The 57,671-nt window shown below is 70.7% G+C and carries 41 protein-coding genes and 2 tRNA genes (2 of these 43 only partly in view); 10 read left to right on the forward strand and 33 right to left on the reverse strand.

Features of this window, described 5'->3' with window-relative positions; translation table 11 throughout:
- The 5 genes from OG514_RS06590 to OG514_RS06610 all read right to left on the reverse strand — a co-directional run.
- Positions 1 to 178, reverse strand: partial view of a glutamate-5-semialdehyde dehydrogenase gene (locus OG514_RS06590; RefSeq protein ID WP_266891827.1) — the 5' portion only. The gene continues 1,106 nt to the left of window position 1, outside the view; the window shows 178 of its 1,284 coding nt (coding positions 1–178); its start codon is at positions 176 to 178; the stop codon falls past the left edge of the window.
- A gap of 112 nt (positions 179 to 290) precedes the next feature.
- Complete coding sequence (locus OG514_RS06595; RefSeq protein WP_266891828.1) at positions 291 to 812, reverse strand: hypothetical protein; 522 nt, start codon at positions 810 to 812, stop codon at positions 291 to 293.
- Positions 813 to 969: 157 nt separating this feature from the next.
- On the reverse strand, positions 970 to 2,073 hold the full coding sequence (proB, locus tag OG514_RS06600; RefSeq protein ID WP_266900766.1) for a glutamate 5-kinase: 1,104 nt from the start codon (positions 2,071 to 2,073) through the stop codon (positions 970 to 972).
- A 165-nt stretch (positions 2,074 to 2,238) separates the two neighbouring features.
- Positions 2,239 to 2,706: a GtrA family protein gene (locus tag OG514_RS06605; protein ID WP_266891830.1), complete on the reverse strand. Its 468-nt coding sequence runs from the start codon at positions 2,704 to 2,706 to the stop codon at positions 2,239 to 2,241.
- Positions 2,706 to 3,701 (reverse strand): glycosyltransferase family 2 protein, encoded by a 996-nt coding sequence (locus OG514_RS06610; protein ID WP_266891832.1) that lies wholly within the window; start codon positions 3,699 to 3,701, stop codon positions 2,706 to 2,708. The genes OG514_RS06605 and OG514_RS06610 overlap by 1 nt, the downstream gene beginning before the upstream one ends.
- A gap of 233 nt (positions 3,702 to 3,934) precedes the next feature.
- Here OG514_RS06610 and OG514_RS06615 point away from each other — a divergent pair, with 233 nt between their 5' ends.
- From OG514_RS06615 to OG514_RS06625, 3 genes are all read left to right on the forward strand, one after another.
- On the forward strand, positions 3,935 to 5,587 hold the full coding sequence (locus OG514_RS06615; protein ID WP_266891834.1) for a hypothetical protein: 1,653 nt from the start codon (positions 3,935 to 3,937) through the stop codon (positions 5,585 to 5,587).
- 90 nt (positions 5,588 to 5,677) lie between these two features.
- On the forward strand, positions 5,678 to 8,548 hold the full coding sequence (locus tag OG514_RS06620) for a CDP-glycerol glycerophosphotransferase family protein (RefSeq protein ID WP_266891836.1): 2,871 nt from the start codon (positions 5,678 to 5,680) through the stop codon (positions 8,546 to 8,548).
- 62 nt (positions 8,549 to 8,610) lie between these two features.
- Positions 8,611 to 9,717: a glycosyltransferase gene (locus tag OG514_RS06625; protein WP_266900767.1), complete on the forward strand. Its 1,107-nt coding sequence runs from the start codon at positions 8,611 to 8,613 to the stop codon at positions 9,715 to 9,717.
- A gap of 89 nt (positions 9,718 to 9,806) precedes the next feature.
- On the opposite strand, the gene galE is transcribed toward OG514_RS06625, so the two are convergent.
- From galE to OG514_RS06665, 8 genes are all read right to left on the reverse strand, one after another.
- Entirely contained in the window at positions 9,807 to 10,793 is a 987-nt protein-coding gene (gene galE, locus OG514_RS06630) for a UDP-glucose 4-epimerase GalE (protein ID WP_266891837.1), read from the reverse strand.
- Between the two features lie 15 nt (positions 10,794 to 10,808).
- Positions 10,809 to 12,413 carry a glycosyltransferase family 2 protein gene (locus OG514_RS06635; RefSeq protein WP_266891839.1) on the reverse strand — a complete coding sequence of 535 codons (1,605 nt, stop codon included), beginning with the start codon at positions 12,411 to 12,413 and terminating at the stop codon, positions 10,809 to 10,811.
- 220 nt (positions 12,414 to 12,633) lie between these two features.
- The gene (obgE, locus tag OG514_RS06640; protein ID WP_266891841.1) at positions 12,634 to 14,073 is read right to left on the reverse strand and encodes a GTPase ObgE; all 1,440 of its coding nucleotides are present in this window, start codon (positions 14,071 to 14,073) and stop codon (positions 12,634 to 12,636) included.
- A 106-nt stretch (positions 14,074 to 14,179) separates the two neighbouring features.
- Positions 14,180 to 14,434, reverse strand: a complete 255-nt coding sequence (gene rpmA / locus OG514_RS06645) for a 50S ribosomal protein L27 (RefSeq protein WP_030317577.1) — start codon at positions 14,432 to 14,434, stop codon at positions 14,180 to 14,182.
- Between the two features lie 13 nt (positions 14,435 to 14,447).
- Positions 14,448 to 14,768: a 50S ribosomal protein L21 gene (gene rplU, locus OG514_RS06650; protein ID WP_015033583.1), complete on the reverse strand. Its 321-nt coding sequence runs from the start codon at positions 14,766 to 14,768 to the stop codon at positions 14,448 to 14,450.
- 249 nt (positions 14,769 to 15,017) lie between these two features.
- The gene (locus tag OG514_RS06655; RefSeq protein WP_266891844.1) at positions 15,018 to 18,881 is read right to left on the reverse strand and encodes an Rne/Rng family ribonuclease; all 3,864 of its coding nucleotides are present in this window, start codon (positions 18,879 to 18,881) and stop codon (positions 15,018 to 15,020) included.
- A gap of 234 nt (positions 18,882 to 19,115) precedes the next feature.
- The gene (locus tag OG514_RS06660) at positions 19,116 to 19,907 is read right to left on the reverse strand and encodes a TIGR03936 family radical SAM-associated protein (protein ID WP_266900768.1); all 792 of its coding nucleotides are present in this window, start codon (positions 19,905 to 19,907) and stop codon (positions 19,116 to 19,118) included.
- A gap of 257 nt (positions 19,908 to 20,164) precedes the next feature.
- Positions 20,165 to 20,800 (reverse strand): hypothetical protein, encoded by a 636-nt coding sequence (locus OG514_RS06665; RefSeq protein ID WP_266891846.1) that lies wholly within the window; start codon positions 20,798 to 20,800, stop codon positions 20,165 to 20,167.
- Between the two features lie 271 nt (positions 20,801 to 21,071).
- On the opposite strand from OG514_RS06665, the gene OG514_RS06670 reads away from it, so the two are divergent.
- A complete protein-coding gene (locus tag OG514_RS06670; RefSeq protein ID WP_266891848.1) occupies positions 21,072 to 23,051 on the forward strand; it encodes a glycosyltransferase in 1,980 nt (659 codons plus the stop codon).
- 96 nt (positions 23,052 to 23,147) lie between these two features.
- Here OG514_RS06670 and OG514_RS06675 read toward each other — a convergent pair whose 3' ends face one another.
- Complete coding sequence (locus OG514_RS06675; RefSeq protein WP_266891850.1) at positions 23,148 to 26,756, reverse strand: bifunctional glycosyltransferase/CDP-glycerol:glycerophosphate glycerophosphotransferase; 3,609 nt, start codon at positions 26,754 to 26,756, stop codon at positions 23,148 to 23,150.
- A gap of 420 nt (positions 26,757 to 27,176) precedes the next feature.
- Between OG514_RS06675 and OG514_RS06680 the strand changes: the two genes are divergently transcribed.
- Positions 27,177 to 29,492 (forward strand): bifunctional glycosyltransferase family 2 protein/CDP-glycerol:glycerophosphate glycerophosphotransferase, encoded by a 2,316-nt coding sequence (locus OG514_RS06680; RefSeq protein WP_266891852.1) that lies wholly within the window; start codon positions 27,177 to 27,179, stop codon positions 29,490 to 29,492.
- Positions 29,493 to 29,562: 70 nt separating this feature from the next.
- Here OG514_RS06680 and OG514_RS06685 read toward each other — a convergent pair whose 3' ends face one another.
- The 10 genes from OG514_RS06685 to OG514_RS06730 form a co-directional block, all read right to left on the reverse strand.
- Positions 29,563 to 31,491 carry a TIGR03960 family B12-binding radical SAM protein gene (locus OG514_RS06685; RefSeq protein ID WP_266891854.1) on the reverse strand — a complete coding sequence of 643 codons (1,929 nt, stop codon included), beginning with the start codon at positions 31,489 to 31,491 and terminating at the stop codon, positions 29,563 to 29,565.
- Positions 31,492 to 31,543: 52 nt separating this feature from the next.
- Complete coding sequence (locus OG514_RS06690; RefSeq protein ID WP_266891856.1) at positions 31,544 to 33,061, reverse strand: CYTH and CHAD domain-containing protein; 1,518 nt, start codon at positions 33,059 to 33,061, stop codon at positions 31,544 to 31,546.
- A gap of 63 nt (positions 33,062 to 33,124) precedes the next feature.
- Positions 33,125 to 34,324, reverse strand: coding sequence for a rod shape-determining protein RodA (rodA, locus tag OG514_RS06695; protein WP_266891857.1), 1,200 nt, complete (start codon positions 34,322 to 34,324; stop codon positions 33,125 to 33,127).
- Between the two features lie 4 nt (positions 34,325 to 34,328).
- Positions 34,329 to 36,608 (reverse strand): penicillin-binding protein 2, encoded by a 2,280-nt coding sequence (gene mrdA, locus OG514_RS06700; RefSeq protein WP_266891859.1) that lies wholly within the window; start codon positions 36,606 to 36,608, stop codon positions 34,329 to 34,331.
- Positions 36,609 to 36,627: 19 nt separating this feature from the next.
- Positions 36,628 to 37,296 (reverse strand): rod shape-determining protein MreD, encoded by a 669-nt coding sequence (mreD, locus tag OG514_RS06705; protein WP_266891861.1) that lies wholly within the window; start codon positions 37,294 to 37,296, stop codon positions 36,628 to 36,630.
- Positions 37,293 to 38,285 (reverse strand): rod shape-determining protein MreC, encoded by a 993-nt coding sequence (gene mreC, locus OG514_RS06710; protein ID WP_266891863.1) that lies wholly within the window; start codon positions 38,283 to 38,285, stop codon positions 37,293 to 37,295. The genes mreD and mreC overlap by 4 nt, the downstream gene beginning before the upstream one ends.
- Before the next feature lie 83 nt (positions 38,286 to 38,368).
- The gene (locus OG514_RS06715; RefSeq protein WP_266891865.1) at positions 38,369 to 39,388 is read right to left on the reverse strand and encodes a rod shape-determining protein; all 1,020 of its coding nucleotides are present in this window, start codon (positions 39,386 to 39,388) and stop codon (positions 38,369 to 38,371) included.
- A 300-nt stretch (positions 39,389 to 39,688) separates the two neighbouring features.
- A complete protein-coding gene (gene ndk / locus OG514_RS06720) occupies positions 39,689 to 40,102 on the reverse strand; it encodes a nucleoside-diphosphate kinase (RefSeq protein WP_121830245.1) in 414 nt (137 codons plus the stop codon).
- 66 nt (positions 40,103 to 40,168) lie between these two features.
- Positions 40,169 to 40,534 carry a DUF4233 domain-containing protein gene (locus OG514_RS06725; protein WP_030317602.1) on the reverse strand — a complete coding sequence of 122 codons (366 nt, stop codon included), beginning with the start codon at positions 40,532 to 40,534 and terminating at the stop codon, positions 40,169 to 40,171.
- Between the two features lie 5 nt (positions 40,535 to 40,539).
- On the reverse strand, positions 40,540 to 42,042 hold the full coding sequence (locus OG514_RS06730; RefSeq protein ID WP_266891872.1) for a folylpolyglutamate synthase/dihydrofolate synthase family protein: 1,503 nt from the start codon (positions 42,040 to 42,042) through the stop codon (positions 40,540 to 40,542).
- A gap of 112 nt (positions 42,043 to 42,154) precedes the next feature.
- Between OG514_RS06730 and OG514_RS06735 the strand changes: the two genes are divergently transcribed.
- Entirely contained in the window at positions 42,155 to 43,177 is a 1,023-nt protein-coding gene (locus OG514_RS06735; RefSeq protein WP_266891874.1) for a rod shape-determining protein, read from the forward strand.
- Between the two features lie 94 nt (positions 43,178 to 43,271).
- On the opposite strand, the gene OG514_RS06740 is transcribed toward OG514_RS06735, so the two are convergent.
- Together OG514_RS06740 and OG514_RS06745 are read right to left on the reverse strand one after the other, a co-directional pair.
- The gene (locus tag OG514_RS06740; protein WP_266891876.1) at positions 43,272 to 44,411 is read right to left on the reverse strand and encodes a sensor histidine kinase; all 1,140 of its coding nucleotides are present in this window, start codon (positions 44,409 to 44,411) and stop codon (positions 43,272 to 43,274) included.
- Positions 44,412 to 44,678: 267 nt separating this feature from the next.
- A complete protein-coding gene (locus tag OG514_RS06745; RefSeq protein ID WP_266891877.1) occupies positions 44,679 to 47,300 on the reverse strand; it encodes a valine--tRNA ligase in 2,622 nt (873 codons plus the stop codon).
- Positions 47,301 to 47,438: 138 nt separating this feature from the next.
- Between OG514_RS06745 and OG514_RS06750 the strand changes: the two genes are divergently transcribed.
- Positions 47,439 to 48,398, forward strand: coding sequence for a hypothetical protein (locus OG514_RS06750; protein WP_266891879.1), 960 nt, complete (start codon positions 47,439 to 47,441; stop codon positions 48,396 to 48,398).
- A 69-nt stretch (positions 48,399 to 48,467) separates the two neighbouring features.
- Here OG514_RS06750 and clpX read toward each other — a convergent pair whose 3' ends face one another.
- The 5 genes from clpX to OG514_RS06775 all read right to left on the reverse strand — a co-directional run bounded on the left by clpX (position 48,468) and on the right by OG514_RS06775 (position 53,125).
- A complete protein-coding gene (gene clpX / locus OG514_RS06755; protein WP_024755522.1) occupies positions 48,468 to 49,751 on the reverse strand; it encodes an ATP-dependent Clp protease ATP-binding subunit ClpX in 1,284 nt (427 codons plus the stop codon).
- A 156-nt stretch (positions 49,752 to 49,907) separates the two neighbouring features.
- The gene (locus OG514_RS06760) at positions 49,908 to 50,570 is read right to left on the reverse strand and encodes an ATP-dependent Clp protease proteolytic subunit (protein WP_266891885.1); all 663 of its coding nucleotides are present in this window, start codon (positions 50,568 to 50,570) and stop codon (positions 49,908 to 49,910) included.
- Positions 50,571 to 50,633: 63 nt separating this feature from the next.
- The gene (locus OG514_RS06765) at positions 50,634 to 51,251 is read right to left on the reverse strand and encodes an ATP-dependent Clp protease proteolytic subunit (RefSeq protein WP_266891887.1); all 618 of its coding nucleotides are present in this window, start codon (positions 51,249 to 51,251) and stop codon (positions 50,634 to 50,636) included.
- A 240-nt stretch (positions 51,252 to 51,491) separates the two neighbouring features.
- The gene (gene tig, locus OG514_RS06770) at positions 51,492 to 52,877 is read right to left on the reverse strand and encodes a trigger factor (RefSeq protein WP_266891889.1); all 1,386 of its coding nucleotides are present in this window, start codon (positions 52,875 to 52,877) and stop codon (positions 51,492 to 51,494) included.
- Positions 52,878 to 53,048: 171 nt separating this feature from the next.
- Positions 53,049 to 53,125, reverse strand: a tRNA-Pro gene (locus OG514_RS06775).
- A 132-nt stretch (positions 53,126 to 53,257) separates the two neighbouring features.
- Here OG514_RS06775 and OG514_RS06780 point away from each other — a divergent pair.
- Positions 53,258 to 53,331: transfer RNA gene (locus OG514_RS06780), tRNA-Gly, on the forward strand.
- Between the two features lie 160 nt (positions 53,332 to 53,491).
- Positions 53,492 to 55,057, forward strand: coding sequence for a hypothetical protein (locus OG514_RS06785; protein WP_266891891.1), 1,566 nt, complete (start codon positions 53,492 to 53,494; stop codon positions 55,055 to 55,057).
- A gap of 73 nt (positions 55,058 to 55,130) precedes the next feature.
- Here OG514_RS06785 and OG514_RS06790 read toward each other — a convergent pair whose 3' ends face one another.
- A complete protein-coding gene (locus OG514_RS06790) occupies positions 55,131 to 55,325 on the reverse strand; it encodes a hypothetical protein (RefSeq protein ID WP_266891893.1) in 195 nt (64 codons plus the stop codon).
- A gap of 145 nt (positions 55,326 to 55,470) precedes the next feature.
- A complete protein-coding gene (locus OG514_RS06795) occupies positions 55,471 to 56,616 on the reverse strand; it encodes a PP2C family protein-serine/threonine phosphatase (RefSeq protein ID WP_266891895.1) in 1,146 nt (381 codons plus the stop codon).
- Between the two features lie 106 nt (positions 56,617 to 56,722).
- On the opposite strand from OG514_RS06795, the gene OG514_RS06800 reads away from it, so the two are divergent.
- A protein-coding gene (locus OG514_RS06800) for a GNAT family N-acetyltransferase (RefSeq protein ID WP_266891896.1) crosses the window boundary here: on the forward strand, positions 56,723 to 57,671 show its 5' portion. The gene runs 281 nt beyond the window's last position; 949 of the gene's 1,230 nt are visible here — the first part of the coding sequence; it begins with the start codon at positions 56,723 to 56,725; its stop codon lies beyond the right edge, outside the window.

Raw genomic sequence — 57,671 nt, forward strand, 5'->3', positions numbered from 1 at the left:
CCTCGGCGTTGGCCTCGACGATTTCGGCGGTGCGGACTTCGAGGGCGTCCGCGATCGCCAGCAGGGCGTCGTCCTTGGCCGCGCGCGGGAGTGGCGCGATTTCGGCGGCGGCGCCACGGGCCCGGTAGGCGGCCCGGGTGACCGGGGACAGGTTGTCGAGGGGCGTGAGCGAGGTCATGCCCGCAGGGTACTGGCACCCCTGCGGACATCCCTCACGTATCCCGCACTCCGAGACGTACCCCGGTCGTTCCGAGACGCCCCGCACGGGGAGGTGTCTCGAACGCCGCCGCTCAGTACGGGTGGACGCCGACCGGGGCCGCGGGTGGCGGGCCGTAGCCCTCCGCGATCCGCTGGTGGTAGGTCTCGCGGTCGATGACCTCGAGACCGACGATCTCCCACGGCGGCAGCTTGGCGGTCTGCCGGTGCTCGCCCCACAGGCGCAGGGCGACGGCCGCGGCGTCGTGCAGGTCGCGGGCCTCTTCCCAGTACCTGATCTCGGCGTGGTCGTTGGCGTAGCGGCTGGTCAGCAGGAAGGGGTGGTCGTGGGCCAGCTGTTCCAGCCCGCGTCGCACCTCCTTCAGCGGTGACTCCACACCCGACACGCTGAGGGTGATGTGCCAGAGTTTGGACACGGGCTGTTCCTTGGCGCGTGCCTCTCGTGGCTCACGCACCTCGCGTGTCTCGGTGGTGGTCTCGGTCTTGGTGTCCGTGGACCTGTCCCGTGCCTCGTCGAAGTCGGCTCCGGCCTCGACACTGGTCAGGGCGCGTTCGGCAGTCCCTCGGGGCGGTGCCCCTGGGCGCGCTCGTCTCACCGGCGGCCTCCTGTGTGATGCGTGTGGTGCTGTACCCCGCCCTGCTCTCTTACCCCCGGGACAAAGTTGACCAGCCCGAGGCGGCACTTGGGGCGGTTTTGGTAAACGTCCCTTCCGGATGGCCGCACTTTCAGCCGTTTCGGGAGGGACGTGAGGGTCAGCGGATGACGACCAGGTCGTCGCGGTGGACGACCTCGCGCTCGTACTCGGGGCCGAGCGCCTTGGCGAGTTCGTGCGTGGAGCGCCCGAGCATCCGGGGCATCTCCTTGGCGTCGAAGTTGACGAGACCGCGGGCGACGGCCCGGCCGGCGGTGTCGCGGAGTTCGACGGGGTCGCCGGCCACGAAGTCACCCTCGATGCCCGCGACACCGGCCGCGAGCAGGGACTTCTTGCCCTCGACGACGGCTCGTACGGCTCCGTCGTCCAGGGTGAGGGAGCCCTGCGGGGTGGAGGCGTGGGCGAGCCAGAGGAGCCGGTCGGCGGAGCGTCGGCCGGTGCGGTGGAAGTACGTGCCGGTGTCACGGCCGGCGAGGGCGTCGGCGGCGCGGCTCGCGGAGGTGAGGACCACGGGGATGCCGGCCGCGGCGGCGATCCGGGCGGCCTCGACCTTGGTGACCATGCCACCGGTGCCGACGCCCGCCTTTCCGGCCGATCCGATCTCCACATGGGCGATGTCGTCGGGGCCCGTGACCTGCGCGATCCTCGACGTGCCGGGCTTGGCCGGGTCCCCGTCGTAGAGGCCGTCGACGTCGGAGAGCAGGACGAGCAGGTCGGCGCGGACGAGGTGGGCGACGAGGGCGGCGAGCCGGTCGTTGTCGCCGAAGCGGATCTCGTCCGTGGCGACGGTGTCGTTCTCGTTGACTACCGGCAGCGCGCCCATCGCGAGGAGCTGGTCGAGGGTCCGGTAGGCGTTGCGGTAGTGGGCGCGCCTACTGGTGTCGTCGGTGGTGAGGAGGACCTGTCCGACGCGGACTCCGTAGCGGGCGAAGGAGGCGGTGTACCGGGCGACGAGGAGTCCTTGGCCGACGCTGGCGGCGGCCTGCTGCCGGGCGAGGTCCTTGGGACGGCGGGTGAGTCCGAGCGGTGCGAGGCCCGCGGCGATGGCGCCGGAGGAGACGAGGACGATCTCCTTCTCGCCGCCGCTGCGGACCTTGGCGAGTACGTCGACGAGGGCGTCGACGCGGTCGGCGTCCAGGCCTCCCGAGGCGGTGGTGAGCGAGGAGGAGCCGACCTTGACGACGATCCTGCGGCCCTCCGTCACGTACTGCCTCGTCGCGTCCGTCTGCCCGGTCGTCCGTCCGCCCGCCGGTCCATCCACCGGTCCGGTCGTCTGTCCGGTCGTCTGTGTCACCTGTGCCGCCACCTGCGTCGTCCTCACTCGGCTGTCCCACGCGCCGTGTGTTCCCCGCCGCGACTGCCAGGCAATCTACGCGAGCCGGGAGGGCTGCCGCTCGTCCGTTTCGCTCCCTGGACCGGAGTCGTCGGTGTCCTGTCCGGTGTTCCGGGGGACGAGGATCCGCTGGGAGATGAGGTAGGTGAAGGGGATGGCGACGACGGCCGCGACGAGTGGCGCGATCCTGTCGTCCATTCCGGCCCAGGTGACGAGCGCGTACAGACCGACGCTCTGCACCAGGTAGTTGGTGAGGTTGGTGAGCGGGAAGAGGGCGAACTTCTTCCAGGTCGGCCGGGTGCGGTAGGTGAAGTAGGTGTTGAGGAAGAAGGAGCCGATCATGCTGAGGACGAAGGCGAGGGAGTAGGCGGCGAAGTACGGCATCCACGGGTGGAGCAGCAGGTAACAGCCGAAGAAGGTACCCGTGTTGACGCCGCCGACGAGGGCGAAGCGGAATATCTCGGCGAGCCGTCCGCGTCGCGCGGTGGGGGACCCGGCTGCCATCAGTGCTCTCCCTCGGTGGCCGCGACGCGGATCCGCTCGGCGGCGACGCGTTCGGACGCCCCGCGCCCGAAGGAGCGGTGGGTCTCCTTCACGAGGAAGTGCGGCCGGCGCTTGGTCTCGTAGTAGATGCGGCCGATGTACTCGCCGATCAGCCCCAGCATCACCATCTGCACGCCTCCGAGTCCCGCGATGATCGCGACCAGGGTGACGTATCCGGGGGCGGTGACGCCCTGGGTGAGGGCGGCGGCGACGACCCAGACCGCGTACAGGGCGGCGAGGCCGGTCAGCATCATCCCGAGCCAGAGGGCGATGCGCAGCGGCCGGTTGTTGAAGGAGATCAGCCCGTCCATGCCGTAGTTGATCAGGGAGCTGAACTTCCACTTCGTCTCACCGCCCTCTCGTGCGGCGTTCTGGTAGTCGAAGGTGACGGTGTCGAAGCCGATCCAGGAGAAGAGCCCCTTGGAGAAGCGGTTGTACTCGGGCAACGAGAGCAGCGCGTCGACGGCGGGGCGGGACAGGAGGCGGAAGTCGCCGACGCCGTCGGTGAGTTCCACGTCGACCCAGCGGTTGACGCCCCGGTAGTACATCCGGCTGAGGGCGGAGCGGAGCTTCTTGTCGCCTTCGCGGGTCCGGCGCGCCATGACCTGGTCGTGGCCCTGGTGGTGCAGGTCGAGCATGCGGGCGAGGAGCTCGGGCGGGTGCTGGAGGTCGGCGTCCATGATGACGACGGCGTCGCCGGTGGACTTGCGCAGGCCGGCGAGCATGGCGGCCTCCTTGCCGAAGTTGCGGCTGAAGGAGGCGTACTGGGTCCGGTGCGGGTGCCGGGCGGCGATCTCGCGCAGCTTGCCGAGCGTTCCGTCGGAACTGCCGTCGTCGACGTAACAGATCTCGTAACCGACCGGAAGGGTGTCGAGCACCTGGCGCATCCGCGCGTCGAAGCGTTCGACGACGTCCTCCTCGTTGAAGCAGGGGACGACGACGGAAAGCCTGGTCATGAACGGTCACTCCAGAGGGATGGGCAAGAGTACGTCCTGAGGGACCACCACCGAACTCTCCTTCGAGCAGCGCGGCCAGGGTACGAAGTGGCGGTGACCGTCCGACGTCGTCCGGGTGGCCGCGCCCGGTCGGCATGTCGTCCATGCGGCAAAGCATGTGGGGAAGATATTGATATACGCGGCATTTCTTGTCTTTTGTCACCCGTAGAGCCCCGCAGCTGGAGCGATGACCCGTGAGTAGAACGACCCTGACGGAGCGCGGTGACGCACGGATGACGGACGAGGGCGGACAGGACATCGACATGGCGGGCGGACTCCGGCAGGCACTCCCCTGGGTCGCGTTCGTCATCGCCGCGGGAGCCGGGGCGCTGCTCTCGGTCGGCGCGTTCCTCGGCGTGTACGTACGCCCCACGTCGGACGACTGGTGCGCCCTCTGGAAGGCCCGGGACATGGGCGTCCTCGGCATCACCTCGGACTTCTACAACACCCAGAACGGGCGCGTCACCAACGCCTTCCTGACCGGCCTGCTCTACTCCGACGACATGCGGGGGCCGAAGCTGCTGCCCGCGTTCCTGGTGCTCGCGCTCGGCGCGGGGCTGTTCCTCCTCGCCCGCGCCACGCTGCGCGCGCTCCGCCTGCCGTTCCCCGCGACGGCGGCCGCGGCGGCGGTCCTGGTCCTCGAAGCGCTGCTGTTCTTCGCGGGAACCCGCTCGTACCAGCTGCTGCTCTGGGCTCCCGCCACCATCTCCCACACCCTCCCGAGCATCCTCGGCGTCTGGGCGGTCCTCTCCGGCGTGTGGGCGGCCCGCAGCCGTCGGCGCTGGGCGCGGAGCGCCGCCGTCGGCACCGCGGCGCTGCTCGGCACGGCGGCCGGCATGCTCAGCGAACCCTTCGTCGCGATGTCAGGGCTGATGGCCGCGGCGGCGGGCCTGCTCTGCCTGCCCCGGCTCGGCCGGACGCGCGACCGCTTCGCGTCGACCTGGTGCGCGGCCTGGTGCCTGGGCCTCCTCGTCGGCCTGGTGCTGCTCACCACGTCGCCCGGCGCCCGCTGGCGGCGCGCCCAGCAGCCGAAGGAGCCGCTGACCCTGTCGGGGCTCGGGGAGACGGTCCGCGACTGGTCCCGGATCTGGGAGACGATCGGCGGGCAGTGGGCGTACGCGGGCGCCCTCGCCGCTGGTGTGCTCCTCGGACTGGCGGTGGCCCTCTCCGAGCGCCGCCGCCCGGACGGGGAGGACACGCGGACCGACCGCGGACCGGGAGGAACGTTTCGGGTCGCCGTCGTACTGCTGCCCCTGCCCCTGATCGCGCTCGGCAGCCTCGTGGCCGCGTACGGGCTGCGCAGCGGATACGGGGCGGGCGGCTGGACCTACGCGCGCACGTGGACCAGCTTTCTCGTGCCCTTCCTGCTGGCGCTCTGCGGCTACGGGGCGTGGCTCGGCCACCGACTCGGACGCGGGATCGACGGCACCCGCGGACTCGCGGACAGGGGAGGGCCCGACGACACGCGCGGGCAGGAAAGCGGTCGCCGACCCGAGGGCACCGACGGACCCGGAGTCGGGCCCGGATCCCCGTCGGCGCCCTCCGGCGTCCGTGCCGCCCGCCTCGCGCTCCTCGTCGTCACCGGTGCCGTCGCCGTGGCGAGCACGGCGGCCCTGGTGCCCGCGGTACGGACGCTGACGACGCAGACGGTGGCGCGCAGCCTGGCCTGGGACCGGGAGGACGCCCGGATCCGCGCCGAGGTGGCGGCCGGCCGGCGGGAGGTCACGTACCGCCCCCTGCACATCGGCGGCCTCGCCGAACCCTTCTTCACCACGGTGTACGAGAAGGACTGGGCCGCCCGGTGTACGGCCGAGTACTACGGCGTGGAGCGGATCAACCGGCCCTGACCGAACACCCCTGCGGCGGGTGACATTGCGTAACGGATGGTGAACACCAGGTAGTTTGAGGAGGAGTGGACGAACGACAAGTGAATCGAGGTGCACGTGCCTGACGTCTCCGTGGTCGTCATCGCCTACAACGACGCAGAGCGTCTGCCGACGGCCGTCCGGTCGGTGCTGGAGCAGACCCTGCACGGCGTCGAAGTCGTCATCGTCGACGACTGCAGCAAGGACGACACCTTCACGGTCGCCCAGGCTCTCGCCGCCGAGAACCCGGACCGGGTCCGGGCGTACCAGCTGCCGGCGAACAGCGGTGGCTGCGGCGCGCCTCGCAACCACGGCATCCAGCGCGCCACCGGCACGTACGTCATGTTCCTCGACAGCGACGACGTGCTGGAGCGCAACGCCTGCCGCAACATGCTCGACGCCGCCGAGAGCACCGGCTCCGACCTGGTCTCCGGCCTGTGCGTCCGCGTCCACCTCGACAGCCGCCACAAGAAGACCACCGAGTGGTATCCCTGGCTCTACTCGCGGACCCGGACGATCGAGTCGATCACCGAGCTCTCCGACCTGCTGGTCTTCGACACCCTGTCGACGAACAAGTGCTACCGGCGCGCGTTCCTCCTCGAACAGGGCTTGGAGTTCCCGGTCGGCATCCATTACGAGGACCTGCTCTTCTCGGCCCAGGCCTATGTCGCCGCGAGCCGGATCACGCTCATCCCGAACCACGTCTACTACTGGAACGTGCAGGAGAGCGCCTCCGCCAAGTCGATCAGCAACAGGCGTCACGAGATCGCCAACTTCGTGCACCGTATGGAGATCCACCGCCGGGTGGACGCCCTGCTGGAGAGCAGGGGCTACGACGAGCTGAAGTACCGCAAGGACATCAAGTTCCTCAAGCACGACCTCGTCCTCCACCTGCGCGACCTGCCGCTGCTCGGCGACGACTACCGGCGCGAGTTCGCCGAGGTGGCCAACGGCTACCTCGCCGAGATCGACCCGAAGGCGTACGAGGAAGTGCAGCGCATGCACGCCATCTGCGCCTATCTGCTGAGCAAGGAGGACTGGCCCAACCTCCTCCCGGCCACCGACGCGCTCACCAACCCCGGCCGGCTCACCACCCCGCTCGCCGAGCGGGACGGCCAGGTCTACTGGTGCGCCGAGCACCTGGACACCGAGCAGGGCCGCCAGATCCTGGACGTCACCTCCTCCCGCTACGACACCAGGCCGCTGACCTCGCTCGCCCTGGGCAACCGGCTGACCTCGTACGCCAGTCGTGACGGAGTCGTCAGCCTCGCCGGACGCGTCGTCAACCCGCTGGGCCGGATCGGCCCGGACGCGGAGCTCGGCGCGGTCCTGGAGTTCTCGGCCCGCCGCAGCGTCGGCGGGAAGACCGCCCGCATCCCGGTCACCACGATCCGGCACGCCGACTCCTGGATCGAGTGGGAGGGCGAGGCGGACATCGCCCGCACGGTCCGCCCCCTCGGCATCATCGACGCGGTCTGGGACGTCCGGCTGATCCTCACCGTGGACGGCCAGGACCTCCGGACCCGGGTGTCCGTCGGCGGCGCCCCCGTCGACGAGGCCGACAGCCTGCGGATCCGCCCCCGGCTGACCCAGCTGGTGTCCGACCGCTTCGTGCCCGAGGTCACCAGGAAGGGCAATCTGTCCTACGTCCTGGCCGCCGAGGGCAGGGCCGCCGTGCACACCACGGCGATGATCGAGGGCGCCATGCACGGGCGCACCGCCGAGCTGGCGAAGACGAGCCTGCGCCGCCTGCTCAGGGCGAAGAAGGATCTGAACTCGGGCGAGACCAAGCTGCGCGTCTACCACGAGTTCTACAGCAGGCTCCCGATCCGCAAGGGCCTCGTGGTCTTCGAGAGTCACCTCGGCAAGCAGTACAGCGACAGCCCCCGGGCCGTCTACGAGGAGATGCGCCGCCAGGGCGTCCCCTGCACGGCCGTCTGGTCGTACGCGGGCGCGCGACCGACCGGCTTCCCCGAGGACGTCACCCTGGTGAAGCGCTGGAGCTGGCAGTACCTGCGGGCGCTGGCCCAGGCCGAGTTCTGGATCGACAACCAGGGCTTCCCGCTGCGCCTCACCAAGCGCCCGGGGACCACGTACATCCAGACCTGGCACGGCACGGCCCTCAAGCGGATGGGCTTCGACGAGCCCCACACCAAGTCGCGCGGCCTCGCCTCCCAGGCCTCCTTCCAGAAGGCCCTGGACCGCTTCGACCACTTCCTGATCCGCGGCGAGCACGACCGGCGCACCCTCGCCAAGGCCTTCCGGCTCCGCGACGAAGTGCTGCTGCCCTACGGCTACCCGCGCAACGACAGCCTCGTCGAGGCGCGCCGTGAGGAGACCGGGACGGGCCACCGGGACCGCGGACCGCTCGCGGCCGAACTGGGCGTCGACCCGGAGAAGAAGATCCTGCTGTACGCGCCGACCTTCCGCGCCGCGCCCGGCGGCAAGGTGCGCGCCTTCCGGTGCCCCTTCGACATCGAGGAGTTCGCCGACCGCTTCGGCGACACCCACACGCTGCTGATCAGGACGCACTACCTGAACAGCGTGACGCTGCCGCCGTCGGTCCGCGGACGCGTCGTCGACGTCTCCCGCCTCCACGACGTCACCCCGCTGCTCGCCCTCGCGGACGGGCTGATCACCGACTACTCGTCCGTGATGTTCGACTACGGGCTGCTCGACCGTCCGATGATCTTCTTCGCGTACGACTACGACGAGTACGCCAAGGAGAACCGGGGCACCTACTTCGACCTGAAGGAACACGCCCCCGGTCCCGTCGTGGAGACGGAGGACGAACTCTTCGGGGTCGTCGCCAACCTGCGGGACGAGGCCGACAGCAAGTACGCGGCGGCCCGGCAGCGGTTCAACGCCGACTTCAGCGAGTACGACCGGGGCGACGCGGCCCGCCGGATCGTCGACACGTTCTTCACCAGGAGCGGGAAGTGACCAACCAGACCACCGCGTCCGGCGGCCGTGACATCTTCATCGTCGCCAACAGCGTGGACGAGATGGGCGGTGTGACGACCTGGACGCACCAGATGGCCGGGGCGTTCACCGACCGGGGCCACCGGGTGCACGTCATCGGGATCCGCCCGGCCCCCGCCGGACGCGGGCACGAGTTCCCCGACCCGCTGCCGTACGCCACCACCACGCTGTACGACGCGCATCCGCCGCAGGTCCGCTCCCTGCGTGGCCTCAAGGGCAGGCTGAACGCCGTCGAGCGCCGGCGTCACGCCGTCCGCGCCGCCGGGATGCGGGAGCGGGCCGACCGGATGACGGCCCTGTTCGCTGCCGCCCGGCCCGGCGCCGTCGTGATCGTGACGCAGGTGTGGGCGATGGAATGGGTGGCCCTCTCCGACACCAAGGGGCTCGTCGTCATCGGCATGAGCCACGAGTCGTACGCCGCGAGCGCGGCCGCCTCCCGGCTCGCCCGGGTGAAGCGGTACTACCGGGACGTCGACCGGCTGCTCGTCCTCACCCCCGGCGACGCGGACCGGTGGATCCGGGCCGGCATGGACAACGTCGGCCACATGCCCAACGCGCTGCCCTTCATGCCCGCCGCCCCCGTGGCGCGCACCGAGAAGGCCGTTGTCTCCGTCGGCCGTCTCTCGCACGAGAAGGGCGTGGACATACTGCTCGACAGCTGGGCGGAGATCGCGCCCCGCCATCGCGACTGGAAGCTGCGGATCTACGGCACCGGGGACGAGGAGCCGTCGCTGCGGGCGCGCACGACCGAGCTCGGCCTCGACGGCTCGGTCGAGTGGATGGGCCGTACGAACGACGTCCTCGGGGCGCTCTCCGATGCCTCCGTCTTCGCCCAGGCCTCGCGCGCCGAGGGCTTTCCGATCACCCTGCTGGAGGCGATGGCGGCCGGGGTGCCCTGTGCCGCGTTCGACTGCGCGCCGGGCGTGCGCGAGATCATCCGGGACGGCGAGGACGGCCTGCTGGCCCGGCTGGGCAACACCGTGGAGCTCGGCGGCCGCATCAGCACGCTGATCGCCGACAAGGAGCAGCGGGACCGGATGGGTGACGCGGCCTTCGAGAACGTGAAGCGGTACTCCGCCGACCGGATCACCGACCGCTGGGAGGCGCTCTTCGCCTTCCTGGAGCGCTGAGCGGCGCGACCTGTCGGATGGATGGGCAAGGGGAAGGGCCGGGGAGTCGATCTCCCCGGCCCTTCCCCGTTGTCGTGCCGCTGCTGCGGTCAGACCGTCGCGCCGCGGCGCGCGACCCAGCCGGCCCAAGCCGAGGAGATCATGTCGCGCACGTCGTGACGGGCCTTCCAGCCCAGCTCCGACGCGATGTGGTCGGCGGCGGCGACGACCCGGGCGGGGTCGCCGGGGCGGCGCGGGGTGACCAGGGGCTCGGTGGTGTGGTCGGTGATCTCGTTGATCAGCTCGACCATCTCGGTGACGGAGACGCCCTCGCCACGGCCGATGTTGACCGTCAGGTCGCGCGGCTCGCCCGCCTCGGCCCACTCCGTGAGCTTGCGCGCGGCCACGAGGTGCGCGTCGGCCAGGTCCTCGACGTGGATGTAGTCACGGATGCAGGTGCCGTCGGGGGTGGCGTAGTCGTCGCCGAAGATCCGCGGGGCCTCCCCCGCGTCCAGGCGCTCGAAGACCATCGGAACCAGGTTGAAGACACCGGTGTCGGCGAGCTCGGGGGCCGCGGCGCCGGCCACGTTGAAGTAGCGCAGGCAGGCCGTGGAGATGCCGTGGGCCGCGCCCGCGGCGCGCACCAGCCACTCACCGGCCAGCTTGGTCTCGCCGTACGGGCTCAGCGGCAGGCAGGGGGTCTCCTCGGTGACGAGGTCGACGTCCGGCATGCCGTAGACGGAGGCGGAGGAGGAGAAGAGGAAGGTGCGCACGCCGGCGGCGGCCACGGCCTCCAGGAGGACGGTGGTGCCGAAGACGTTCTCGCGGTAGTAGTGCAGCGGCTGCTCGACGGACTGCCCGACCTGCTTCTTCCCGGCGAGGTGGACGACGCCCGTCACACCGTGCTCGGCGATCGTCCGGTCCAGGACCTCACGGTCGAGCGTGGAGCCGACCACCAGGGGGACGCCCTCCGGCACCCGCTCCTCGTATCCCGTGGACAGGTCGTCGAGGACGACGACCCGCTCGCCGGCCTGCGTCATGGCACGGACGACATGAGAGCCGATGTATCCGGCGCCACCGGTGATCAGATAAGTCATTGCCCCAAACCCCTTTCAATGAGAGCTGCGGGAGATCCTGCGGAGTTTTGCCCCGATCGCCCGGAGCCCGTCACGGACACCCGGTGCGAGCCGCAGCGCCAGCGAACCGTTCGCCGTCGTGTACTGCCGCACCAGCAGTACACCGTACCGGCTGCTCGGCACGAGCGACCGACGCTGCCGGTCCTCCGGCAATCGGAGCGCCGTCGTGAAGGCCCCGCCGTCCGCGCACGTCACCGTCACCCGGATGTCCCAGAGCTGGACTCCCCGGTTCCCCCGGCGGCGGCCCTCGCGGGCCATCGCGGTGAGTCCCGCGGGGACGCGGCCGGACCAGCCGGCGGCCCCCTCGACCAGCTCGGCCGACTCGGTACGGGCGGGCGTGTCGGCACCCCGGGGCAGGAAGTCGATCCGCGCGGTACGGGGAACGGCGGCGCCCAGCCGTCCGTACAGGTCACGGACCGTGAACCGCAGTTGGCCGCCGACACCGGCACCCGCGCCGCCGGTCGCTCCGGCGCGCAGGTCCCCGTCGACGAGCAGCGGAAGACCCTCGACAGGCAGGGCCTCCAGACCGTCCAGCTCCACGGGGAGGTCCTCGGACCATACGGCGACGCCGCCGCTCCGGGCATGGGGCGGGAGCAGCCGGGCCGGGTCGGCGGTGAGCCGGGAGAGCCGCTCCAGGTCCCGGGGCTCCTCGGCGGTCAGGACGAACCGGGCGGCCCAGCGGGCGGGCGCGACCGCGGCGGCGATCTCGGCCTCCCCGAAGGTCCCGAGGTACTCCCGGGCGAGCGTCCACCACGCGGTGCGGTACTCGGCCTCGCGCAGCCGCAGGTCACGGGCGTACAGGCGCAGGTCGTGTTCGAGGAACTTGGTGCGGCAGGCGGTGGCGAGTTCCTTGCGGCCGGCGGCCTCGAAGGTCTCCACGGCGGTGCGGTGGGCGGCGATCCGCGACTGCCAGTTGGCGATGCCCTCCCGGTCGAGGGAGATCGACAGCCGGGCGGTGGCCCGGCGGACGTGCCAGATGTAGACGGTGTCGGGGACGACCGCGACGCGCGGTGCGGCGGCCAGGACGCGGGCGGTGAAGAGGAAGTCCTCGTAGACGCAGCGACCCTCGGGGAAGCGGATGCCGTGCTCGGCGAGGAAGGCCCGGTCATAGACCTTGTTGACGCAGAGGGTGTCGTGCACGAGCGGCACGAGTTCTTCCGTGGTCTCCAGGACGGCGGGCTCGCGGTAGAGCGCGGGCTGCCAGCGCACGTCACGTCCCTCGGGCAGCTCGCGCCGTACGCAGGCGCCGACCGCGACGGGGGTTCCGTGACGCTCGGCCGCCGCGACGAGGGTCGCGGCCGCGCCCTCGGGCAGGACGTCGTCGCTGTCGAGGAATATCACGTGGGGGGCGGTGACGGCCCGGAAGCCGTCGTTGCGGGGGGTGCCGCAGCCGCCGCTGTTCACGCTGCGGTGGACGACGCGCAACCGGGGGTGCAGTGCGGCCAGTTCGTCCAGGACCCGGGCCGTGCCGTCGCTCGATCCGTCGTCGACGGCCACGACCTCGGCGACCACCGGGCCCTGTTCGAGCACGGACCGGATCGCGTCGCCTACCAGCGCCTCGTCATTGTGTGCGATTACCACAACGCCGAGCTTTCCTGCCACCTCAGTGGACGTGATGCTGCTCACTTCGAGGATGCTACGGGTCCCCGGACACCCGAATGGCCTCCGCGCCACCCGTCCAGCATGACGGGTGAGACGAAGGCCATTCGGTTGACGAAAAAAGCGGAACGAGCGGGCGACGCGGGGCCGCCCACTCACCCGGCCCCTGCGAAAACGGACCGCCGCAGCCGCCCAGGCACCCCTAGAACGGGTCGAACTCGTCGAACTCGCGCTGCGGGTCGGCCCGCTCCGCGTCGCGGTCGCGACGACGCTGGGCCGCCGGACGCGGGGCCTCCAGGCGGTGGTCCTCGCCACGGCGGCCGAGCATCTCGGCGCCGGCCATCATCGAGGGCTCCCAGTCGAAGACGACCGCGTTCTCCAGGGAGCCGATCGCGACGCCGTCGCCCGCACGGGCGCCGGCCTTCATCAGCCTGTCCTCGACGCCGAGGCGGTTGAGGCGGTCGGCCAGGTAGCCCACGGCCTCGTCGTTGTTGAAGTCGGTCTGGCGGACCCAGCGCTCCGGCTTCTCGCCGCGCACCCGGTACACCTCCTCGGCCTCGTCGTACACGATGGTGAAGCCCGCGTCGTCGACGGCCTTCGGGCGGATGACGATACGGGTCGCCTCCTCCTTCGGCTTGGCCGCGCGCGCCTCGCCGACGATGCCGGCGAGAGCGAAGGAGAGCTCCTTGAGGCCCAGACGGGCGACGGCGGAGACCTCGAACACCTGGTAGCCGCGCTCCTCCAGGTCCGGGCGGATCATGTCCGCGAGGTCCTGGCCGTCCGGGATGTCGATCTTGTTGAGGACGACGATGCGGGGCCGGTCGTCGAGGCCGCCGTACTGCCGCAGCTCCTCCTCGATGATGTCGAGGTCGGTGACCGGGTCCCGGTCGGACTCGAGCGTCGCCGTGTCGAGGACGTGGACGAGGACCGAGCAGCGCTCCACGTGGCGGAGGAACTCGAGGCCCAGGCCGCGGCCCTGGCTGGCGCCCGGGATGAGGCCCGGCACGTCGGCGATCGTGTAGACGGTCGAGCCGGCGGTGACGACGCCCAGGTTCGGGACGAGCGTGGTGAAGGGGTAGTCCGCGATCTTCGGCTTGGCGGCCGACAGGACGGAGATGAGCGAGGACTTGCCTGCGCTCGGGTAGCCGACGAGCGCCACGTCGGCGACGGTCTTCAGCTCCAGGACGATGTCCCGCGCCTCACCGGGCTCGCCGAGGAGCGCGAAGCCGGGGGCCTTGCGGCGCGCGGAGGACAGTGCCGCGTTGCCGAGGCCGCCGCGGCCGCCCTGGCCCGCGACGAAGATGGTGCCCTGGCCGACGAGGTCGGCGAGCACGTTGCCGTCCCGGTCGAGGACGACGGTGCCGTCGGGCACGGCCAGGACGAGGTCCTGGCCGTCCTTGCCGGAGCGGTTGTCACCGGCGCCGGGCTGGCCGTTGGTGGCCTTGCGGTGCGGCGAGTGGTGGTAGTCGAGGAGCGTGGTGATCGCCTGGTCGACGACCAGGGTCACATCGCCGCCACGGCCGCCGTTTCCGCCGTCGGGGCCGCCGAGCGGCGTGAACTTCTCCCGGTGAACGGAGGCGCAGCCGTGGCCTCCGTTACCTGCGGCGACATGCAGCTCGACGCGGTCCACGAAGGTGGTCATGGTTGTGCCTCCATTTACTTACGTACGGAATGTCTATCTAGTAACACGCGAAAGGCGGACCCGCTTCCCGAACGGGAAGTGAGGTCCGCCTCCGCAAAAGATCCGATCAGGCGACCGGAACGATGTTCACGACCTTGCGGCCACGGTGGGTGCCGAACTGCACCGAACCGGCCTGCAGGGCGAACAGCGTGTCGTCGCCGCCACGGCCGACGCCGGAGCCCGGGTGGAAGTGGGTGCCACGCTGGCGGATCAGGATCTCACCGGCGTTGACGACCTGACCGCCGAAGCGCTTCACGCCGAGCCGCTGGGCATTGGAGTCGCGCCCGTTCCGGGTGGACGATGCGCCCTTCTTGTGTGCCATGTCTCAGTCCCTCTTACTTCGCAGCCGCGGGGATACCGGTGACCTTGATCGCCGTGTACTGCTGGCGGTGACCCTGGCGACGGCGGTAGCCGGTCTTGTTCTTGTAGCGCAGGATGTCGATCTTGGCGCCCTTGTGGTGGTCCACGACCTCGGCCGTGACCTTGATGCCGGCCAGGACCCACGGGTCGCTGGTCACGGCGTCGCCGTCGACAACGAGCAGGGTCGAGAGCTCGACCGTGTCGCCAACCTTGGCAGTGGAAATCTTGTCAACCTCAACGATGTCGCCGACAGCAACCTTGTGCTGGCGACCACCGCTGCGCACGATGGCGTACACGCGGATCTCTCTCTCACTCGGGATCGAAACCTCTGAAGCCAGCCACTCACACGGACCCGAGGGCCCGCGGCGTTCCGGAATCGGACGAGCGGCCTCTCCCGACGGGCGGGAGGGAGTTGCTCAGAGGCGCGACGCGTCTACAGACACGCCGACGGTCTAGGTTACGGGCGGCTGCCTCGGAGGGTCAAATTCGCCCGTTCGGCACGGGCCGCCGCCCCGACACGCGGGGCGGCGGCCCGTGCCCACCGGTCAGTCCTGGGCCGGGGCGGCGGTCTTCTCCGCCGCCTTCTTGGCCGGGGCCTTCTTGGTGGTGGTCTTCTTCGCCGCGGTCTTCTTGGTCGCCGCCGTCTTCTTGGTGGCGACCTTCTTGGCCGTGGTCTTCTTCGCCGCGGTCTTGCGCGCCGCCGTCTTCTTGACGGGGGCGGGCTCGGCCTCGGCCTCGACGGGAGCCTCCGTGACCTCGGCCGAAGCCGCGGTCACCACGACGACGGCCGCGTCCTCGGCGCCCGAGGGCGAACCGGCGGGAGCGGTGGCCTTACGGACCACCCGGCGGCGGGCACGCGGCGGGGCGGCCACGGGGGCCTCCTCGACGGCGGGCTCGGCGACGGGCTCAACCACGGCCTCGGCGACCGGCGCCACGACGGGCTCCGGCTCCGGGGCGGTCTCGACGACCGGCTCGACGACGGTCGGCGCGGCGGCCGGCTCCGTGGTCGAGACGACCGGGGAGGTCGCACGACGGGTGGCACGGCGACGGCCGCGCGGGGCCGGGGCGGCGGTCTCCTCGACCACCGGCTCGGCCACGGGCTCGACGACGGCCTCGGCGACCGGCGCCACGACGGGCTGCGGCTCGACGACCGGCTCCGGCGCCGCGACGGGCTCGGCGACGCGCTTCGGCCTCGACTCGAACTCGACGGCCTCGGTCTCCACGACCGGGCGCGCGGCGACCGGCGCGGACACCCTGCGGGTGGCGCGACGACGGCCACGACCGCGGGTGGCGGCGGCCTCCGCCTCGGCGATGGAGCCGTACAGCTCCTCGTCCGCGGCGATCGGCTCGGGCAGGGCCACCGGGGCGGCCAGCTCGGCCGCGACCTCGGCCTCGGTCTCGATCTCCGGGGCCTCCGAGATCTCCTCGGTCTCGCCGCCCTCGGCGTGCTCGTGCTCGTGGACGTGCTCGGCGCCGCCGCGGCCACGCTTCTTCGAGCGCTTGCCGCCGCCACCGCCACCGGCGGTGGTCGGCTGCTCCATGTGCACGATGACACCGCGGCCGTTGCAGTGGACGCAGGTCTCGGAGAAGGACTCCAGGAGGCCCTGGCCGACCCGCTTGCGGGTCATCTGGACCAGGCCCAGCGAGGTGACCTCGGCCACCTGGTGCTTGGTCCGGTCCCGGCCCAGGCACTCCAGGAGGCGACGGAGCACCAGGTCGCGGTTGGACTCCAGGACCATGTCGATGAAGTCGATGACGACGATGCCGCCGAGGTCGCGCAGCCGCAGCTGACGCACGATCTCCTCGGCCGCTTCGAGGTTGTTCCTCGTCACGGTCTCTTCGAGGTTGCCGCCCTGGCCGGTGAACTTGCCGGTGTTGACGTCGACGACGATCATCGCCTCGGTCTTGTCGATCACCAGCGAGCCGCCGCTCGGCAGCCAGACCTTGCGGTCGAGCGCCTTCATGAGCTGCTCGTCGATCCGGTACGTCGCGAAGACGTCGACCTCGCTCGTCCACCTGGACAGGCGGTCGGTCAGGTCCGGGGCGACGTGGTGCACGTAGCCGTGGATGGTCTCCCACGCCTCGTCACCGCTGACGATGACCTTGGAGAAGTCCTCGTTGAAGATGTCGCGGACGACACGGACGGTCATGTCCGGCTCGCCGTAGAGCAGCGTCGGGGCGTTGCCGCTCTTCGCCTTCTTCTGGATGTCCTCCCACTGCGCCTGCAGTCGCTCGACGTCACGGCGCAGCTCGTCCTCGCTCGCGCCCTCGGCGGCGGTGCGCACGATGACGCCCGCGTCCTCGGGGACGATCTTCTTGAGGATGGTCTTGAGGCGGGCGCGCTCGGTGTCCGGGAGCTTGCGGCTGATGCCGGTCATCGAGCCCTCGGGCACGTACACGAGGTAGCGGCCGGGCAGCGAGACCTGGCTGGTCAGACGGGCACCCTTGTGGCCGATCGGGTCCTTCGTCACCTGGACGAGGACCGACTGGCCGGACTTGAGGGCGGACTCGATGCGGCGCGGGCCGTGGCCCATGCCGAGCGCCTCGAAGTTGACCTCACCGGCGTACAGGACGGCGTTGCGGCCCTTGCCGATGTCGACGAAGGCGGCCTCCATCGACGGCAGGACGTTCTGGACCTTGCCCAGGTAGACGTTGCCGACGTACGAGGTGGCCTGCTCCTTGTTGACGTAGTGCTCCACGAGCACGTTGTCTTCCAGGACGCCGATCTGGGTGCGCTCGCCGCTCTGGCGGACGACCATGACGCGCTCGACGGCCTCACGGCGGGCCAGGAACTCGGCCTCCGTGATGATCGGGACGCGGCGGCGGCCCTGCTCGCGGCCCTCGCGGCGGCGCTGCTTCTTGGCCTCCAGGCGGGTCGAGCCCTTGATGGACTGGACCTCGTCGGCGCCGGTGCCGGGCTCGGCCTTCTCACGGGCCGGGCGGGGCTCGCGGACCTTGACGACCGTACGGACGCCTTCCTCGTCGGCGCCCTCGGCGTCGGCGGAGGCGTCCCCGCTGCGACGGCGGCGGCGACGGCGACGGCGGGAGCTGCTGGAGCCGCCGGCGAAGCCCTCGGCCTCGTCCTGCTCCTCGTCGCTCTCCTCGGCCTCGTCGGACTCGTCCTCGGCGTGCGGCTGCTCCTCGCCCTCCTCGGCCTCCTCGACCTCGGAGAGCTCACCGCGACGACGGCGTCGGCCGCCACGGCGGCGACGGCGGGACGGGCGGTCCTCGTACTCGTCCGTCTCCTCGGCCTCCTCGGCCTCGTCGATCTCGTCGGCGACGGCCTCGACCTCGGGCTCGTCGGCGACGGTGGCCGGGACGGGCTCGACGGCGACGGGCTCGCCACGGCGGCGACGGCGACGGCGGGAGCCGGTCTCGGCGTGCTCGACGGGCTCGGGGGTCTCCACGACCTCGGCCTCGACGGTCTCGACCGTCTCGTCGAGCTCGTCCTCCTCCGGCTCCACCGGGGCGGCGGCCGCGGCCACGGCGGCGGTCTCCGGGGTCTGGAACATCGGCTCGGCGAAGACCGGGGCCTGGAAGACGGCGACGGACGGGCGCGCGGCACGGCCGCGCGGCTCGCGGGCCGGGGCGGGCTCGGAAGTGAACTGCGGAGAGGTCGCGCGACGGCGGCCACGGCCACGGGTGGCCGCGGTCTCGGCGGCGGTGACCTCCGCCTCCTCGGCGGCGATCTGCGCGACGGTCGACGTCGGCAGCGACTCGCCGGCGGCGGGGGCCTCGGCGGCCGCCTCGGGCGAGGTGACCTTGCGGGTGGCACGGCGGCGGGCACGCGGGGCGGGCGCGGCGGCCTCCTCCGCGACCTCGGCGGCCGGGGCGGTCTCGACGACCGGCTCGGCGACCGGAGCCGCGACCACAGTCTCCTCGGCGGCGGCGGCGGGCGCGCCGGCCGGGGCGGTGGCCTTACGGGTGGCACGGCGGCGGGCGCGGGCCGGCGGGGCGGCCTCGACGGCCTCCTCCACGACGGGCTCGGCGGCCACGGGCTCCTCGGCGGGCTGCTCGGCGGCGGCCGTGGAGGTCACCGGCGAGGTGGCCTTACGGGTGGCGCGGCGGCGCGGGCGGGCCGGGGCGGCCTCGGGGGCCTCCTCGACGGCCTCGGCCACGGCGACGGTCTCCGCGACCGGCTCCGGGGTCTCCACGGCGGGTGCCGTGGTCTCCGCGGCCGGTGCGGTGGCCTTGCGGGTGGCCCGGCGGCGGGCACGCGGCGCGGGTGCGGCCTCGGCCTCGGCCGGGGCGGCCTCGACGTCCGCGGCCTCGGGGGCCGCTGTCGTCTCGGTGGTGTCGGCGGTCGCGCCCGTCACCGGCGGACCGGCGGGGCGGGAAGCGGCGCGGCGCCTGCGGCGCGGCGGCAGCTTGTCACCGGGGGCGTTGGTGTCTTCGTTGGACTCGAGCATGCGGGGTTCTCCCGTCACGCTCCCGGGCGCCGCGTCTGGTTCCGGTCCGGTCGGCACGGTCGCGCCTGAGGCGCGGTGCCGCCGTCCGGGGCGCGGGCGCCGCACGGGAGCTCTATGTCTGGCTCGCCGGTTCCGTACGCCCTGTGCGGACGGCCTGGCGAAAGTCTCCTGGTCTGTGCGCTGCCCGACCCAGGTGGCTCCCGAGTACCAGGGCGGCGCTACAACGACCGCTCCTTACGCGGTGCCGGCACCCGGCGCCGTCGCAGAAGCGGTCGCGGCGGCCGTGGTAGATGCGGCCGTGACTGCCTCGCGGTCGGGCGCGAGCGGGTCGGTCACCGTGCCGGACTCCTCGTCGAAGAGCCCCTGCGCCAGCCTGGTCACCGCAGCGGGGACCGGCGGCGCCAGGTCGGCCACAGCTCGGAGACCGGACAGGACGTCGTCGGGTCGTACGGCAGGTGTCACGTGCCGAACAACCAGCCGCAGTATCGCACAGGCGCTGTCCAGCGGCCTATCACCCTGGGGATCACCCTGGGGAGCGGATGCCGTCAGCTCGGTGACCGCGGAACGGGCGTCGAAGGTGCGGATGCCGTTCTTGGTCTTGCGCTGTACTTCCACGGTCTCGGCCGCGAGAAACGCCTCGGCGGCCTTCGTCACGTCCTCGACGGTGACGCCTTCGAGGCGCAGCTCCCAGATGGAGGCGGTGAGCCGGTCGGCGAGGCCCGAGGTCCGGGCCTCGACGGCGTCGGTGATGTCGAGGCCGGCCGGGAGGGACTCGTCGAGCAGGGCCCGCAGGGTCTCCGGGTCGCGTGCCTCGGTGAGGGCGATCTCCAGGTACTCGGCCTCGGAGCCCGTGCCCGTCGGGGCGGCGTTGGCGTACGACACCTTGGGGTGCGGGGTGAAGCCGGCCGAGTACGCCATGGGCACCTCGGCACGGCGCAGCGCACGCTCGAAAGCGCGCTGGAAGTCACGATGGCTGGTGAACCGGAGGCGGCCGCGCTTGGTGTAGCGCAGTCGGATGCGCTGCACCGCCGGTGCGGGCGGCGGGCCTTCGGGCTGTCGCTTGCCCAGTGGTTCTTCTCCTCGGTGCGGGGCGAGCGCGGGTGGCGCGCCGCCCGGAAGCTTCGGGACCACCCCCGGGGGGCCCGCCCGGCTCACCCCCGCGTCCTGCGGGGAGATCTCGGGGGCGGGCGCCGCGCCAGGGACGTTCGTTTGCACTACCCAGAGTACGCGCCCCCGGCCGCCCCGGGGGCCCGGGAGGAGTGTCGGGGCCGGTGGCCGACGGGTCAGCGGGGGCCGCCGAACAGGGCGGTCCGCACCTCCCGGGCGGCGGCGCGGACGGCCCGGCCGACGGCGGCGAGGGGTTCCCACACCCAGGTGCGGAGCCAGTGGCCGACCGGGGTGAGGATCACCCGGTACACCCAGGCGAGGGGGCGACCGACGGCGTTCCACAGCACCCAGCGGATCGCCCGGCCGATCGCCCGCGCGACTGCTCCGGCGATCCGCCAGGCCCAGGCGAGGGCGGCGCCGACCGTGCGGCAGACGGGGCCGAGCAGGTGCCGCCAGAGCCAGGTGAGCGGGGTGACGAGGAGGAGGTCGACGACCCACCAGAGGGCCTTGCCGACGGGGACGAGGACCCATTCCCACAGCCACTGCAGCGGGACGACCAGGAGGTAGTGGAGGAGACGTCCGAGGACGCGGCCGACCGGGACCAGGACCCATTCCCACAGCCACCGCAGCGGGATCACGAGGAGGTGGTGGATGAGCCATCCCAGGGCTCGGCCGACCGGGGCGAGGATCCAGCGCCAGAGCTGCCGGAGGCAGTAGGCCAGGGCGTCCCAGACCAGCCGGACGGGCAGGACGACGACGAGGGCGATGGCGCGCGCCACTCCCGTGAGACAGCCCGGGTTTTCCGTGTTCATGCCCAGAACGACGCCTCTGCCCGGCCGGGGGTTTCCCGCTCGGCAGGCCGTCACCAAGGCGTTACGCGGTGGGCGCGCCCGTGAAGAGGCGGTGCGGACGGACCGGCCCCGCTTCCCGGGCACGGCCCCGTAACCTAAGGTGCGTCACCTCCGTGCTCGCCCGCACGTCCCGCACGCCCCTCCCCCCAGGGGTCCCCAACTTACGCAGACATCGAGGCTCGGCGTGAAAATATCCTTCATCCTGGTAGACCGCTGTCACATTGGCGGCGTGGTGAGCGCGATCCATAACCTGGCCAAGGCGCTCGCGGACCACCACGAGGTCGAGCTCGTCTCCCTCCGCCGCAACCGTGACCAGGCGTTCTTCCCGCTCGACCCCCGGGTGAAGACCCTCGCCCTCTCCGACATGCGGAAGCACTCCCACACGTACGACGGTGACGACCCGATGATCGAGGTCTTCCCGCACATCTACCCGAACGAGCCCACGGACAAGAAGCCGTGGATCAGCCGTCTGGCAGAGAAGCGGCTCCTGGAGTACCTGGCCACGACCGACGCCGACGTCGTGGTCAGCAACAACCCCAAGATCACCATCATGCTGGCCTACGCGGACCGCGACTTCCTCAAGGTCGCGATGGAGCACTCGCGGCCCGCGCAGTACGGCCCGCACATCCGGGACGCCCTCTTCAAGGACGCGTACCCGAAGATGGACGCGATCACCGCGCCGACGCCGGACGAGTGCCGGACCATCGCCGGAGTCGTCCCCGCCGTGAGCCACCTGCTCTCCCCGATGCCCAACTGCATCCCGGCCCACGAGGGCCAGATGTCCACCGGCGACAACAAGATCGTCGTCACCGCCGGCCTGCTCAAGCCGCACAAGGGCTTCAACGACCTCATCGAGGCCTTCTCCAGCGTGGCGCCGCGCCACCCGGACTGGAGCCTGCGGATCTACGGCTCCGGCCCCGAGCACGGCAAGCTGCGCAAGCAGATCGACGAGACGGACAGCAACAACCAGGTCTTCCTGATGGGCCCGGCCACCCCGGTCACCCCGGAGTTCGCCAAGGCGTCCGTGTTCGTCCTCCCCTCCCGCCTGGAGGCCTTCGGCAACGTCACCGTCGAGGCGATGGCGGCCGGCCTGCCGGTGGTCGCGTACGACGCGCCGCACGGCCCGCGCAACATCATCACGCAGGGCGAGGACGGCTACGTCGTGCCGCTCGGCGACAAGAAGGCGCTCGCCGAGCACATCGAGAAGCTGATCGCCGACGAGGACCTGCGCCGGAAGATGGCGGCCGCCGCGGTGGCCAACGTGGTCCGCTTCCAGGAGGCCGAGACGGTCAAGCGCTTCGAGCAGCTCGTGGAGACCATGCGGGCCCGCCGGGCCATCCCCCGCACGGCCACCGCCGTGGTCACCCCGCAGGGCGACGTCCGGGTGAAGGTCGAGGGGCTGCCCGCCGGCAGCGACGCCGAGCTGGTCTGCAAGGACATCCGCAAGAAGGCCGACGAGGTCGTCCTCCCCTTCATCGGCGGCGAGGCGCTGGTCCCCGCCCTCGGCAAGCTCGCCGAGGGCGACTGGGAGCTGACGATCCGCGCCGCCGGCTTCGACATGCCGCTGCGGTCGGCCGGTTGCGACACCCTGCAGATGCTGTCGCTGAAGCTGCCCCGCACCGAGGGCCCCGCCCTCTCCGTGCTGCTGCCGCACGACCACACGGACGGCACCCTGCGGGTGCAGAGCCGGGTGCGCGCCGAGCACGTCGAGGTCGCGGCCCTGCACGCCGGTGCCACCACGATCGTCATCGACGCCGCGGCCTGGGGTGCCGAGCCCGGCAAGAACAGCGTGATCGAGGCCGTCCACCGCAAGGAGGCCGGCAAGAACTTCACCGTCCCGGTGAAGGCCGGCGCCGACGGGCGCTTCACGGCCTCCCTGGAGAACGCCGCCGCGGCCCGCCTCCACCAGCCCGGCACCGAGGACATCTGGGACTTCTGGCTGCTGCCGGACCGGAACTCCGCCCGGATCCGCGTCTGCAAGCTGGCCACCGACGTGCTCACCCCGATGAGCGTCTTCACCTACCCGTACCCGGTGGTGAGCGGTTCCGGCGCCCCGGTCGCAGCCGTCACGGACACCAAGGCGAAGAGCGGCTGGCGCAACCGGCTGTCCGCGACCGTCCCCGCCGCCGTCACCGGCGGCGTCAAGCACGAGCTGCGCCCCTACTTCTCCAGCAACGGCCAGCTCTCGCTGAAGATCATCGACAAGAAGTGACCGGCGAGCGGTAGACGGGTCCCGGCCCGTACGACGGAGCCCCGGCCCGCAGGGAGACCTGCGGACCGGGGCTCTTCCGTACGCCCGGGGCACCGCCTACAGCGGCGCGCCCTCCTCAGCGATCTTGAACATCAGGTCGGCCAGCCGCGCCGACGCGTGACCGTCGTCGAGGTCGCAGAACTGGTGGTGGAACTCGTCGTACTTCTCCCGGTACTCGACCTCGACCTCGTCGATCTCCCGGATGGCCTGGAGCAGGTCGTTCGAGTTGTCGACCAGCGGACCCGGTGCGTCGTTCTCGAAGTCGAAGTAGAACCCGCGCAGCTTGTCGCGGTAGTGCTCCAGGTCGTACGTGAAGAACAGCATCGGGCGACGCAGGTGGGCGTAGTCGAACATGACCGAGGAGTAGTCCGTGATCATGATGTCGGCGGCCACGTAGAGGTCCGCGATGTCGGGGTACTCGGAGACGTCGAAGACGAAGCCGTTACCGGCACCGGGGATGCTGTCCACGATGTTGGAGTGACGCCGGATCAGGAAGACGTGGTCGTCCCCCAGTCGACGGCGGGCGTCCTCCAGGTCGACCCGGAGGTCGAACTTGAACTGGCCGCGGCTGTGCGAGAGGTCGTCACGCCAGGTCGGCGCGTACAGCACGACCTTCTTGCCCTCGGGCAGCCCCAGCTTCTCCCTCACCTCACGGGCCCGCTCGTCACGGTCCTCGGCATAGAGGTAGTCGTTGCGCGGGTAGCCCGTCTCGGCGATCAGCCCGTCGTAGCCCATGGCCCGCTTCAGGATCGGCGTGCTGAAGCGGTTGGACGAGACGAGGACGTTCCAGTTCGCCGCCTCCTGGACCAGCCGCTCGTGGTAGTTCGGGTCGAACTTCGGCGCGTCGATGTCGAGGCCGATCTTCTTCAGCATCGTGCCGTGCCAGGCCTGCACGATCACCTGGCCCGGCCGCCGCTTGATCCAGTGCGGAAGGTGGGCGTTGGTGACGATGTAGCGCGAGCGCGCCAGCGCCTCGTACCAGTCCTTGCCCTGGAACTTGACGGCCTTCACCGTGTCGGGGAGCTCGACCTGGCCGTCCCGGACCAGCCACAGGTGCTCGACGTCCGCACCGCGGCGCAGCAGCTCCTCGTGGACGGCGCGCGGGCTGTCCGAGAACTGCTTGCCGTTGTAGCTGATGTACAGCACCGAGTCGCGCAGCGGCAGCTCGCGGCCGGCCTCGTAGACCTCCTGGCGCAGCTGGTACTGGCGGTTGGCGCCCTTCTCCATGGCCGAGAGGTCGGTCTTGCAGTTGAGCTGCGGGTGGTCCTGCCAGTGGACCTCCAGCTGGTACTCGCGGCCGTTGTGCGCGCCCTCCAGCGGGAACTGGGTCGCGGCGAGGCGGTCCACGACGAGCGGGATGGACGGCTCGTCGCCGGAACCCTCCAGGCGGAACACCCAGCGGCCGGCCTTGAGCGGCAGCCTGCCGTCGGCACCCGACATGGTGGAGGGGCGGAAGGACGTCTCGAAGGTCCCGTCCGCGTGGACGGTCAGCGGGACCGTCTTCTCGTCGAAGCGGTTCTTGGCGCTGACGACCAGGTGGTGGGCGTCCAGCTCCACCGGGGCCGTACCGCGGATCGTGAACGTCCCGTCGGCCTCGGCGATGTCGGTGATCGTGGCGCGCAGCGGGCGACCGGAGAACTTCAGATAGCCGTTGGCGCCGGAGAGGACGGCCACCTCGTTCAGCGGGGCCTCCTCGCCGAACGTCTCGGGCAGGCGGACCTGGAGGTCGGCGAGACCGTCCCGGACGACGACGCGGAACCGGCGCGGTTCCTTGTCCGGCTCGTCGACCTGGATCTGGGTGCTCCAGTTGCGGCGCATCAGCTTCGCCGGGTCGGCGCCACCGGCGGCGCGGGCCTCGGCGGTGTCCAGGTGCTCCGGCAGCAGGGCGATGTCACGCAGGGGAACCCGTACGCGCAGCGGCGTACGCCCGCCGACGGGCGCAAGGAGCTCCGCCGGGTAGAGGAGCGCCTCGCCGCTGTTCTGGTTGGTGACGCGCAGGGATATCTCGCTGCCCGGGACGAAGGGTTCGCGGAGGTCGCCCTCGATGAGGATGTCGTCGCCGGACGACTCGAAGCCGGTGACCAGGACCGGCACCTTCTCGATGCGCAGCTTGAGCGCCGCGCGGCGCATCTCCGGGACCATCCGGTAGTCGTCGTCGAGCCACTGGTAGGGCGGGTAGGTCAGGCGGTCCGAGCCGTACGAGTGCACGGAGCGGGAGCGCACCAGACCGCCGGACAGGACGCGCATGCCCACGTGCCAGAGGCCTTCCTGCCACTGGTCGCCCTTGCGGAACCGGGCCGGGTCGATGACCGTCTCCCAGCCGGCCCAGTCGAAGTTGTGGCCCCGCCCCTTGTGGCCGGAGCCGGTGGTGGCCTCGGGGTTGTAGAGGTTGCTCAGCGGAAGGAGCATGCGGCGCTGGGTGCCGTCCTTCTTCAGCTGGAGCAGCTTGACGAGGCTGCGCTTGCCCGTCTGGTCGACGCGGTCGATCCAGGCGTGGCCGGCCAGCCGCAGCTTGCCGTCCTCCCAGTACAGCTCCTTCAGCGGGGAGCGCAGCTGGAGGTCCTTGTCGACCCGCAGGACCTTCTTCGGCAGCAGGTTCCCGTGGGATTCCAGCGAGGGGTACTTGGCGTACTTGCGGATGACGCCGCCGAGCTCGACGGGCTCGCCGAGCCGCTCCGCCTCGATGAACTCGAGGATCTCGGTCATGGCGTGCTTGCGGACGAGCAGCCACTTGACGCGCAGCGCCGTGGGGAGCCGGTCGAGGGTCTTGAGGTCGACCTGGTCGAGGTACTTGTTGGCCACGCGCAGGAACTCGGTGCGGTACTCCTCGTCGCCGTCGGGCAGCACGTTGAGGAAGATGCGCAGGTCGCCGGTGAGCACGGTGTGGTCGTACTCACGCTTCAGCGAGTCGGCGAGGGGCTCCTTCTGCGCGGCGAAGAAGCGGCTGACGGACTCCACGGCGGACGCCCGGTCGCGGGCGGCCTTGGGCTCGTTGCGGCGCTGGGTGATCGAGGGGCTCGCCTCGCCCTCGCGCAGACGCCAGTAGTACGTGGCCTGGCTGATGATGTCGACGGACTCGGCGAGGTACTGGGCCGGCACGATGACCGGGGTGTCCTCGTACAGCACGCCCTCGGGGAAGCGCAGCGCGTGCTGCTCCCAGAAGTCACGCCGGAACACCTTGTTGCAGGCGATCCGGTCCGTGAGGAGCTGGCGCTTCTTCCGGACGTGCGTGCGCTTGACCGCGCCACGGGAGAGGAAGCGGTGCATGGGGGACTGCCACACCTTGGTCGAGTTGATGTGCTCGACGTTGCCCGTGGCGAAGGAGGAGCCGGTCTCGTCCAGGCTGCTGATCATCATCCGGTAGGCGTCCGGCGGGATCATGTCGTCGCTGTCGACGAAGGCGAGGAACTCGCTCTCCGGCGCCAGGCTGTCCAGGCCGGTGTTACGGGCGGCACCCAGGCCGGCGTTCTCCTTGCGGATCAGCCGGAAGCGGGCGTCCTTGGCCGCGAACTCCGCCGCTATCCCGTTGGACTCGTCGGTGGACCCGTCGTCGATCATGAGCACTTCCAGGTCCTGGAAGGTCTGCACGGCCAACGAGTTGAGGCAGGCGGGTAGGTACTGCGCCACGTTGTAGATCGGGACGATGACGCTGAGCCGGGGTGCCATGTAGTTCTGCGTTCCTTTCCGTTTCAGACCCGCTCGACGAGCTCGAGCGCCTGAGGGATGACGGGGCGTGCTTTTCGGTTTTCCAGCGGACCGATGAGGGGCGTCTCCGCCCTCCGGGAAAAACCCGCCCAGCCCTCGGCAAGACCTGGTTCCGCTCGGCCTATACGACTCTGCGGCGACCTCCCCGGCCGCCGCAGCACTCCAGAATAGACGATCCGTACCACAGGCGTTTTCCTGCCGTTGTGTCCGACATCACCCATCCGTCGCCCGATCACCGAACGGACGGACCGCCCCTCGGGGGGCGAAAACGGCCGTGACGTGGGCGGGAGCACCCGGGCCGTGGGCGCCCGCGGCCTCCGGGGCGCGGAAGCGCTCCTGTCATACTTCATTTGAGCGGTTCGACTGAGGAGACAACAAGGCATGACGGCTGCAGCTACCCCCAGATTCAGCGTGATCATCCCTGTCTACGGGGTCGAGGGCTACATCCGTGAGTGCCTCGAATCCGTGACGTCGCAGGGGTACGAGAACTTCGAGGTCATCGCGGTCGACGACTGCTCCCTCGACAGCAGCGGCGCCGTCATCGACGAGTTCGCCGCCCGCGACCCGCGGGTGCGCGCCGTCCACCGCGCCGAGAACGGCGGCATCGGCGCCGCCCGCAACACCGGCGTCGAGCACGCCCGCGGCGACTACCTGCTCTTCATCGACGGCGACGACTCGATCCGCCCCGGCTCCCTGCAGGCCATGGCCGACCGCCTCGACGAGGCCCAGGACCCCGAGATCCTCCTGTTCGACCACGTCCGCACCCATGTGGACGGCAGCGTCGAGGCCAGCAAGACCGGCCCGTACCTGGCCGACATCCGCGACCGGGTGGTCCGCCCCGTCGACCAGCTCGAACTGCTGCGGATCTTCGCCGTCGTCTGGAACCGCGTCTACCGCCGTGACTTCTTCACCGGCGAGGGCTACACGTTCACCGACGGCCTGTACGAGGACGCGCTCATGGTCTACACGACCATGGCCGCCGCCGAGCGCGTCGCGGGCCTGGAGTACGTGGTCGTCGAGTACCGCCAGCGCCGCCAGGGCAGCTCGATGCGCAGCAGCTCCCCGCGCAAGCACTTCGTGATCTTCGACCAGTACCAGCGGGTCTTCGACTACCTCGAAGGCCGGCCCGGCCTCGACGCGTACCGCGAGCTCGTCTTCGAGCGGATGGTCTCCCACTTCCTGTTCACCTTCGCCCGCGGCTTCCGAATACCCCGCAGCCACCGGCGCGCCTACCTGAAGCAGGCCGGCAAGACCTACCGCCGGAACGAGCCCGCGGGCTACACCCCGCCGCCCGGCATGATCGGCCTGAAGTTCAAGGTGCTGCGGACCGGCTCGTACGCCGCCTTCGAAGCCCTCAAGACGGTCAACGGCACCCGCGAGACGGCCTTCGGCGTCCTCGGCAAGTCCAAGCGCTGGGGCAGCCGCAAGGCCCTGCGCACCTACTACGCCGTGCAGCGCCGCCTCCCCGTCGACGACAACCTCGCCGTGTACTCGGCGTACTGGGGCCGCACGCCCAGCTGCAACCCGCTCGCCGTGCACGAGGCCGCCAGGAAGCTCGCGCCCGGCGTCCGCGGGGTGTGGGTCGTGAACAAGGAGCACGCCGGCAGTACACCGCCCGGCCTGAAGCGGATCGCCCCGGCCACCTTCGGCTACTGGAAGGCGCTGGCCCGGGCCAAGTACCTGGTCAACAACGTGAACTTCCCGGACGCCGTGATCAAGCGCCCCGGCCAGATCCATCTGCAGACCCACCACGGCACCCCGCTCAAGCGGATGGGCCTGGACCAGCAGGGCTACCCGGCCGTCGCCCGCAGCATGGACTTCGACAAGCTCCTTGAGCGGGTGGACCGCTGGGACTGGAGCGTCTCGTCGAACCAGCACTCCACCGAGCACTGGGAGCGGGTCTACCCGGCCGCCTTCCGGACCCTGAACACCGGCTACCCGCGCAACGACGTCTACTACCGCGCCACCGCCGCGGACGTGCGCCGGATCCGCGGCGAACTCGGCATCGGGCACGGCAAGAAGGCGATCCTGTACGCGCCCACCGTGCGCGACCACCAGAAGGACTCCTTCGTCCCGCGCCTCGACTTCGCCCGCTTCGCGCGTGAACTCGGCCCGGACTACGTCCTGCTGGTCCGCGCCCACTACTTCTACGGCGGCGACCCGGAGCTGAACCTCCTCGCCGAGCGCGGCGCGCTCGTCGACGTGTCGCGGCACCCGTCGGTGGAGGAGCTCTGCCTGGCGGCGGACGCGCTGATCACCGACTACTCGTCGATCATGTTCGACTACGCCAACCTCGACCGGCCGATCGTGACGTACGCCGACGACTGGGAGATGTACCGGACCTGCCGTGGTGTGACCTTCGACCTGCTCTCCGGCGAGCCCGGTGACACCCCCGGTGTGATCACCACCACCGAGGACGAGCTGATCGAGGCCTTCCGCGGCGGCGCCTGGGAGGGCGGGCAGGCCGCCACCCTGCGGCAGGCCTTCCGTGAGCGGTTCTGCTCGTGGGACGACGGCTTCGCCGCCGAGCGGGTCGTCCGCCGGGTCTTCCTCGGCGAGGAGCGGCCGCGGCCGCTCGTGGTCCCCGTGGCCGAGCGCACCCCGGCCCCGTCGCCGCGTCTGGCCGAGGCCGCCGCCGCGCTGCCGCCGCGGCGGGCGGACGAGGACGAGCTCGCCGTGGCACGGGTCGACCACTAGATCCACCGGATCCACGCACGAAGAGGCGCCCGGGGCGATTGCCCCGGGCGCCTCTTCGTGGTTTCGGCGACTACTTCACGACCGACAGCGGCAGCAGCTTCTTGCCGGTGGGGCCGATCTGGATGTGGGTGTCCATCTGCGGGCAGACGCCGCAGTCGAAGCACGGGGTCCAGCGGCAGTCCTCGACCTCGGTCTCGTCGAGCGAGTCCTGCCAGTCCTCCCAGAGCCAGTCCTTGTCGAGACCGGAGTCCAGGTGGTCCCAGGGCAGGACCTCCTCGTAGGTGCGCTCGCGGGTCGTGTACCAGGCGACGTCGACGCCCATCTCCGGCAGCGTCTTCTCGGCGCAGGCCATCCAGCGGTCGTACGAGAAGTGCTCGCGCCAGCCGTCGAAGCGGCCGCCGTCCTCGTACACCGCGCGGATGACCGCGCCGATGCGGCGGTCGCCGCGGGAGAGCAGGCCCTCGACGATGCCGGGCTTGCCGTCGTGGTAGCGGAAGCCGATCGAGCGGCCGTACTTCTTGTCGTCGCGGATCTTGTCGCGGAGCTTGCGCAGCCGCTCGTCCGTCGCCTCGGCCGACAGCTGCGGGGCCCACTGGAACGGGGTGTGCGGCTTGGGGACGAAACCGCCGATGGAGACGGTGCAGCGGATGTCGTTCTGGCCGGAGACCTTGCGGCCCTCGGCGATCACGTTCATCGCCATGTCGGCGATCTGGAGGACGTCCTCGTCGGTCTCCGTCGGCAGGCCGACCATGAAGTACAGCTTCACCTGGCGCCAGCCGTTGCCGTACGCGGTGGAGACGGTCCGGATCAGGTCCTCCTCCGAGACCATCTTGTTGATGACCTTGCGCATGCGCTCGGAGCCGCCCTCGGGGGCGAAGGTGAGGCCGGAACGGCGCCCGTTCCTGGTCAGCTCGTTGGCCAGGTCCACGTTGAAGGCGTCGACACGGGTGGACGGGAGGGACAGGCCCACCTTGTCCTCCGTGTACCGGTCGGCGAGGCCCTTGGCGATCTCACCGATCTCGGAGTGGTCCGCGGAGGACAGCGAGAGGAGGCCGACCTCCTCGAAGCCCGTCGCCTTGAGACCCTTCTCGACCATCTCGCCGATGCCGGTGATGCTTCGCTCCCGCACGGGGCGCGTGATCATGCCGGCCTGGCAGAAGCGGCAGCCGCGGGTGCAGCCGCGGAAGATCTCGACGGACATGCGCTCGTGGACGGTCTCCGCGAGCGGCACGAGGGGCTGCTTGGGGTACGGCCACTCGTCGAGGTCCATGACGGTGTGCTTGGAGACGCGCCACGGCACACCGGACCTGTTGGGCACGACCCGGCCGATGCGGCCGTCCGGCAGGTACTCCACGTCGTAGAACCGCGGGATGTACACCGAGCCGGTCTTCGCGAGGCGGAAGAGGACCTCCTCGCGGCCGCCCGGCCGGCCCTCGGCCTTCCAGGCGCGGATGATCTCGGTCATGTCGAGGACGGCCTGCTCGCCGTCGCCGATGATCGCCGCGTCGATGAAGTCCGCGATCGGCTCGGGGTTGAAGGCCGCGTGGCCGCCCGCGAGCACGATCGGGTGGTCGACGGTCCGGTCCTTCGACTCCAGCGGGATGCCCGCCAGGTCGAGGGCGGTGAGCATGTTCGTGTAGCCGAGCTCGGTGGAGAAGCTCAGGCCGAAGACGTCGAACGCGCCGACGGGGCGGTGGCTGTCGACCGTGAACTGCGGGACCTTGTGCTCCCGCATCAGCTCTTCGAGGTCCGGCCAGACGCTGTAGGTGCGCTCGGCGAGGACTCCCTCGCGCTCGTTGAGCACCTCGTACAGGATCATGACGCCCTGGTTGGGCAGACCGACCTCGTACGCGTCCGGGTACATCAGCGCCCAGCGGACATCGGCGGACTCCCACGGCTTGACCGTGGAGTTCAGCTCTCCACCGACGTACTGAATCGGCTTCTGCACGTGCGGGAGCAGAGCTTCGAGCTGCGGGAAGACAGACTCGGCAGCAGACATCTCGAACCTTCGTGAGCTGGCAGGGGGGCGACTCTCAAGCGTACCCCGGTGCTCAGCGGGTCAGAGACGCGGTGAGCACCGGGGCCGAGGCCCGGGCCCAGACCTCGGGGAGTCCGCGCTCGGCCGCGTCGGCGGCGGCCTCCTCGCGTCCGTACAGAAGTCCCCAGGTGAAGGCCGATTCTCCGGCCCCGTGGGCGATGATCGCGAGCTCCCGCAGGGCCCCGCGGGCGACGACGGCGTCCTGGTGTTCGCCGAGCAGGGTCTGGACGTCCTTCACTCGTCTCGACAGCCGTTTCGCGGGCTTCCCGAGGGTCGGCTCGGCGGCCTCGGCCGCGTAGCGGGCGCGCTTGGCGGCCTTGCGGGCCTCGTGGAGGGCGAGGTCGCGCTCGTCGCCGGGGTCGAGGGAGAGGGCGTGGTGAATCCGGCCGGCGAGGCGGTCGTGGTCCTTGCGGACGGCGCGGGCGAGGACCTGCCGGGCGTCGAGTGCGGCGTCCTTGCGCAGCGGCGGGTCGGCGAGGAGCGCGTCGAGCCTGTCGAGGAGGGCGAGGTAGCGGGCGGAGTCGAGGGCGGCGAGGGCCTGGCGGCGGGCGCTCCTGCCGTGGGCGGCGTCCCGGCGGCGCAGCCTGGCCTTGACGGGGCCGAGGACGAGGGTGCGGGGCAGGTCGGTGAGGCGGGCGCGCAGCCGTTCGTCGAGGACCTCCTGGTCGCGGGCGACGCCCAGCTCTCCGGCGAGCCATTTCAGCTCCTCGCCGACGGGGTCGGTGACCTCCCGGTCGAGGACGCGGCCGTACGTCTTGAAGGCGCTGCGCAGCCGGCGGCAGGAGACGCGCAGTTGGTGGACGGCGTCGGGCAGGTCGCGTCGTACGGCGGGGTCGTGGGCGACGATCGCCTCGACGTGTTCGCGTACGTAGCCGAGGACGGCGGCCGCCGCGGTGCCGGGCGTCCCGGGGGTGACCGGGGCCGCGTCGGGCTCCACGCCCGTCTCGGCCAGGGCGCGCGACAGTTTGGAGGGCGAGTCCGAGGGCCTTATGCCGGCCTTCCTGAGGCGCTTCTCGACGGCGTCGAGGATCGCCGGGTCGGTGTCGTCGGCGAGCTCGACCTCGATCTCGGTCCAGGCGGCCTGGCCGCCGCTCGTGAGGCCCTCGGCGTGGACGGTGTCCACGGACAGTTCCGCGAGGAGGGTGCCGTCGCCGTCGCGGAGGTGGCGGACGTCCCGGGAGGAGCGGAGGCGGACGACGGGGACGACCTCGCCGTCCCGGACCCGGGAACGCAGGAGCCCCGCCAGGGAACGCGGGAGCGTGTCCGAGAGCGGGGCTCTGATCTCGTCGCGGATGCCGGAGGCGACGGGGAACTTCAGGTGCCAGCCGGCGTCCTCGCCGCCGGTGCGGCGGCGCAGGGTGAGTGCGTCCGCGGCGAGCCGGAGGCCGGGGGTGTCGTAGTAGACGGCGTCGAGTTCGGTGACGCCCTCGTCGGTGACCGAGGCCACCCCGGCCGCCCGGGTCAGGTCCGGGAGGCCGGTCCGGGGAGTGGCTTCGTACTTCCGCTCGATCTCGCGCTTCGTGTCCGCCATGAATCGAATCTAGACGGGAAGTGAACGCTGCGGGAGTACGCCTCGGTTCCGGCCGGAAACCGCCTACGCGGTCATGGGCCGCTGCACCCTGATCGACTGGAGCAGTCCGATCGCCACCCACACCGCGAACATCGACGAGCCGCCGTACGAGACGAACGGCAGCGGCAGGCCCGCGACCGGCATGATGCCGAGGGTCATGCCGATGTTCTCGAAGGCCTGGAAGGCGAACCAGGCGATGATCCCGGCCGCGACGACCGTGCCGTAGAGCTCGGTGGTCTCGCGGGCGATCCGGCAGGCGCGCCAGAGGACGACGCCGAGGAGCACGAGGATCAGGCCGGCGCCGACGAAGCCCAGCTCCTCCCCCGCGACCGTGAAGACGAAGTCGGTCTGCTGCTCCGGCACGAACTGGCCGGTGGTCTGGGAGCCCTTGAAGAGTCCCGCGCCGAGGAGGCCGCCGGAGCCGATCGCGATACGGGCCTGGTTGGTGTTGTAGCCGACGCCGGCCGGGTCGAGGTCGGGGTTGGCGAAGGCCGCGAAGCGGTTGATCTGGTACTCGTCGAGCATGCCGAGCGCGGTGACGAGGACCGCGCCTCCGATGCCCGCGCCGATCAGTCCGAGGACCCAGCGGTTGGAGGCGCCGGAGGCGAGCAGCACGCCGAGCACGATGACCGCCATGACCATGACCGAGCCGAGGTCGGGCATCAGCATGACGATGCCCATCGGGAGCGCGGCCAGGGTGAGGGCCTTGGCGACGGTGCGGTGGTCGGGGTGGAGCTGGTCGCCGGCGTCGACCTTCGCGGCCAGCAGCATCGCCATCACCAGGATGATCGTGATCTTCACGAACTCGCTGGGCTGGAGCGAGAAGCCGCCGCCGACGACGATCCACGCGTGGGCGCCGTTGATGGTGGCGCCGAGCGGGGTGAGGACGGCGAGGATCAGCACGACCGAGAGGCCGTAGAGGACCGGGACCGCGCCGCGCAGGGTGCGGTGGCCGAGCCAGATCGTGCCGATCATCAGGGCGACGCCGATTCCGGTGTTGAGCACGTGCCGGAAGAGGAAGTAGTACGGGTCGCCGTTGTTGAGTTCGGTGCGGCCGCGGGTGGCGGACCAGACGAGCAGTGCGCCGATGAAGGAGAGCGCGAGCGCGGAGAGCAGGATCGGCCAGTCGAGCCGGCGGACCACCGAGTCCCGGGCGGCGAGCTTGGCGAGCGTGCCGCGCTCGGGGGCGTAACGGGAGACGGAGAAGCCGTGGGGTGAGGTCATCGGTTCAGTCCCTCCGCCAGGCGGCGGGCGGGCCCGCGAGTTCCTGCTGGTCCGGCTTGTCGGGGTCGGCCTGGTCCGGGTCTGCCGGGTCCGCCGGGGCGGCCGGGTCGGTCGGGTCGGTCTGGGGGGTGCCGGCCGGCGCGTTCAGGGGCGCGTTCGGGTCGATCTTCCCGATCTCCGGGTCGTACGGCTTGATCTTCGGAGCGTCGATGGAGCCGTCGGCCTCGATCTTCGGGAGAGCCTTCTGGGGCTGCGGCAGCAGGGCCCGCTTGAGGTCCTGATTGCCGGCGTCGTCGAGTCCGTAGAGCGCGTCGTAGATGTTGCGCACGGCGGGGCCGGAGGCGCCGGAGCCGGTACCACCCTGGGCGATCGTCATGATGATCGCGTAGTCCTTGGTGTACGTGGCGAACCAGGAGGTCGTCTGCTTGCCGTAGACCTCGGCGGTACCCGTCTTGGCGTGCATCGGGATCTTGTCCTGCGGCCAGCCGCCGAATCGCCAGGCGGCCGTACCGCGGGTGGCGACTCCCGCGAGCGCTTCCTCTATCAACGCCTGCGTCTTGGCGTCCATGGGGAGCTTGCCGTGGGACTTGGGCTTGATCTCGGTGACCTTCTTGCCGTCGGGGCTGACGATCGCCTTGCCGACGGTCGGGTTCCAGAGGGTGCCGCCGTTGGCGATGGCCGCGTAGATGGTGGCCATCTGGATCGGGGTGACGAGGGTGTCACCCTGCCCGATGGAGTAGTTGACCGAGTCACCGGCGCGCATGAGGTTGCCTTCGAGGCAGTTCTCGTAGGAGAGCTGCTGCACGTAGGTACCGCCGCGCTTGCCGATCTTGCACCAGTAGTCCTTGTTGGCCGTCCAGAAGTCCTGCTTCCACTTCCGGTCGGGGACGCGGCCGGTGACCTCGTTGGGGAGGTCGATGCCGGTCTCGGCGCCGAGGCCGAACTGATGGGCCGTCTTGTAGAACCAGTCCTTGGCGTCCTTCTTCGGCTTCATGCCGCCGTCGTTCAGCCACTGCTGGTGGGAGAGGGCGTAGAAGACGGTGTCGCAGGAGACTTCGAGGGCCTGGCCGAGGGTGATGGAGCCGTGCCCCTGGGACTCGAAGTTCTTGAAGACCTGGCCGCCGATGGAGTACGAGGACGGGCACGGGTAGCGGCCGTTGAAGTCGTATCCGGCGTTGACGGCGGCGGTGGTCGGGACGACCTTGAAGATCGAGCCGGGGGCGGCCTGGCCCTGGATGGCCCGGTTGAGGAGCGGGAAGTTGGAGTCCTTGCCGGTGAGGGCCGCGTAGTCCTTGGCCGAGATGCCGCCGACCCAGGCGTTGGGGTCGTAGTCGGGCTGCGAGGCCATGGCGACGATCCGGCCGGTCTTCGTCTCCATGACGACGACGGCGCCGGAGTCGGCCTTGTAGTTCTCGCTGGTGTTCTTGTCGTGGACCTTGCGGGCCTCCACCATCGCGTTGTGCAGCTCCCACTCGGCGACCGCCTGCACGCGGGCGTCGATGGAGGTGACGACGTTGGCGCCGGGCACGGCGGGGTCGTTCTTGGCCTGGCCGATGACCCGGCCGAGGTTGTCGACCTCGTAGCGGGTGACACCCGCCTTGCCGCGCAGCTCCTTGTCGTACGTGCGCTCCAGGCCGGAGCGGCCGACCTGGTCGGAGCGGAGGAACGGCGAGTCGGTGTCCTTGGCCTTCTCGATCTCCGTGTCCGTGACCGGCGAGAGGTAGCCGAGGACCTGCGAGGTGCGGGACTCGCCGGGGGCCGGGTAGCGGCGTACGGCGGTGGGTTCGGCGGTGATGCCGGGGAAGTCCTCGGCGCGCTCGCGGATCTGGAGGGCCTGCTGGGTGGTGGCCTCGTCGGTGACCGGGATCGGCTGGTACGGCGAACCGTTCCAGCAGGGCTTCGGGGTCTTGGAGTCGCAGAGCCGGATCTTGTTGATGACCTCGTCGGGCTTCATGTCGAGGACGTCGGCGAGCCGGGTCAGGACGGCCTTGCCGTCGTCCTTCATCTTCATCAGCTCGGTGCGGGACGCGGAGACCACGAGCCGGGTCTCGTTGTCGGCGAGCGGGACGCCGCGGGCGTCGAGGACGGAGCCGCGCACGGCGGGCTGCACGACCTGCTGGACGTGGTTGTTCTTCGCCTCGTCCGTGTACTCCTTGCCGTTGCGGATCTGGAGGTACCAGAGCCGGCCCCCCAGGGTCAGCAGCAGCGAGAAGACGAGGATCTGGATGACGACGAGCCGGATCTGGACCCGGGGGGTCCGCCCTGTCTCGGGGATGTTGCTCATACCGCCGGTGCCCCCTCGGTCACAGTCGCTTGACTCCCTTGATGCGTCCGGCCCGTGAGGCGCGGCCCCGGGCGGCCTTCACGCGCAGGCCGCCGCGCTGGTTCCCGATCCTCAGGCCGGTGCCGGAGGACAGCCAGCCGGAGGCGACGTCGGCGCCGTTGCCCCCGCCGGCGTCGGCGAGCGGGTCGTTCTCCGCGCGTCTGGCCAGCGCCATGATGAGCGGCACCGTGAAGGGCGCGAGGAGCAGGTCGTACACGGCCGCGGTGAAGAGCAGGGATCCCAGGCCGACATGGCGGGCGGCGGTGTCGCCGACGAGGGCGCCCACCCCCGCGTACAGCAGGGTGGAGCCGACGGCGGCCGCGACGACGACGGCCATGGGGCCGGTCGCCGAGGTCAGCCGGCCGTTCTCCGGGCGGGCCAGGCCGACCAGGTAGCCGATGACGCAGAGCACGAGCGCGTAGCGGCCGGCGGCGTGGTCGGCGGGCGGGGCCAGGTCGGCGAGGAGGCCGGCGGTGAAGCCGATGAGGGAGCCGCTGACGGGTCCGTAGACCAGGGCGAGGCCGACGACGGTGAGCAGCACCAGGTCGGGCACGGCGCCGGGGAGCTGGAGGCGGGCGAGGACGGAGACCTGCACGACCAGGGCCACCACGATCAGGGTGGCGGAGAGGAGGATCCGGTTGAACTTCACGGTGTCGCGTCCCCCTGGTCCTGGCCCTGCTGGTTCTGCCGGTCGGCGTTCGGCTGCTGTCCGTCGGCGGCCTGCTGTCCGTCCGGTGGCGGCGGCGTGACCGTGACGGTGACGGTCGGCGCGGGCTTGGGCTTCTGCGGCAGGACCGTGTCGCGCGGGTCGGAGCGGGGGGCCTGGACGACCACGCCGACGATGTCGAGCTTGGTGAAGCCGACGTACGGGCGGACGTAGATGTTGCGGGTCAGGCCGCCGCCCGCGGGGTCGACGCGGACGACCTCGCCGACCGGGACGCCGGGCACGAAGGGCTTGTCGGCGCGCGAGCCGAAGGTGACGAGCCGGTCGCCGGGCTTCACCTTGGCCTTGCCGTTGAGGAGCTGCACGAGCAGCGGGCGGTCGCCCTGGCCGGTGGCGAAGCCGAGTTCGTCGGACTTCTCCATGCGCGTACCGACGGTGAAGTCGGGGTCGTTGGCGAGGAGGACCGTGGAGGTCGACGGGCCGACGGTGGTGACGCGGCCGACGAGCCCGGAGCCGTTGAGCACGGTCATGTCCCGCTGGATGCCGTCGCGGGCGCCGACGTCGATCGTGACGGTCCAGGAGAAGCCCTGGGCCGCTCCTATGGCGATGACCTGCGCGCCCTTGATGCCGTACTGCCCGGCGCCGGCGGTCTTCAGCATGGAGTCGAGCTCGCGCAGCCGGTTGCGGTTGCGGTCGTCGCTGCCGAGCTCCGCCTTGAGCTCGGCGTTCTCCTTCTCCAGGGCGGCGATCCGGGTGTGCCGCTCGCCGGAGTCCCGGACCGCGCCTATGGCGTTGCCGATGGGATCGACGGCGGCCGCCACACCGTTCTCGACCGGCCCGAAGACCGCCGCTGCGGCCTGTCGGGCACCGTCGACGGGTGACTCCTGGCCGCCTCGGATGTCCACCGTGATCAGTGCGAACGCGATGGCGATCAGCAGCACCAGGAGCAGCCGGCTCTCTCGTGTGTCCCTCACGTGCGGCGGCCGTGCCTTTCCTCGTGGTTCGGTTGTTCGGCTGTGCGGGTGAAGCGGCTGTGCGGTGGGCCGTTCGGGTGGTGCTAGCGGCGCGGCTGGGCGTCCAGCACCTGCTGGAGGGCCTCGAACTCCTCCACGCACTTGCCGGAGCCGAGCACCACCGAGTCCAGCGGGTCCTCGGCGATGTGGATCGGCATGCCGGTCTCGCGGCGGAGACGCTCGTCCAGGCCGCGCAGCAGGGCGCCACCACCCGTGAGAACGATGCCGCGGTCCATGACGTCACCCGAGAGCTCCGGCGGGCACTTGTCGAGGGTGGTCTTCACCGCGTCGACGATCGCGTTGACCGGCTCCTCGATGGCCTTGCGGACCTCGGCGGCCGAGATGACCACGGTCTTGGGCAGACCGGAGACGAGGTCGCGGCCGCGGATCTCGGTGTGCTCGTCCTTGTCGAGGTCGTACGCGGAGCCGATGGTGATCTTGATCTGCTCGGCGGTCCGCTCACCGAGGAGGAGCGAGTACTCCTTCTTGATGTGCTGGATGATCGCGCTGTCCAGCTCGTCGCCGGCCACCCGGATCGACTGTGCCGTGACGATTCCTCCGAGGGAGATGACGGCGACCTCGGTGGTGCCGCCGCCGATGTCCACGACCATGTTGCCGGTGGCCTCGTGGACCGGGAGGCCCGAGCCGATGGCCGCCGCCATGGGCTCCTCGATGATGTGCACCTGGCGGGCGCCGGCCTGCGTCGAGGCCTCGATGACGGCGCGGCGCTCCACTCCGGTGATGCCGGAGGGCACGCAGACGACGACCCGGGGGCGGGCCAGGTAGCGACGCTTGTGGATCTTGAGGATGAAGTAGCGGAGCATCCGCTCGGTGATCTCGAAGTCGGCGATCACGCCGTCCTTCAGGGGCCGGACGGCGACGATGTTGCCGGGGGTCCGGCCGATCATCTTCTTCGCCTCGGCGCCCACCGCGAGGATGCCGCCGGTGTTGGTGTTGATCGCGACGACGGACGGCTCGTTGAGGACGATGCCACGCCCCCTGACGTACACCAGCGTGTTGGCAGTCCCGAGGTCGATAGCCATGTCACGGCCGATGAACGACATTGAGTTCCCCTTGTTTCCCATGAGGATGCTTCGGGCCTTCCCCAGCGAGCGTTGACGGCTTCTCAGGCAGGCGAAACGGTGGCTGAAGTGGGTGGCTGAAGGTGGTGCGGCGTGGAGTTTTCCATCGTAGTGCCGCCCGCCCGGATACCGCGCGGTGGTCCACCTCTGTACAGGTGACGGTAGGACGCGGCGATCCGTTCCCGGGATCGGCGTTCATATGCCTGGGGGCGACCGAATTCCTTCGGTCGCCCCACAGGCTGCTGCGTTCGGCTGACGCCGAGTCAGCGACGTCGGGTCGGCTCAGACGAGACCGGGGAAGAAGATCTTCAGCTCGCGCAGGGCCGACTCCTCCGAGTCGGAGGCGTGGATCAGGTTCTCCCGGACGATGGTGCCGAAGTCGCCGCGGATCGAGCCGGGCGCGGCGGCGATCGGGTCGGTCGGACCGGCCAGCTGGCGGACGCCCTCGATGACCCGCTCACCCTCGACGACGAGCGCGACGACCGGGCCGGAGGACATGAAGCCCATCAGCGGCTCGTAGAAGGGCTTGCCCTTGTGCTCGCCGTAGTGCTGCTCCAGGGTCTCCTGGTCCAGCTCGCGCAGTTCCAGGGCCGCCAGGGTCCAGCCGGCCTTGCGCTCGATACGGCCGATGATCTCGCCGACCAGGCCACGGCGGACGGCGTCGGGCTTGAGCAGGACGAGCGTGCGCTGGCTCACGGGGGAACTCCTTCGGAAAAGCGGTGTGCGGGACCTCCGAGGCTACAGGTCCCGCACGCCCCTCGATTACGCAGCGTCAGGCCCTGCCGAGGCCCCTGCGGCCTGGGCCTCGGCCCACCGTGCCTTGATGTCGTCGATCCGTCGCCCATAGTGAACGGAGGCCCACCACAGACCGGCGAAAACCGCCCCGAGGAAGAACATCGTCGGCACGACGAAGCCGCTGAGGATCAGGCCGATCTGCAGGGCCCAGCCGAGCTGCACGCCGCCGGGGCGGGTGACCATCCCACAGAGCAGCACCGAGATGACCATCGCGACGCCGCAGACCCACCAGACGGTGGACATCGCGAGGCTGTCGTCCTTCATGGCGACGAGACCGGCGAAGCCGATCACGAAGAACTCGCCGATGAGCGTCGAGGAACAGAGCGTACGCATCGGGTTCAGCCCCTTCGCAGCAGCAGCCGGGCGTCGCCGACCGTGAAGATCGAACCGGTCACGAGGACACCCGCGCCGCCGTACTCGGCCTCTTCCTCGGCGAGGGTGATGGCCGCCTCGATGGCGTCGGGCAGCCGCGGCTCGACGACGACCCGGTCGTCGCCGAAGACCTCGACCGCGATCGCGGCGAGCGCGTCCACGTCGGTGGCCCGGGGGTTGGAGTTCGCCGTGACGACGACCTCCGCGAAGATCGGCTCGAAGGCCTCCAGGAGACCCCTGGCGTCCTTGTCGCCGCTCGTGGAGACCACGCCGATGAGCCGTGAGAAGCCGAAGGCCTCACTGACGCCCTCCGCCGTCGCCCGTGCGCCGTGCGGGTTGTGCGCGGCGTCCAGGATGACCGTCGGGGAGGAGCGGACGATCTCCAGCCGGCCGGGCGAGGCCACCTGTGCGAAGGCCTGCCGGACCGTGTCGAGGTCGAGGGTCCGCGCGTGCTCCGCGCCGATCCCGAAGAAGGCCTCGACCGCCGCCAGCGCCACCACCGCGTTGTGCGCCTGGTAGGCGCCGTGCAGCGGCAGGAAGATGTTGTCGTACTCGCCGCCCAGGCCGCGCAGGGTGAGCAGCTGGCCGCCGACCGCGACCTCGCGGGAGACGATGCCGAACTCCATGCCCTCGCGGGCGACGGTGGCGTCCGCCTCGACGGCCTTCTTCAGCAGGACCTGCGCCGCGTCCACCGGCTGCTGGGCCAGGATCACGGTCGCGCCCTGCTTGATGATCCCGGACTTCTCGGTGGCGATCTCGGCGGTCGTGCCGCCGAGCCGGTCGGTGTGGTCCAGGTCGATCGGGGTGACGACGGCGACGGAGGCGTCGATGACGTTCGTCGCGTCCCAGGTGCCGCCCATGCCGACCTCGACGACGGCCGCGTCGACCGGGGCGTCGGCGAAGGCCGCGTACGCCATTCCGGTGAGGACCTCGAAGAAGGAGAGCCGGTATTCCTCGCGGGCGTCGACCAGCTCCACGTACGGCTTGACGTCCTCGTACGTCTCGACGAAGCGCTCGGCGGAGATCGGCGCGCCGTCCAGGCTGATCCGCTCGGTGATGGTCTGCACGTGCGGCGACGTGTACCGCCCGGTGCGCAGCTCGAAGGCGCCGAGCAGGGCCTCGATCATGCGGGCCGTCGACGTCTTGCCGTTGGTTCCGGTGATGTGGATCGAGGGGTACGCGCGCTGCGGGTCGCCGAGGACGTCCATCAGGGCCGCGATCCGGGTGACCGAGGGCTCCAGCTTGGTCTCGCCCCAGCGGGTGGACAGCTCGGTCTCGACCTCGCGCAGCGCCTTGTCGACCTCCGGGTCCTCCGGGCGGCCGGGCACGGGGTCACCCTGGGGCACGCCGCCCTGCGTGCGCAGGGTGCGGCTGCCGGCCTCGATCACCGCCAGGTCGGGGTCGCGCTGGGTCTCGGTGTCGACGATGTCGTCGAACTGGTCGTCGCTCTGGTCGCTCGGCTCACTCACGGGCCCAGTCTACGGACGGGTTACGACACCACGACCGACAGGACCATGGACCCGGCCCTTTCGGGACTTTCGGTCCACCGTCCGCCGTACCGGCCCGGCAAACTTGGCGATCATGGACATAGGGATCGACCTCGGCACGGCCAACACGCTCCTCTACGCACGCGGCCAGGGCATCGTGCTCAACGAACCGTCCGTGGTGGCGGTGCAGGAGGGCTCGCGGCACGCTCTCGCGGTCGGCACGGAGGCGAAGGAGACCATCGGACGCACGCCGGGTTCGATCACCGCGATCCGCCCGCTGCGGGACGGCGTGATCAGCGACTACGAGGCGGCCGAGGAGATGATCCGGCACTTCGTGCGCAAGGCCGTCCCGGGCCGCCGCCGGCCCCGCACCCGGATGGTGGTCTGCGTGCCGAGCGGGGTCACCCAGGTCGAGCGGCGGGCGATCGTGCACGCCTCCCTCTCGGCGGGCGCGCGGGCGGTCCATCTGATCGAGGAGCCGATGGCGGCGGCGATCGGCGCCGGGCTGCCGGTCTCCGATCCGCGCGGCTCGATGGTGGTCGACATCGGCGGCGGCACGACCGAGGTGGCCGTGATCTCGCTCGGCGGGATCGTCACGGCCCAGTCGCTGCGGGTCGGCGGCGACCGCCTCGACGCGGCCGTCACCGACTACGTCCGCAAGGAGCACTCGCTGCTCATCGGCGAGCGGACCGCCGAGGACGTGAAGGTCGCGATCGGCACGGCCTGGCCGGTGCCGGGCGAGGAGGAGCGGGAGGCGCGGACCTTCACCGTGCGCGGCCGGGAGAAGGTCAGCGGGCTGCCCCGGACGGTGGAACTGACGGTGCCGGAGGTACGGACGGCGCTCGACGAGCCGGTGGAGGCGATCATCTCGGCGGTACGGGTGACGCTGGAGGAGTGCCCGCCGGAGCTGTCCGGCGACGTCATGGAGCACGGCATCGTGCTGACCGGCGGCGGGGCGCTGCTGCCGGGCCTCGACCTGCGGATGGCCTCGGCGACCGGCATCCCGGTCTTCGTCGCGGACCGGCCGCTGGACTGTGTGGCGCTGGGGTCGGGGCGATGCGTGGAGGACTTCGACGGGCTGCAGAGGGTGATGGGGAAGGCGGAGACGGTGCGTTGACCGCCGACGGAGGGGCGGAGACGGTTCGTTGACCGATCGGCGGAGGGGCGGAGACGGCCTGCCGACACTGCGGCGGCGGACACGCGTGCACCGCTCAGCGCGGCAGGCCCGTCGGCAGCAGCGCCGTCACCGTGTAGCCGTCGTCCTCCCGGCGGGCCCTCAGCGTGCCGCCCATGCTGGTGACCCGCTCCTCCATCGAGAGCAGGCCGGTGCCGGTCGAGACGGGGGCCGGGTCCGGCGGGGTCTTCGGCAGCGGGTTGCGTACCTCGATGCGCAGGTCGGGGCCCTCCAGCGTGATCACGACCGTCACGGGCAGCCCGGGCGCGTGCTTGGCGGCGTTCGTCAGGCACTCCTGGACGACCCGGTGGACGGCCGCCTGCCGCAGCGGCGACAGCGCCTTCGCCTCCTCGGCGACCGTCAGCTCGACGGCGCCGCCCATCCGCTCGCTCTCCCCGGCGAGCGCGGCGAGCCCTTCGAGGCCCGGGGTGGCCGCGTCCCGGTCCGCGCGGCGCACGATCGTCTCGTTGAGCATGAGGTGGGCGCGCCGGGCGGTGTCTGCGAGCTCCTCGAAGTCCTTCTGGTGGGCCTCTCCCCTGGCCCGTACGGCGAGGACCTCGGCCCGCACGGCGAGGACGGTCAGCTCGCGGCCGACCAGGTCGTGGACGTCCCGGCCGACGGAGATCCGCTCCTCCTGGACGGCCTCCCGGGCGACGGCCTCGCGCCGCTGGACCTCCAGGGCGCGGACGAGGTCCTGCCGGTACGCGGCGATGCCGACGCCCGCCGCGAGGACACCGATCGGGACGACGAGGCTCAGGAAGTCGCTCAGGGTGTCGCCGTGTCTGGCCGGCCAGCCGGGCGTCTGGAAGAGGGCGTAGGCGACACCGACGTACAGCAGGGTGGCGACGACGGCGGCGCGGCGCCCCCGGTACCGGCCGATCGAGTACAGCGCGAACTGGATCATGGTCAGTTCGTGCAGCCAGCCCATCAGACCGAGCGCCACCACGTACGGCACCCAGGGCAGCCGGCGCCGGAGCACCAGGGTGGCGGCCCCGGCCGCGAGGACCAGGGTCGCGGTGACCCCGGTCAGGGAGTTGTCGGCGCGGGCGAGCCCCGGCACGTCCAGCACCATGAGGCCGAAGGCGCTGAGCGCGGCGACGACGTCGAGGGCGCGGGGCGAGACCGCCCACCGGTCCACGCAACGGCGCAGCGCGGGGACGGTGGGGAGGCGGAGCATGCCCTCCATCATCCAAGGTCTTTCGTCCCGACGTCGTGGACCTGAAGTCCCGTCTGATGTGACATCGGGCACTTCGTCCCTTTTCCGGTGTGACTCGGGACCGTGCACGAAGCATCCCCGCGGCCGGACGGGCTGGGCGAAGACCCGGAGGGACGGCCGGGACGGCGGGCGTGGGCCCGGTCGCCACGGAGTCCTGAGGCGTACGGGGAGGGGTACGCGAGGGGGCCCGGAACCGTGTCACGGTTCCGGGCCCCCTCGTCATGCCGTCTAGGCCTGCGGCAGGTTCGCCAGCTGGGCCTCGATGCGGGCGATGTCCTCGTCCGCCTTGGCGAGGCGACCGCGGATCTTGTCGACCACGTTGTCCGGGGCCTTGGCCAGGAACGCCTCGTTGCCGAGCTTCCCGTTCGCCTGGGCCTTCTCCTTCTCCGCGGCCGCGAGGTCCTTCGCGAGGCGCTTGCGTTCCGCGGCCACGTCGATCGTGCCCGACAGGTCGAGCGCGACCGTGGCTCCGGCGACCGGCAGGGAGGCGGTGGCGGAGAAGCCCTCGCCCTCCGGCTGGAGGCGCAGGATCTGGCGGATGGCGGCCTCGTGGGCGACGAGCGGGGTGCCGTCGACGGTGAGGCGGGCCGGCACCTTCTGGGCGTCCTGGAGGCCCTGCTCCTTGCGGAAGCGGCGGACCTCGGTGACGACCCGCTGGACGAGCTCGATCTCCTGCTCGGCGGCCTTGTCGCGGAAGCCACTGTCCTTCGGCCAGTCGGCGATCACCAGGGACTCACCGCCGGTGAGGGTGGTCCACAGGGTGTCGGTGACGAACGGGACGATCGGGTGCAGCAGACGCAGCATGACGTCGAGGACCTCGCCGAGGACCCGGCCGGAGACCTTGGCGCCCTCGCCGCCCGCGAAGAACGTGGTCTTCGACAGCTCGACGTACCAGGCGAAGACCTCGTCCCACGCGAAGTGGTAGAGGGTGTCGGCGAGCTTCGCGAACTGGAAGTCCTCGTAGTACGCGTCGACCTGCGCGACCGTCTCGTTGAGCCGGGACAGGATCCAGCGGTCGGTCGCCGACATCTCGGAGGCGTCCGGCAGCGGGCCCTCGATCGTGGCGCCGTTCATCATCGCGAAACGGGTCGCGTTCCAGATCTTGTTGGCGAAGTTCCGGGACGCCTGGACCCAGTCCTCGCCGATCGGGACGTCGACGCCCGGGTTGGCGCCCTTGGCCAGAGTGAAGCGCAGGGCGTCGGAGCCGTACTTGTCCATCCAGTCCAGCGGGTTGACGGTGTTCCCGAACGACTTCGACATCTTCTTGCCGAACTCGTCGCGGACCATGCCGTGGAACGCGATCGTGCGGAACGGCGGCTGGCCGTCCATCGCGTACAGACCGAACATCATCATCCGGGCGACCCAGAAGAACATCAGGTCGTAGCCGGTGACCAGGACGGAGTTCGGATAGAACTTCTCCAGGTCCGGGGTCTTCTCGGGCCAGCCGAGCGTGGAGAACGGCCACAGGCCGGACGAGAACCACGTGTCGAGGACGTCGGTGTCCTGCGTCCAGCCCTCACCCGTCGGCGGCTCGTCGTCCGGACCGACGCAGACCAGCTCGCCGTCGGGACCGTGCCAGACGGGGATGCGGTGGCCCCACCACAGCTGGCGCGAGATGCACCAGTCGTTGAGGTTGTCGACCCAGTCGAAGTACCGCTGCGACATGTCGGCCGGGTGGATGTCGACCCGGCCGTCGCGGACCGCGTCACCCGCGGCCTTGGCGAGGGTCTCGACCTTGACCCACCACTGCAGCGACAGACGCGGCTCCAGCGTCGTCTTGCAGCGCGAGCAGTGGCCGACGGAGTGGACGTACGGGCGCTTCTCGGCGACGATCCGGCCGTCGGCCCGCAGGGCGGCGACGATCGCGGAGCGCGCCTCGAAGCGGTCCAGGCCCTGGAAGGGACCGTGGACGGTGATCACACCGCGCTCGTCGAGGACCTCGATGGACTCCAGGTCGTGGCGCTGGCCGATGGCGAAGTCGTTCGGGTCGTGCGCCGGGGTCACCTTGACGGCACCGGTGCCGAACTCCGGGTCGACGTGCGTGTCGGCGACGACCGGGATGGTCCGGTCCGTCAGCGGCAGCTTGATCCGCTTGCCGATCAGGTGGGCGTAGCGCTCGTCGTCGGGGTGGACGGCGACGGCGGTGTCACCGAGCATCGTCTCCGCACGCGTGGTGGCGACGACGATGGTGTCCTCACCCTCGCCGTACTTCATGGAGACGAGCTCGCCGTCGTCGTCCTGGTAGTCGACCTCGATGTCGGAGATGGCCGTCAGACAGCGCGGGCACCAGTTGATGATGCGCTCGGCGCGGTAGATCAGACCGTCGTCGAACATCTTCTTGAAGACGGTCTGGACGGCGCGGGAGAGACCCTCGTCCATGGTGAAGCGGTCCCGGCTCCACGCGAGGCCCTCACCGAGGCGCCGCATCTGGCCGGCGATCTGCCCGCCGGACTCGGCCTTCCACTCCCAGACGCGCTCGACGAAGGCCTCGCGGCCCAGGTCGTGGCGGGACTTGCCCTCCTTGGCGAGCTCGCGCTCGACGACGTTCTGGGTGGCGATGCCGGCGTGGTCCATGCCGGGCTGCCACAGCGTCTCGAAGCCCTGCATGCGCTTGCGGCGGGTGAGGGCGTCGATCAGCGTGTGCTCGAAGGCGTGGCCCAGGTGGAGCGAGCCGGTGACGTTCGGCGGCGGGATGACGATGGTGTACGCGGGCTTCTCGCTCTTCGCGTCCGCCTCGAAGTAGCCGCGCTCTACCCAGCGCTCGTACAGCGGCCCCTCTACCTCGGCCGGCGCGTAGGTCGTCGGCAGTTCGGTGGTGGGCGCTGTCTGCTGCTGAGTGTTCTCGGTCACGGGGCCAGTTTAGGGGTGTCCTCGCTCTGTCCTGAAACGCTTTGGTTCGGTAACGGTGTGGCCCCCGCCGCACTTCCTCGTCGGCGGTTCCGCCAGGATGTTCGGTAGGCATAAACATCCTGTGAGGGGAACCTGTCGATGAGCTACAACCAGCCGGGCCCGTACGGCCAGCAGCCGCAGCAGCCCGGGCCCTACGGCCAGCAGCCGGGCCCGTACGGCCAGCAGCCGCAGCAGCCGGGCCCGTACGGCCAGCCGCAGGCCCCCCAGCCTGGTTACGGGTACCCCCAGCAGGCCCCGCAGGGCGTCCCGCCGCAGCAGCAGCCGTACGGCTACCCGCAGCAGGGCCAGCAGCCCGGCCCCTACGGCCAGCAGCCCCCGTACGGCGCCCCCCAGGGCCCCGGCGGCTACGTACCGCACCCGCCGGCCCCGAAGAAGCCCAAGACGGGCCTCATCATCGGCGCGGTCGCGGTGGTCGCGGCGCTCGGCGTGGGCGCGTACTTCCTGTTCGGCGGCGGTAGCTCCTCGGTCGCGGACGACGGTCCGCACAAGCTGATCACCCCGGAGACGGTGCTCACCGAATACAAGAAGGCCCCTGGCCAGGAGAACTCGTCCGACAAGGACTCCCTGAAGGAGGCCGAGAAGAACGGCGTCAAGAACGCCAAGGAGGTCGAGGCCGCCTACGACGTGAAGGACCCGGCCAACCCCCTCGGGGGCAAGAGGATCTCCTTCACCGGCCTCTACGGCGAGATCGACGACCCCGAGAAGGTCGTCGACTCCATCTTCACCTACACCAAGACGGAGGCGGAGAAGGAGAAGAGCGACTCCGAGGCGCCTGAACTGGTCGGCAGCCCGCAGGAGTACAAGCCGTCCGAGCTCGACGGCGCCATCCTGAAGTGCCAGCAGCTCAAGACCAAGGCCGACGCCGCCAAGAGCATCCCCGCGATGACCATGACGATGTGCGTGTGGGCCGACCACAGCACGGTGGGCCTTGTCATCCCGATCGACATGGCCTCCCTGCTCACCGGCAAGGCCGGCTCCGCCGAGGAGGCCGCCGCCACGACCGCCAAGCTCCGCAAGGAAGTCCGCGTCAAGCTCTGACCCACGGCGCGCACACGGAGAAGGGGCGCCCCGCCGGTCGGCGGGGCGCCCCTTCCATGTCCGTACGGCTCAGGCCGACTTCTCGTGCCTGCCGTCGTTCTTCACGATCCGCGGGACCAGCGTCGGGTTGACGTTGTTGCGGACGACGTCCGCCGTGATGACGACGCGGGCCACGTCCTTGCGGGACGGGACCTCGTACATCACCGACTGGAGGACCTCCTCCATGATGGCCCGCAGGCCACGCGCGCCGGTGCCGCGCAGGATCGCCTGGTCGGCGATGGCCTCCAGGGCCGGGCGGTCGAAGTCCAGTTCCACACCGTCGAGTTCGAAGAGGCGCTGGTACTGCTTCACCAGTGCGTTCCGCGGCTCGACCAGGATCTGGAGGAGCGCCTCGCGGTCCAGGTTGTGGACGGAGGTGAGGACGGGGAGACGGCCGATGAACTCGGGGATCATCCCGAACTTCACCAGGTCCTCCGGCATGACCTCCTGGAACTGGTCGCTCGCCTCGATCTCGCGCTTGGAGCGGATGGTCGCCCCGAAGCCGATGCCCTTGGCGCCCGCCCGCGACTCGATGATCTTCTCCAGGCCGGCGAAGGCGCCGCCCACGATGAAGAGCACGTTCGTCGTGTCGATCTGGATGAACTCCTGGTGCGGGTGCTTCCGGCCGCCCTGCGGCGGCACGGAGGCGGTGGTGCCTTCCAGGATCTTCAGGAGGGCCTGCTGCACGCCCTCGCCGGAGACATCGCGGGTGATCGACGGGTTTTCGCTCTTACGGGCGACCTTGTCGATCTCGTCGATGTAGATGATCCCGGTCTCGGCCTTCTTGACGTCGTAGTCGGCCGCCTGGATCAGCTTCAGCAGGATGTTCTCGACGTCCTCGCCGACATAGCCGGCCTCCGTCAGCGCCGTCGCGTCGGCGATGGCGAACGGAACGTTGAGCATGCGCGCCAGCGTCTGGGCCAGGAGCGTCTTGCCGGAGCCCGTGGGGCCCAGCAGCAGAATGTTGGACTTCGCCAGCTCGATGGCGTCGTCACGCCCCGCCCCGCCGCCGTTCTCGCCGGCCTGGACGCGCTTGTAGTGGTTGTACACCGCGACCGAGAGGGCCTTCTTCGCGGGCTCCTGACCTACGACGTATCCCTCGAGGAACTCGTAGATCTCGCGGGGCTTGGGGAGTTCCTCCCAGCGCACCTCGCTCGTCTCCGCGAGTTCTTCCTCGATGATCTCGTTGCAGAGGTCGATGCACTCGTCGCAGATGTACACACCGGGTCCTGCGATGAGCTTCTTCACCTGCTTCTGGCTCTTTCCGCAGAACGAGCACTTGAGCAGGTCGCCGCCATCACCGATGCGTGCCACGAGGTGCTTCCCCTTCGCCTGGGAGCGCTTGGTTCAGCGGCTCCTGGTGCCTCATATTCGACGGTACCTTGCCGGGCCCCCCGTTCGGGCCCCCCTTGGCACGGTTCACATGGTCGGGATTCGGCCATGCGTACCGTGCCACGGGAAGGTCGGGCGTCAGCGCTCCGTAGAGGCCGTGCTCTTGCGGGTCGACACGATCTGGTCGACCAGGCCGTACGCCAGGGCGTCCTCGGCCGTGAGGATCTTGTCACGCTCGATGTCGTCGCGGATCTTCTCGATCGGCGTCGAGGAGTGCTTGGCCAGCATCTCCTCGAGCTGGCTGCGCATGCGCAGGATCTCGCGGGCCGCGATCTCCAGGTCGGAGAGCTGCTCACGGCCGGTTCCGCCGGACGGCTGGTGGATCAGCACGCGGGCGTTCGGCAGGGCCATCCGCTTGCCGGGCGTACCGGCGGCGAGCAGCACGGCCGCGGCGGAGGCCGCCTGGCCCATGCAGACCGTCTGGATGTCCGGCTTCACGAACTGCATGGTGTCGTAGATCGCCGTCAGCGCGGTGAAGGAGCCACCGGGGCTGTTGATGTAGATGGAGATGTCGCGGTCCGGGTCCATCGACTCCAGGCACAGCAGCTGCGCCATGACGTCGTTGGCCGAGGCGTCGTCGATCTGCACGCCGAGGAAGATCACGCGCTCCTCGAAGAGCTTCGCGTACGGGTCGTACTCGCGGATGCCCTGCGAGGTGCGCTCGACGAAGCGCGGCACGACGTAGCGGTTGTCCATCGGCGCGCCGGTGTAGAGGCCGCTCGCGGAGAGGTTGTTCTGCATCTGGGTGTTCACCGTCCTGGTGGCGTTCGGCGGGGGCTGGGGCTCTTCAACGGTCTGCCGGGCTCAGGCGCCCGTGCCGCCGCCGCCGGGAACGCCCGCGGCGTGGGTGATGATGTCGTCGATGAGGCCGTAGTCCTTGGCCTCGTCCGCGGTGAACCAGCGGTCGCGGTCGCCGTCGCGGATGATCGTCTCGACGGTCTGGCCGGAGTGGTGCGAGGTGATTTCGGCCATGCGCTTCTTCGTACGGAGAAGGTACTCGGCCTGGATCTTGATGTCGGAGGCGGTGCCGCCGATGCCGGCGGAGCCCTGGTGCATCAGGATGTCGGTGTTCGGCAGCGCGAAGCGCTTGCCGGGGGTGCCGGCGGTGAGCAGGAACTGACCCATCGAGGCCGCCATGCCCATACCGATGGTGACGACGTCGTTCGGGATGAACTGCATGGTGTCGTAGACCGCCATGCCCGCCGTCACCGAGCCACCGGGGCTGTTGATGTACAGGAAGATGTCCTTCTCCGGCTCGGCGGCCAGGAGGAGCATCTGGGCGGTGATCTTGTTGGCGATCTCGTCGTCGACCTGCTGGCCGAGGAAGATGATCCGCTCGCCGAGCAGCCGGTTGTAGACATGGTCGCCGAGGCCGCCACCGATGGACGGCTCACCCGCGGCGTAAGGCTTCAGATTCGTCACGTATCCACCTGCTCGTCTCCGACGGCCAGGGCCGTCTCAGCGTCTCGTTCCGAGGGCACTGCCCTCTCTTCATGGACCCTAACGCGCAGGTAGGACAACGCCATCCCGGTTCCCGAACTGTTCGCTGGGAGCGCAAGGTAGTTGGGGGCGCGTAACCGGGTCCTCGTACGTCCACGGGCCCGTACGCACTGGAGTGCGTACGGGCCCGTGGAGCGGGGTCCGCGCGGGGCGGAGGGCCCCTTACTTGTCCTCGGAGACCTCGGCCTCGCCGGTGACGGCCTCGACGGCCTCGGCGGCGGTCTCGACCTCGTCCTCGTCGTCGGAGAGGTCGACGACCTCACCGTTGGTGTCGAGGACCTTGGCGGCCTCGACGACGACCGCGAGGGCCTTGCCGCGGGCGACCTCGCCGACGAGCATCGGAACCTGGCCACCCTCGGCCACGGCCTGGGCGAACTGGTCGGGGCTCATGCCGGAGGAGGCGGCACGGCGGAACAGGTGCTCGGTGAGCTCCTCGCGGGAGACGTCGAGCTTCTCCTTGTTGACGAGCTCATCCAGGATGAACTGCGTCTTGATGCCCTTCTCGGCCTGCTCCTTGGTCTCGGCCAGGAACTCTTCCTCGGTCTTGCCCTGGATCTCCAGGTACTTCGCGAGGTCGAGGCCCATCTGGCCGAGCTGGTGGTGCTCCAGGTTGTGCTTGCGGGTGTTGATCTCGTCCTCGAGAAGCTTCTCGGGCATCGGGACCTCGACCAGCTTGAGGAGCTCGTCGAGGACGCGCTCCTGGGCCTGGGTGGCCTGGTCGAACTGCTTCATGTTCTCGAGGCGCTTGCGGCTGTCGGCCTTGAGCTCGTCGAGGGTGTCGAACTCCGACGCCATCTGCGCGAACTCGTCGTCGAGCTCGGGGAGCTCACGGGCGGAGACGGTGGTGACCTTGACGGTGACCTCCGCGTCCTTGCCCTCGGCGGAGCCGCCCTTCAGCTGCGAGGTGAAGGTGGCCTCGCCACCGGCCTCCAGGCCCTTGAGGGCCTCGTCGATGCCGTCGAGCAGCTCGCCCGAACCGATGGTGTACGAGACGTCGCTCGCGACACCGTCGGGCAGGACCTCGCCGTCGACCTTGGCCTCGAGGTCGATGGTGACGACGTCGCCGTCCTCGGCGGCACGCTCGACCGCGGAGGTCGAGGCGAAGCGCTCGCGGAGCTGCTCCACTGACTTCTCGATGTCCTCGTCGGTGACCTCGACCGCGTCGACGGTGACCTCGATGCCGGAGTAGTCCGGGATCTCGAGCGTCGGGCGGATGTCGACCTCGGCGGTGAAGGCCAGCAGCTCGCCGTCCTTCAGCTCGGTGATGTCGACCTCGGGCTGGCCGAGCGGGTTCACGTCGGCCTCGTTGACGGCCGCGGTGTAGAACTTCGGGAGCGCGTCGTTGACGGCCTCTTCCAGCACGGCGCCGCGGCCGAACCGCTGGTCGATCACGCGAGCAGGGATCTTGCCCTTACGGAAGCCCTTGACCGTGACCTGCTGGTTGATCTTCTTGTACGCCGCGTCGAGGCTGTCCTTGAGCTCCTCGAAGGGCACCTCGACAGTGAGCCGAACCCGGGTCGGGTTCAGGGTCTCCACGGCGCTCTTCACGGTTCGGTCTCCTTGTGGCTGATTCCTGGAATCCACCGGAGCCGCTGTGTGGCGGTTCCGGCGGGTCGGCCCGGTCAGAAAGACACACGGGCACGCAGCTTGCATAGTAACCGCTAGCGGGATGACGCCCACAACGTGATCAAGAGCGCGCGAGTGACCGCGTGATCGTCATGGTCGGGGTGGCGGGATTTGAACCCACGGCCTTCCGCTCCCAAAGCGGACGCGCTACCAAGCTGCGCCACACCCCGTCGGTGCGACACGTAGGGTACATGGACGGGGACTGTCCGGCGCCCCCTGATTTCAGGGTGTGCACGAACGGCCCCGGAACCGCTACCATGCTCTTCGTGCCGCGGTCCTCGTGACCTGCGGCGCGATGCTGTGCGGGTGTAGCTCAATGGTAGAGCACTAGTCTTCCAAACTAGCTACGCGGGTTCGATTCCCGTCACCCGCTCCAACAGGCCCACGGCCCGGTCCGCTTCTCGCGGACCGGGCCGTGGTCGTTTCCCGGCCATGTCTGGCGCGGACCCCTCTGTTCCGCCGCAATTTCCTCGCGCGTCCGCCCTGCCTGCGGTTACGTTCCCGCCGTTGATCAACGGATCCGGGGAGGGGAACACATGGAGAAGAAGAGAAGACCCGCCGTGGTGGCCGCGCTGGCGCTGGCCTGTGCGGCCGGGCTGCTCGGCGGGGGAACCGCGCACGCCGCCGAGTACCCGTACACGCCGACCGAGCCCACGGCGTGGCCGGGCGGCTGCGTGACCGGCGGCGAGCTGCCGTGGGTGGGGAACACGGACGTCAGCCTGTCCGTGCGGGCAGCGGGCGAGAGCCCCACCGGGGGCCTCGTGGACGCCCGCTTCCGGGTGTGGAAGGCGGGCGCCGAGGAGACTCCGATCCTCGACGGCGCCATTCCCACGTCGCCGGGATCGGTGGCCACGGTGGTGGTCCCCAAGGCACAGATCCCGGCCGAGGGGCCGTACTGGTGGCAGGCGCGCATCGAGAGTGCCGACGGCGCCTCGGCGTGGACCGCGCCCTGCGGCTTCGGCACGGACCAGACCCGGCCCGCCACTCCCACGGTCGAGTTCCTGGACGCCGCGTCGTACCCGAACGGATCTTCTTCCGGCACGGTGCGGACGGTGCGCATCAGCCTGCCGGCGGGGACGGAGGCCGCGTACTTCTGCCTCGACCCGCTCGCCGACACGGGCACGTTCTCCTGCGAGGGCGACCGCCGCATCCCGGTCGGCGCGGACGGCGCCGCCACGACGACGTTCGTCACCCCGGAGCGCACCGGACCGGCGAGCGTCTGGGTGCGGGCCTTCGACCGGGCGGGCAACCTCTCGGACACCGCGAGCGCCGACTACTGGGTCACCCGCCCGTTCATCGAGCCGTTCGGCGACTACGACAGTGACGGCCGCCCCGATCTGCTCGGCGTCGACGCGGCGGGCCGGCTGACACTGCTCGCGGGCCGGGAGGGCGGCGGTTTCGCGGCGCCGGCCGTGGCCGACACCCGGGACTGGGCGAACACGCGAGTGGCACGGGCCGGTTGGCTGGTCAACCGGTACGGGCCGGAGCAGGCGAACGACGTCCGCAACGACCTCGTGGCGCTGCGGGACGGGAAGCTGTTCGCGTACCCGGGCAACGGCGAGGGCGGTTTCGGGGAGCCGGTGGAGATCACCGGGTTCGACTGGACCGGTGTCACCCGGTTCGCGATCAGCCGCCAGGACTACGGCTCTCCCGGTCTGGTCGCCGTGAAGGACGGCCGGTTGCTCTACTTCAACGTGTACTCCAGCTGGCAGGGCATCCATGTCACGGAGCCGACGGTCCTCGCCGCGAGCGGCTGGGACACGAAGGAGCTCGCCGCCTCGGACACCAACCCGAACGCCCTTCTGGGGACGTTCTGGGCGCGTGACACCCGCACCGGCACGCTGGAGTTCTTCGGTGTCGACTACGGGACGGAGGCCCCGCACGCGCTGGTCGCACCGGTGACGGTCGCCGCCTCCGGGTTCAGCGCCCGGCAGGTGCCGTCGCTGGTCGCGGTCGGGGATCTGACCGGGGACGAGCGGATCGACCTGGTCACCGGTGACCGGCTGGGCCGGCTGGCACTGCGTGCGGTGGGCGAGGGCGGCACTCCGGGTGCCGCCACGGCCGTCCCGGGTGCGGTGCCGACCGGGACGCGGCTGTTCTGAGTCGACCGGTCTCGCGCGAAGGGCCCCCGCCGGTCTCGGCAGGGGCCCTTCGTCGTACGCGCGGCACGCCCGCTCAGAACTTTATGGAGGCGACCGTCTGCGTTATCGAGTCGAGGAAGCGCTGGATGTCGTCGGCCATGCCGGTCGAGGCGAGGAAGAAGCCGAAGAGCACCGCGACCACGGCCGGGCCGCCCTTGAGGCTCCCCCCACGGATCAGCACCACCAGGATGATTGCCAACAGCAACACCACAGACAGTGAAATGGCCACAACTGATCACACCCTCGGTCGGTCCCGCCTTGCCCACCAGGGAGTCCGTGTCCCGGAACACCCCCCGCTGCCTCCATCGTGCCACCAACCCCCCTGCCCCCGCTGCCTGGTGACGAATCGTCCCGGCGACGCCCGATGCGCGGGTTCAGGCGCGGCGGGAGATGAGCAGCAGGGCCCGGTCGTCGTTGACGTCCTTGGCGACGGCCTCGATCAGGTGCCAGGCGACGCCGTCGAAGCCCTCGGCGACGCAGCGGTCGGCCTCGCCGGTGAGGCGGTCGATGCCCTCGGCGATGTCCCGGTCGGCGGCCTCGACGAGGCCGTCGGTGAAGAGCATGAGGACGTCGCCGGGGCGCAGCGAGCCCTTGACCGGGTGGAACTCGGCGCCGTCGTAGACGCCGAGCAGGGGTCCGTCGGCGGCCTTCTCCTCCCAGCGTCCGTTGCCCGCGTGGAGTTGGAGGGCGGGGAGGTGGCCGGCGGAGAAGAGTTCGTAGTCGCCGGACTCCAGGTCGAGGACGAGGTGGATGGAGGTGGCGAAGCCCTCGTCCCAGTTCTGGCGCAGCAGATAGCCGTTGGCGGCGGGCAGGAAGCCGTCCGGCGGGAGCGAGCCGAGGAGGCCGCCGAAGGCGCCGGAGAGCAGCAGGGAGCGGGAGGCTGCGTCCATGCCCTTGCCGGAGACGTCGGTGAGGACGACCTCCAGGGTGCGGCCGCCGTGGGTGCGGGCGGCGACGACGAAGTCGCCGGAGAAGGACTGGCCGCCGGCCGGGCGCAGTGCCATCTCGCGGTGCCAGCCCTGCGGGAGCCGGGGCAGGGCGCTCTGGACGCGGATGCGTTCGCGCAGGTCGAAGAGCATGGTGCCGCCGCGCCGCCAGGGCACCCCGACGCGGGCCCGGAACTGGGCGATGAGCAGCCCGAAGAGGCCGCAGGCGGCGACGACCAGGACGGTGCCGGGGGTCACCCGTGCGGGGCCCTGGGTGTACGGGCCGAGGACGACGGACTCGACGATGAGGGCGCCCGCGGCGGCCGCGTACAGGCCGAGCAGGCTCGCGGGGCGCAGCAGCAGGCCGCCGGCCACGATGGGCAGGACCAGTGCGGCGGGTGCGCACCAGACCGGGTCGAGGAGGGTTCCGACGGCGATGGCAGGAATCATCAGCAGGAGTCCGGCGAAGGCGAGCCAGTCGGAGCCGTCCCCGCGGAAGTAGTCGACGCCGGACTTGCGCAGCGCGATGCGGGCCCGGCGGGCGCGTCTGCGCATGCGGGCCGCGTACGTGTTCACTCCTGCGCGGTGTCCCATTGGCCTGGACCCTATCCATCCCGTCCGACATCGCGCAGGGGTACCCCGGTGACAATGTGCGTGAAATCGGGTCGCCCCGGGCGGGCGCCGCTGATATCGATGGCATATGACTACTGAACTGCGGGTTCTCGACCCGACCGAGTGGGACCGCTGGTACGAGGTCCTGGAGCTGGCGTTCGGGGGTGTGGCGGAGGCCCCGGAGGAGCGGACGCTGTGGCGCGATCTGACCGAGTTCGACCGTTTCATGGGTGCGTGGGACGGCGATCTGTGCGTGGGGACGGCGGGTGCGTTCTCGTTCCGGCTCACGGTGCCGGGCGGGGCGTCGGTGCCGGCGGGCGGGGTGACGATGGTGAGCGTGGCGGGGACACACCGCCGGCGCGGGATCCTGACCTCGATGATGCGGCGCCAGCTTGACGACCTGCGGGCGGCGGGTGAGCCGCTCGCGGTGCTGACGGCGTCGGAGCCGGAGATCTACGGTCGGTTCGGTTACGGCGTCGCCACGTTCGCGGCGCGGGCGACGATCGACACGACCCGGGTGCGGCTCTCGGTGCCGGAGGGCACGGACGGGGTGACCCTGCGCCTGGCGGATCTGACGGAGTCGTCCGCCGTGTGCGAGGCGGTGTACGCGAAGCTGGTGCCGTCACGTCCGGGCATGATCGCCCGGCTGCCGCACTGGGAGCGCGAGCCGCTGCTCGATCCGCCGGGTGACCGGGAGGGCGCCTCGCCGAAGCTCTGCGTGCTCGCGGAGCGGGCCGGGGAGGTCGTGGGGTTCGCGCACTACGCGATCAAGCCGAAGTGGTCGTCCACAGGGGCCGACGGGTCGGTCGCGGTTCATCAGCTGATGGGGCTCGACGCGGTGGCGGAGGCGGCGCTGTGGCGGTTCCTCTGTTCGGTGGACCTGACCAGGGAGGTGCGGATCCACAGCCGTCCGGTGGACGACGCCTGGCAGCACCTGGTGAGCGATGTGCGGCGCTGCGCCCCGACGTTGCGGGACGTGCTGCATGTGCGTCTGGTGGAGGTGAGCGCGGCCCTGGAGGCGCGGACGTACCAGGCGC

This window comes from Streptomyces sp. NBC_00572 (assembly GCF_026341815.1).
Lineage (GTDB): Bacteria > Actinomycetota > Actinomycetes > Streptomycetales > Streptomycetaceae > Streptomyces.

Excerpts from the sequence above, each read along its gene's own strand:
- OG514_RS06605 (WP_266891830.1), bottom strand. The coding sequence starts at position 2,706 with ATGGCAGCCGGGTCCCCCACCGCGCGACGCGGACGGCTCGCCGAGATA.
- OG514_RS06610 (WP_266891832.1), bottom strand. The coding sequence starts at position 3,701 with ATGACCAGGCTTTCCGTCGTCGTCCCCTGCTTCAACGAGGAGGACGTC.
- OG514_RS06625 (WP_266900767.1), top strand. The coding sequence starts at position 8,611 with ATGGGCGGTGTGACGACCTGGACGCACCAGATGGCCGGGGCGTTCACC.
- galE (WP_266891837.1), bottom strand. The coding sequence starts at position 10,793 with ATGACTTATCTGATCACCGGTGGCGCCGGATACATCGGCTCTCATGTC.
- obgE (WP_266891841.1), bottom strand. The coding sequence starts at position 14,073 with ATGACCACCTTCGTGGACCGCGTCGAGCTGCATGTCGCCGCAGGTAAC.
- rpmA (WP_030317577.1), bottom strand. The coding sequence starts at position 14,434 with ATGGCACACAAGAAGGGCGCATCGTCCACCCGGAACGGGCGCGACTCC.
- OG514_RS06655 (WP_266891844.1), bottom strand. The coding sequence starts at position 18,881 with ATGCTCGAGTCCAACGAAGACACCAACGCCCCCGGTGACAAGCTGCCG.
- OG514_RS06665 (WP_266891846.1), bottom strand. The coding sequence starts at position 20,800 with ATGAACACGGAAAACCCGGGCTGTCTCACGGGAGTGGCGCGCGCCATC.
- OG514_RS06675 (WP_266891850.1), bottom strand. The coding sequence starts at position 26,756 with ATGGCACCCCGGCTCAGCGTCATCGTCCCGATCTACAACGTGGCGCAG.
- OG514_RS06680 (WP_266891852.1), top strand. The coding sequence starts at position 27,177 with ATGACGGCTGCAGCTACCCCCAGATTCAGCGTGATCATCCCTGTCTAC.
- OG514_RS06685 (WP_266891854.1), bottom strand. The coding sequence starts at position 31,491 with ATGTCTGCTGCCGAGTCTGTCTTCCCGCAGCTCGAAGCTCTGCTCCCG.
- OG514_RS06690 (WP_266891856.1), bottom strand. The coding sequence starts at position 33,061 with ATGGCGGACACGAAGCGCGAGATCGAGCGGAAGTACGAAGCCACTCCC.
- rodA (WP_266891857.1), bottom strand. The coding sequence starts at position 34,324 with ATGACCTCACCCCACGGCTTCTCCGTCTCCCGTTACGCCCCCGAGCGC.
- mrdA (WP_266891859.1), bottom strand. The coding sequence starts at position 36,608 with ATGAGCAACATCCCCGAGACAGGGCGGACCCCCCGGGTCCAGATCCGG.
- OG514_RS06715 (WP_266891865.1), bottom strand. The coding sequence starts at position 39,388 with ATGTCGTTCATCGGCCGTGACATGGCTATCGACCTCGGGACTGCCAAC.
- OG514_RS06725 (WP_030317602.1), bottom strand. The coding sequence starts at position 40,534 with ATGCGTACGCTCTGTTCCTCGACGCTCATCGGCGAGTTCTTCGTGATC.
- OG514_RS06735 (WP_266891874.1), top strand. The coding sequence starts at position 42,155 with ATGGACATAGGGATCGACCTCGGCACGGCCAACACGCTCCTCTACGCA.
- OG514_RS06740 (WP_266891876.1), bottom strand. The coding sequence starts at position 44,411 with ATGCTCCGCCTCCCCACCGTCCCCGCGCTGCGCCGTTGCGTGGACCGG.
- OG514_RS06750 (WP_266891879.1), top strand. The coding sequence starts at position 47,439 with ATGAGCTACAACCAGCCGGGCCCGTACGGCCAGCAGCCGCAGCAGCCC.
- OG514_RS06760 (WP_266891885.1), bottom strand. The coding sequence starts at position 50,570 with ATGCAGAACAACCTCTCCGCGAGCGGCCTCTACACCGGCGCGCCGATG.
- OG514_RS06785 (WP_266891891.1), top strand. The coding sequence starts at position 53,492 with ATGGAGAAGAAGAGAAGACCCGCCGTGGTGGCCGCGCTGGCGCTGGCC.
- OG514_RS06795 (WP_266891895.1), bottom strand. The coding sequence starts at position 56,616 with ATGGGACACCGCGCAGGAGTGAACACGTACGCGGCCCGCATGCGCAGA.